This window comes from Pseudomonas sp. NPDC098747, assembly GCF_044760045.1.
GTDB lineage: Bacteria > Pseudomonadota > Gammaproteobacteria > Pseudomonadales > Pseudomonadaceae > Aquipseudomonas.
Genome location: NZ_JBIWAL010000006.1, coordinates 9,257 through 65,903 on the forward strand (window position 1 = coordinate 9,257; position 56,647 = coordinate 65,903).

The 56,647-nt window shown below is 59.2% G+C and carries 51 protein-coding genes and 1 pseudogene (1 of these 52 only partly in view); 25 read left to right on the forward strand and 27 right to left on the reverse strand.

The features are described from left to right. The first annotated feature begins 331 nt into the window (after window positions 1–331). The 4 genes from ACIQVE_RS05305 (at window position 332) to ACIQVE_RS05320 (ending at window position 4,098) form a co-directional block, all read left to right on the forward strand. Window positions 332–820 carry a DUF3015 domain-containing protein gene (locus tag ACIQVE_RS05305; RefSeq protein ID WP_402805247.1) on the forward strand — a complete coding sequence of 163 codons (489 nt, stop codon included), beginning with the start codon at window positions 332–334 and terminating at the stop codon, window positions 818–820. Window positions 821–1,107: 287 nt separating this feature from the next. Continuing rightward, window positions 1,108–2,961 (forward strand): DUF4105 domain-containing protein, encoded by a 1,854-nt coding sequence (locus tag ACIQVE_RS05310; RefSeq protein ID WP_402805249.1) that lies wholly within the window; start codon window positions 1,108–1,110, stop codon window positions 2,959–2,961. A gap of 215 nt (window positions 2,962–3,176) precedes the next feature. Beyond that, window positions 3,177–3,533, forward strand: a complete 357-nt coding sequence (locus tag ACIQVE_RS05315) for a hypothetical protein (protein ID WP_402805252.1) — start codon at window positions 3,177–3,179, stop codon at window positions 3,531–3,533. Between the two features lie 70 nt (window positions 3,534–3,603). Beyond that, window positions 3,604–4,098, forward strand: a complete 495-nt coding sequence (locus ACIQVE_RS05320; protein WP_402805254.1) for a GreA/GreB family elongation factor — start codon at window positions 3,604–3,606, stop codon at window positions 4,096–4,098. On the opposite strand, the gene gdhA is transcribed toward ACIQVE_RS05320, so the two are convergent. Beyond that, a complete protein-coding gene (gene gdhA / locus ACIQVE_RS05325; RefSeq protein ID WP_402805256.1) occupies window positions 4,095–5,432 on the reverse strand; it encodes an NADP-specific glutamate dehydrogenase in 1,338 nt (445 codons plus the stop codon). The genes ACIQVE_RS05320 and gdhA overlap by 4 nt on opposite strands. 445 nt (window positions 5,433–5,877) lie before the next feature. Further along, the gene (ettA, locus tag ACIQVE_RS05330; RefSeq protein WP_187679258.1) at window positions 5,878–7,542 is read right to left on the reverse strand and encodes an energy-dependent translational throttle protein EttA; all 1,665 of its coding nucleotides are present in this window, start codon (window positions 7,540–7,542) and stop codon (window positions 5,878–5,880) included. A gap of 294 nt (window positions 7,543–7,836) precedes the next feature. Here ettA and morA point away from each other — a divergent pair, with 294 nt between their 5' ends. The 5 genes from morA (at window position 7,837) to ACIQVE_RS05355 (ending at window position 16,293) form a co-directional block, all read left to right on the forward strand. Further along, window positions 7,837–11,685 (forward strand): cyclic di-GMP receptor MorA, encoded by a 3,849-nt coding sequence (gene morA / locus ACIQVE_RS05335; RefSeq protein WP_402805259.1) that lies wholly within the window; start codon window positions 7,837–7,839, stop codon window positions 11,683–11,685. Between the two features lie 239 nt (window positions 11,686–11,924). After that, window positions 11,925–13,178, forward strand: a complete 1,254-nt coding sequence (gene glyA, locus ACIQVE_RS05340) for a serine hydroxymethyltransferase (protein ID WP_402805261.1) — start codon at window positions 11,925–11,927, stop codon at window positions 13,176–13,178. Window positions 13,179–13,456: 278 nt separating this feature from the next. Then, window positions 13,457–14,770: a C4-dicarboxylate transporter DctA gene (locus ACIQVE_RS05345; RefSeq protein WP_402805263.1), complete on the forward strand. Its 1,314-nt coding sequence runs from the start codon at window positions 13,457–13,459 to the stop codon at window positions 14,768–14,770. Window positions 14,771–14,853: 83 nt separating this feature from the next. Next, window positions 14,854–15,558, forward strand: a complete 705-nt coding sequence (locus tag ACIQVE_RS05350; protein WP_402805266.1) for a FadR/GntR family transcriptional regulator — start codon at window positions 14,854–14,856, stop codon at window positions 15,556–15,558. Between the two features lie 24 nt (window positions 15,559–15,582). Then, the gene (locus tag ACIQVE_RS05355) at window positions 15,583–16,293 is read left to right on the forward strand and encodes a GntR family transcriptional regulator (RefSeq protein WP_402805269.1); all 711 of its coding nucleotides are present in this window, start codon (window positions 15,583–15,585) and stop codon (window positions 16,291–16,293) included. A gap of 104 nt (window positions 16,294–16,397) precedes the next feature. Here the strand turns inward: ACIQVE_RS05355 and yjiA are convergent, their stop codons facing one another. From yjiA to ACIQVE_RS05370, 3 genes are all read right to left on the reverse strand, one after another. Beyond that, a complete protein-coding gene (gene yjiA / locus ACIQVE_RS05360) occupies window positions 16,398–17,375 on the reverse strand; it encodes a GTPase (protein ID WP_402805271.1) in 978 nt (325 codons plus the stop codon). Between the two features lie 163 nt (window positions 17,376–17,538). Further along, window positions 17,539–17,736: a YbdD/YjiX family protein gene (locus ACIQVE_RS05365; RefSeq protein WP_042561171.1), complete on the reverse strand. Its 198-nt coding sequence runs from the start codon at window positions 17,734–17,736 to the stop codon at window positions 17,539–17,541. Window positions 17,737–17,751: 15 nt separating this feature from the next. Next, entirely contained in the window at window positions 17,752–19,818 is a 2,067-nt protein-coding gene (locus tag ACIQVE_RS05370; RefSeq protein WP_150617350.1) for a carbon starvation CstA family protein, read from the reverse strand. A gap of 159 nt (window positions 19,819–19,977) precedes the next feature. On the opposite strand from ACIQVE_RS05370, the gene ACIQVE_RS05375 reads away from it, so the two are divergent. Next, window positions 19,978–20,346, forward strand: a complete 369-nt coding sequence (locus tag ACIQVE_RS05375; RefSeq protein WP_402805276.1) for a PilZ domain-containing protein — start codon at window positions 19,978–19,980, stop codon at window positions 20,344–20,346. Between the two features lie 153 nt (window positions 20,347–20,499). Here ACIQVE_RS05375 and radA read toward each other — a convergent pair whose 3' ends face one another. From radA to ACIQVE_RS05390, 3 genes are read right to left on the reverse strand one after another with little or no spacing between them, the layout of a single operon-like run. Then, window positions 20,500–21,867: a DNA repair protein RadA gene (gene radA, locus ACIQVE_RS05380; protein ID WP_008084632.1), complete on the reverse strand. Its 1,368-nt coding sequence runs from the start codon at window positions 21,865–21,867 to the stop codon at window positions 20,500–20,502. A gap of 45 nt (window positions 21,868–21,912) precedes the next feature. Further along, window positions 21,913–22,458: an ankyrin repeat domain-containing protein gene (locus ACIQVE_RS05385; RefSeq protein ID WP_402805279.1), complete on the reverse strand. Its 546-nt coding sequence runs from the start codon at window positions 22,456–22,458 to the stop codon at window positions 21,913–21,915. A gap of 59 nt (window positions 22,459–22,517) precedes the next feature. Then, window positions 22,518–24,059, reverse strand: coding sequence for a catalase (locus ACIQVE_RS05390; RefSeq protein ID WP_402805282.1), 1,542 nt, complete (start codon window positions 24,057–24,059; stop codon window positions 22,518–22,520). A gap of 286 nt (window positions 24,060–24,345) precedes the next feature. Here ACIQVE_RS05390 and mscL point away from each other — a divergent pair, with 286 nt between their 5' ends. Continuing rightward, on the forward strand, window positions 24,346–24,759 hold the full coding sequence (gene mscL, locus ACIQVE_RS05395; RefSeq protein WP_402805283.1) for a large-conductance mechanosensitive channel protein MscL: 414 nt from the start codon (window positions 24,346–24,348) through the stop codon (window positions 24,757–24,759). A 44-nt stretch (window positions 24,760–24,803) separates the two neighbouring features. Here the strand turns inward: mscL and ACIQVE_RS05400 are convergent, their stop codons facing one another. After that, the gene (locus ACIQVE_RS05400) at window positions 24,804–25,580 is read right to left on the reverse strand and encodes a ferredoxin--NADP reductase (protein WP_402805286.1); all 777 of its coding nucleotides are present in this window, start codon (window positions 25,578–25,580) and stop codon (window positions 24,804–24,806) included. Window positions 25,581–25,900: 320 nt separating this feature from the next. Between ACIQVE_RS05400 and ACIQVE_RS05405 the strand changes: the two genes are divergently transcribed. Then, window positions 25,901–26,614 (forward strand): autoinducer binding domain-containing protein, encoded by a 714-nt coding sequence (locus ACIQVE_RS05405; RefSeq protein ID WP_402805288.1) that lies wholly within the window; start codon window positions 25,901–25,903, stop codon window positions 26,612–26,614. 173 nt (window positions 26,615–26,787) lie between these two features. Beyond that, on the forward strand, window positions 26,788–27,912 hold the full coding sequence (locus ACIQVE_RS05410; RefSeq protein ID WP_402805291.1) for a methyltransferase: 1,125 nt from the start codon (window positions 26,788–26,790) through the stop codon (window positions 27,910–27,912). 68 nt (window positions 27,913–27,980) lie between these two features. Here ACIQVE_RS05410 and ACIQVE_RS05415 read toward each other — a convergent pair whose 3' ends face one another. From ACIQVE_RS05415 to ACIQVE_RS05425, 3 genes are all read right to left on the reverse strand, one after another. Next, window positions 27,981–28,148, reverse strand: a complete 168-nt coding sequence (locus ACIQVE_RS05415; protein ID WP_402805294.1) for a DUF2474 domain-containing protein — start codon at window positions 28,146–28,148, stop codon at window positions 27,981–27,983. A gap of 70 nt (window positions 28,149–28,218) precedes the next feature. Then, window positions 28,219–29,226: a cytochrome d ubiquinol oxidase subunit II gene (cydB, locus tag ACIQVE_RS05420; RefSeq protein WP_402805297.1), complete on the reverse strand. Its 1,008-nt coding sequence runs from the start codon at window positions 29,224–29,226 to the stop codon at window positions 28,219–28,221. 3 nt (window positions 29,227–29,229) lie between these two features. Further along, window positions 29,230–30,675 (reverse strand): cytochrome ubiquinol oxidase subunit I, encoded by a 1,446-nt coding sequence (locus ACIQVE_RS05425; RefSeq protein WP_402805299.1) that lies wholly within the window; start codon window positions 30,673–30,675, stop codon window positions 29,230–29,232. Window positions 30,676–31,237: 562 nt separating this feature from the next. On the opposite strand from ACIQVE_RS05425, the gene ACIQVE_RS05430 reads away from it, so the two are divergent. Next, complete coding sequence (locus ACIQVE_RS05430; RefSeq protein ID WP_402805302.1) at window positions 31,238–32,476, forward strand: MFS transporter; 1,239 nt, start codon at window positions 31,238–31,240, stop codon at window positions 32,474–32,476. A 6-nt stretch (window positions 32,477–32,482) separates the two neighbouring features. Here ACIQVE_RS05430 and ACIQVE_RS05435 read toward each other — a convergent pair whose 3' ends face one another. Next, a complete protein-coding gene (locus tag ACIQVE_RS05435) occupies window positions 32,483–33,034 on the reverse strand; it encodes a DJ-1 family glyoxalase III (protein ID WP_402805305.1) in 552 nt (183 codons plus the stop codon). A 66-nt stretch (window positions 33,035–33,100) separates the two neighbouring features. Next, window positions 33,101–33,550, reverse strand: a complete 450-nt coding sequence (locus tag ACIQVE_RS05440) for a DUF4879 domain-containing protein (RefSeq protein WP_402805624.1) — start codon at window positions 33,548–33,550, stop codon at window positions 33,101–33,103. A 222-nt stretch (window positions 33,551–33,772) separates the two neighbouring features. Between ACIQVE_RS05440 and ACIQVE_RS05445 the strand changes: the two genes are divergently transcribed. Together ACIQVE_RS05445 and trmA are read left to right on the forward strand one after the other, a co-directional pair. Beyond that, entirely contained in the window at window positions 33,773–35,068 is a 1,296-nt protein-coding gene (locus tag ACIQVE_RS05445; protein ID WP_402805308.1) for an NCS2 family permease, read from the forward strand. Further along, window positions 35,065–36,144: a tRNA (uridine(54)-C5)-methyltransferase TrmA gene (gene trmA / locus ACIQVE_RS05450; RefSeq protein ID WP_402805311.1), complete on the forward strand. Its 1,080-nt coding sequence runs from the start codon at window positions 35,065–35,067 to the stop codon at window positions 36,142–36,144. Before ACIQVE_RS05445 ends, trmA begins: the two co-directional genes overlap by 4 nt. 54 nt (window positions 36,145–36,198) lie before the next feature. On the opposite strand, the gene ACIQVE_RS05455 is transcribed toward trmA, so the two are convergent. Both ACIQVE_RS05455 and ACIQVE_RS05460 read right to left on the reverse strand, forming a co-directional pair. Beyond that, window positions 36,199–36,645 (reverse strand): DUF2442 domain-containing protein, encoded by a 447-nt coding sequence (locus ACIQVE_RS05455; RefSeq protein WP_402805314.1) that lies wholly within the window; start codon window positions 36,643–36,645, stop codon window positions 36,199–36,201. After that, window positions 36,642–37,070: a DUF4160 domain-containing protein gene (locus ACIQVE_RS05460; protein ID WP_402805316.1), complete on the reverse strand. Its 429-nt coding sequence runs from the start codon at window positions 37,068–37,070 to the stop codon at window positions 36,642–36,644. Before ACIQVE_RS05460 ends, ACIQVE_RS05455 begins: the two co-directional genes overlap by 4 nt. Window positions 37,071–37,397: 327 nt before the next feature. Here ACIQVE_RS05460 and aroQ point away from each other — a divergent pair, with 327 nt between their 5' ends. Together aroQ and ACIQVE_RS05470 are read left to right on the forward strand one after the other, a co-directional pair. Continuing rightward, window positions 37,398–37,847 (forward strand): type II 3-dehydroquinate dehydratase, encoded by a 450-nt coding sequence (gene aroQ / locus ACIQVE_RS05465; protein WP_402805319.1) that lies wholly within the window; start codon window positions 37,398–37,400, stop codon window positions 37,845–37,847. Further along, a complete protein-coding gene (locus tag ACIQVE_RS05470) occupies window positions 37,844–38,698 on the forward strand; it encodes a shikimate dehydrogenase (protein ID WP_402805322.1) in 855 nt (284 codons plus the stop codon). Before aroQ ends, ACIQVE_RS05470 begins: the two co-directional genes overlap by 4 nt. A gap of 117 nt (window positions 38,699–38,815) precedes the next feature. Here the strand turns inward: ACIQVE_RS05470 and ACIQVE_RS05475 are convergent, their stop codons facing one another. Together ACIQVE_RS05475 and quiC are read right to left on the reverse strand one after the other, a co-directional pair. Further along, the gene (locus ACIQVE_RS05475; protein ID WP_402805324.1) at window positions 38,816–39,493 is read right to left on the reverse strand and encodes a TetR/AcrR family transcriptional regulator; all 678 of its coding nucleotides are present in this window, start codon (window positions 39,491–39,493) and stop codon (window positions 38,816–38,818) included. 102 nt (window positions 39,494–39,595) lie between these two features. Beyond that, complete coding sequence (quiC, locus tag ACIQVE_RS05480; RefSeq protein ID WP_402805326.1) at window positions 39,596–41,497, reverse strand: 3-dehydroshikimate dehydratase QuiC; 1,902 nt, start codon at window positions 41,495–41,497, stop codon at window positions 39,596–39,598. Window positions 41,498–41,765: 268 nt separating this feature from the next. On the opposite strand from quiC, the gene ACIQVE_RS05485 reads away from it, so the two are divergent. After that, complete coding sequence (locus tag ACIQVE_RS05485; RefSeq protein WP_402805329.1) at window positions 41,766–43,103, forward strand: MFS transporter; 1,338 nt, start codon at window positions 41,766–41,768, stop codon at window positions 43,101–43,103. A gap of 30 nt (window positions 43,104–43,133) precedes the next feature. Here the strand turns inward: ACIQVE_RS05485 and ACIQVE_RS05490 are convergent, their stop codons facing one another. After that, complete coding sequence (locus ACIQVE_RS05490) at window positions 43,134–44,024, reverse strand: DMT family transporter (protein WP_402805332.1); 891 nt, start codon at window positions 44,022–44,024, stop codon at window positions 43,134–43,136. Window positions 44,025–44,333: 309 nt separating this feature from the next. On the opposite strand from ACIQVE_RS05490, the gene ACIQVE_RS05495 reads away from it, so the two are divergent. Together ACIQVE_RS05495 and ACIQVE_RS05500 are read left to right on the forward strand one after the other, a co-directional pair. Next, window positions 44,334–45,221, forward strand: coding sequence for a neutral zinc metallopeptidase (locus ACIQVE_RS05495; RefSeq protein WP_402805335.1), 888 nt, complete (start codon window positions 44,334–44,336; stop codon window positions 45,219–45,221). Beyond that, window positions 45,222–46,175, forward strand: a complete 954-nt coding sequence (locus ACIQVE_RS05500) for an alpha/beta hydrolase (RefSeq protein ID WP_402805338.1) — start codon at window positions 45,222–45,224, stop codon at window positions 46,173–46,175. Window positions 46,176–46,318: 143 nt separating this feature from the next. Here the strand turns inward: ACIQVE_RS05500 and ACIQVE_RS05505 are convergent, their stop codons facing one another. The 3 genes from ACIQVE_RS05505 to ACIQVE_RS05515 all read right to left on the reverse strand — a co-directional run bounded on the left by ACIQVE_RS05505 (window position 46,319) and on the right by ACIQVE_RS05515 (window position 48,457). Next, window positions 46,319–46,912, reverse strand: coding sequence for an HAD family hydrolase (locus ACIQVE_RS05505; RefSeq protein WP_402805341.1), 594 nt, complete (start codon window positions 46,910–46,912; stop codon window positions 46,319–46,321). Beyond that, window positions 46,909–47,778 (reverse strand): acyl-CoA thioesterase II, encoded by an 870-nt coding sequence (gene tesB / locus ACIQVE_RS05510; RefSeq protein ID WP_150617332.1) that lies wholly within the window; start codon window positions 47,776–47,778, stop codon window positions 46,909–46,911. The genes ACIQVE_RS05505 and tesB overlap by 4 nt, the downstream gene beginning before the upstream one ends. 109 nt (window positions 47,779–47,887) lie before the next feature. Then, the gene (locus ACIQVE_RS05515) at window positions 47,888–48,457 is read right to left on the reverse strand and encodes a GNAT family N-acetyltransferase (protein ID WP_402805346.1); all 570 of its coding nucleotides are present in this window, start codon (window positions 48,455–48,457) and stop codon (window positions 47,888–47,890) included. 83 nt (window positions 48,458–48,540) lie between these two features. On the opposite strand from ACIQVE_RS05515, the gene ACIQVE_RS05520 reads away from it, so the two are divergent. Continuing rightward, window positions 48,541–49,461 (forward strand): histone deacetylase, encoded by a 921-nt coding sequence (locus ACIQVE_RS05520; RefSeq protein WP_402805347.1) that lies wholly within the window; start codon window positions 48,541–48,543, stop codon window positions 49,459–49,461. A 284-nt stretch (window positions 49,462–49,745) separates the two neighbouring features. Further along, window positions 49,746–50,987: a TIGR03862 family flavoprotein gene (locus ACIQVE_RS05525; RefSeq protein WP_402805349.1), complete on the forward strand. Its 1,242-nt coding sequence runs from the start codon at window positions 49,746–49,748 to the stop codon at window positions 50,985–50,987. A gap of 89 nt (window positions 50,988–51,076) precedes the next feature. On the opposite strand, the gene ACIQVE_RS05530 is transcribed toward ACIQVE_RS05525, so the two are convergent. Together ACIQVE_RS05530 and yedA are read right to left on the reverse strand one after the other, a co-directional pair. Then, window positions 51,077–52,414, reverse strand: coding sequence for a DEAD/DEAH box helicase (locus tag ACIQVE_RS05530; RefSeq protein ID WP_402805352.1), 1,338 nt, complete (start codon window positions 52,412–52,414; stop codon window positions 51,077–51,079). A gap of 65 nt (window positions 52,415–52,479) precedes the next feature. Next, window positions 52,480–53,418, reverse strand: a complete 939-nt coding sequence (yedA, locus tag ACIQVE_RS05535; protein WP_402805355.1) for a drug/metabolite exporter YedA — start codon at window positions 53,416–53,418, stop codon at window positions 52,480–52,482. 120 nt (window positions 53,419–53,538) lie between these two features. Between yedA and ACIQVE_RS05540 the strand changes: the two are divergent. Next, window positions 53,539–53,646 (forward strand): annotated as a pseudogene (locus ACIQVE_RS05540) (Lrp/AsnC family transcriptional regulator); the annotation flags it as partial. A 135-nt stretch (window positions 53,647–53,781) separates the two neighbouring features. Here ACIQVE_RS05540 and ACIQVE_RS05545 read toward each other — a convergent pair. The 3 genes from ACIQVE_RS05545 to ACIQVE_RS05555 form a co-directional block, all read right to left on the reverse strand. Then, window positions 53,782–54,387, reverse strand: coding sequence for a PolC-type DNA polymerase III (locus ACIQVE_RS05545; protein ID WP_402805358.1), 606 nt, complete (start codon window positions 54,385–54,387; stop codon window positions 53,782–53,784). A gap of 41 nt (window positions 54,388–54,428) precedes the next feature. Then, entirely contained in the window at window positions 54,429–54,908 is a 480-nt protein-coding gene (locus tag ACIQVE_RS05550; RefSeq protein WP_007949802.1) for an NYN domain-containing protein, read from the reverse strand. A 262-nt stretch (window positions 54,909–55,170) separates the two neighbouring features. After that, window positions 55,171–55,914, reverse strand: a complete 744-nt coding sequence (locus tag ACIQVE_RS05555) for a DUF2076 domain-containing protein (RefSeq protein ID WP_402805627.1) — start codon at window positions 55,912–55,914, stop codon at window positions 55,171–55,173. 178 nt (window positions 55,915–56,092) lie between these two features. Here ACIQVE_RS05555 and ACIQVE_RS05560 point away from each other — a divergent pair, with 178 nt between their 5' ends. Then, a protein-coding gene (locus ACIQVE_RS05560) for a YciC family protein (RefSeq protein WP_402805361.1) crosses the window boundary here: on the forward strand, window positions 56,093–56,647 show its 5' portion. Its footprint extends 120 nt past the window's final position; the window shows 555 of its 675 coding nt (coding positions 1–555); the start codon lies at window positions 56,093–56,095; its stop codon lies beyond the right edge, outside the window.

The following is a 56,647-nucleotide window of genomic DNA, read 5'->3' on the forward strand; positions in this document are numbered from 1 at the left end:
ACGGGTCAGCGCTTCGGGCGCTAGACGCAAGCTGGCAGCAACAGGATCAGGCATCGGGCTTCCTTAACAATCAGGCGGGGCAGATAGCGGCATTCTGGCGCTGCCCGTACCCCACTGGCAAGGCGCGCCATGTGACAAAGCATAGACAAACGCCCGTCCCGTGACCCGCCCCCTTGAAACCGGGGTTTATTCCAAATATTTTGGAAAATCTCACGGAACCCCAGGAACGTGCCTAAACTCCAAACTGCGCGGCTGGAACTAATACCGGCCCACTGGCACCGTTAGGAGCCAGAACCCTGTCCATTGGTATGCACATAAAGAGATAAAAGCTATGAAACGGATTCTTCTCGGTACTCTCTTCACCGCTGTATCCATCAACGCAATGGCGCAAGCTCCAGGCGGCCCGGATTGCGGTTGGGGCAACATGCTGTTCGAAGGTCAGCGTGGCACCCCGGCTCACTTCCTGGCATCCACCACCAACGGCACTTCCGGTAACGCCACGTTTGGTATGACCTCCGGCACCAACGGTTGCTCGACTAACGCGTCGCTGACCTATGGCGGCAAATCCTGGATTGCCATGAATGGCATGATGAACGAGCTGTCTGAAGACATGGCCAAGGGCAACGGCGAAGCGCTGACGACCTATGCCGTGGTACTGGGCGTGGCGCCGGAAGACCGTGCGCACTTCGCTGCTGTGACTCACGAGCACTTCCAGCAGATCTTCAGCAAGGCTGACGTGACCGCTGAAGACGTGCATACCAACACCCTGTCCGTGCTGAAATCAGACGCCCGTCTGGCCAAGTACGCAACGCAGGCTTAAGCTCGACCCCGCCCGCTTCCTTCGGGGAGCGGGTTTTATTTTGAGTGCAATGAGTCAATTGTGACGCTGAACCTGTGGCGAGGGGATTTATCCCCGATCGGCTGCGTAGCAGTCGTGAAACCATCCAATGCGGTGTATCTGATACTCCGCGGTTTGCAGGTTTGGGGGCCGCTTCGCAGCCCATCGGGGATAAATCCCCTCGCCACAGGGAATCGGTTGCCATCTGTTCCCTTTTGACTAAAGCCTCCACTTGGGCCTTTATTTTCTTTCGACTTAAGTTGCCGACTATGCTCAAACGCCTTGCCTGGCTGGCGCTCTGTGTCTGCGCCCCGCTGTCCGCCGCGCCAAACATCGATCCTCAACGTTTGCAGCAACTGGCCAACGACCGCTTCTGGATTTCCCTCGGTCATTACGAAACCGCCAAGCTCGGCGGCTGGCGCAGCTATGTCAGCGACAAGAAGTTCTTTCTCGCGCCCGATGGCAATGAACACCCCGAGCATGAACTGGCCGCCACCGTGCAGGCGTTGTACGCCCCGGCCAGTCTCGGTGAGCAACACGCGCAATGCGTTTATCCCGCCCGCACCCGCTGGTTGAAAGCGCAGCTCAACCTGACCGATCTGCCGGCGCCGGCGTGCGCCGAGTACAAAAAGTGGTTCAAGGACGTCTCGCCACACAGCGCGGTGATGATTTTCCCGGCGGCTTATCTCAACAGCCCGTCGTCGATGTTCGGCCACACGCTGCTGCGCATCGATCAGGCTGACGTACAAAGCGACAAGACTTCGCTGCTCAGTTACGCGATCAACTTCGGCGCCTATATCGAAGGTTCGGACAACAGCATTCTCTACGCCTGGAAAGGCTTGATGGGCGGCTATCCGGGTCTGTTTGCGCTGGTGCCGTATCAGGAAAAACTCTCCGAATACCGCAGCCTGGAAAACCGCGATCTGTGGGAGTACCGGCTCAACCTGACGCAGGAAGAAACCGCGCGCATGGTCGAGCATGTGTGGGAGTTGAAGCAGATCCAGTTCGACTATTTTTTCTTCGACGAAAACTGCTCCTATCGCCTGCTCGAACTGCTGCAAGTGGCCCGGCCGAGTCTTCGCCTGACCGAACAATTCCCGCTGACGGCGATCCCCACCGACACGGTCAAAGCCGTAAAAGAAGCGGGGCTGGTGGAAAGCATCGAATACCGCCCGTCCCGTGAGCGTGAACTGCTCAGCCGCGCCGAGCCTTTGACTGGCGAGGAACAGGACTGGGTGCTGAAAGTCAGCGCTGATCAGCAGCAATTGCAAACCCCAACGTTCCAGGCCCTGCCCCGCGACCGGCAAGCGCTGATCATCGATGCGGCGTATCGGCTGGAGCGCTATCGCGCCAACGGTCAGGAACGTGATCCGCAACGGGCACAGCGCAGCTTTGAACTGCTGCGGGCCATCAACAAAAACCCGCCGCCGGAACTGGAAATCCCTCGTCCCGGCCTGCCGGAGGATGGCCACGAGTCACGCACCTGGCAGGCCGGGCTCGGTACTCGCGGCGACCGTGCGTTCGCTGAGTACGGCTTGCGCATGGCGTATCACGACCTCAACGACAACGCCGAAAGTTTCCCGCTCGGTGCACAGATCGAAATCCTGCAGATGAAGTTGCGCCAGTACGAAGGCAATCACTGGCAGTTCCAGCAACTGGATCTGGCGACCATCCGCTCGCTGACGCCGCGTAATGAATTGCTGCAGCCACTGTCGTGGCAAGTGACTGGCGGGCTTGAGCGCGTGCCGGGCAAGCATGATGACGAAACCCTGGTCAGCCACGTCAATGGCGGTGGTGGCGGTACGTGGCAATTGGGTGAAGACGTGCTCGGTTTTGCCCTCGGCACGGTGCGCGTCGAACACAACAATGACTTCGCCGAGTTCGTTTCCCCGGCTGCCGGTTTCAATACCGGCGTGCTGTGGAAGAATCCGCTGGGCAACCTGAGCCTCGAGGCCAAAGGTGACTACTTCATCAATGGCGAAGTGCGCCGCAGCCTGAGCCTGAATCAGCAGTGGGAGTTGTCGCGCAATCTGGGTTTACGCTTGAGTGCGCAGCGTGAGTTCAGTCATGTGGCGACGCCGGAGACTGAAGTGATGCTTGAGGTGAAGTGGTATCACTATTGACCTCTGACGCACATCACCCCTGTGGGAGCGAGCTTGCTCGCGAAAGCGGTGGATCAGTCGATACTTGGATTGCCTGACAGGACGCCTTCGCGAGCAAGCTCGCTCCCACATTGGTTCTGTGGCGTTAATGGATTTTTCACAGGCCTTCGACAACCGCCTCATGAATCCCCTTCTAGACTTTCCTTATCAGCCGAGAACCGGCTCGGGAGAGTGCGATGTGGCGGTGTGCGGTTTCGCTGGGTATTTTGCTGTCGCTGGGCGGTTGCCAGACCACTCACGAAGATTTGATCGCCAAGGGTTATCCACCGGCCTTCGCCGACGGTTTCGATGATGGTTGTGTCAGCGGCCGGCAAGCCGCCGGATCAATCAGCGGCGAGTTTCGCAAGAATGTGCCGCGCTATCTCAAGGACAAGCAATACGCCGAAGGCTGGACCGACGGCTTTCGCCAGTGTCAGGCAATGCTGGAAAACAAGGATCGCGACGACTATCGCAATGCACACTGGGACGATCGCGAGCGCGCCTGGCAGCAGCAGAAAGACCAGGGCGCCGCGCGGGCCTATCGCTCGCAATAGGTCGTTTGCAGACATCCGATGAAACCAAATCCCTGCGAGCATGGCCAAACCCATTAACGGGGAGGACACCATGAGCCGTGCTTTCGTCAACGAAGACAACGCCGCCGCGCAAGCCGATCAGCCAGTTGAACGGCAGGTCAGCGCGCAGCCCAATTACGTCACACAGCTGGGTCTGGAACAGTTGCAGGCGAAAGTCGCCGAGCTGCAAGCGCTGCACGCTGAACAATCGGCCAAGGGTGAGCAGGCCGACAAGCAACGGCTGGCTGATCTCGAACGGGATCTGCGTTATTTCAACCAACGCCTGGGCAGCGCGCAGGTTGCCGTCGCTGCGACGTCCACCAGCACAGTGCAGATCGGCAGTTGGGTCACCTACGCCGACGAACACAACACTGAACATCGGGTGCAACTGGTCGGCGAAGATCAAGCCGATGCGAACAAAGGCCTGATCAATTGGGGCTCACCCTTGGGCCGGGCGCTGCTTGGCGCCCAGCTCAACGATGAAGTGCTGTGGCAGCGCCCCGCCGGCGATCAGGTGATTGAAGTGATTCGAATCGATCCTGCTTAAACCACGCCCTGAGCCAGCATCGCATCGGCGACTTTGACGAAGCCGGCGATATTCGCACCTTTGACGTAGTTGATCAGCCCGTTCTCTTCGCCGTAATGCACGCAGGCGTGGTGGATCGACTGCATGATCGCGTGCAACTTGCTGTCCACCTCGCCCGCCGTCCACAGCAAGCGCATGGCGTTCTGCGACATCTCCAGACCGCTCACGGCCACGCCGCCAGCATTTGAGGCCTTGCCCGGTGCGAACAGAACCCCTGCTTCAATGAAGATATCCACAGCCTCCAGAGTGGTCGGCATGTTTGCGCCTTCGGCCACACATACGCAGCCGTTGCGCAGCAGTACGCGGGCAGACTCGGCGCCGAGTTCATTTTGCGTGGCGCACGGCAGCGCGATATCGCAGGGCAGCGACCAAGGGAGCTGATTGGCGCGGAACTCCAGACCGAAGGCGGCCGCCAATTCGCTGATGCGCCCGCGTTTGACGTTTTTCAGTTCCAGCAGCGCCAGCCACTGTTCTTCGCTCAACCCGGCTTCGCAATACAACGTGCCTTCGGAGTCGGACAGGGAAATCACCTTGCCGCCCAGATCCATGACTTTGCGCGCCGCGTACTGGGCAACGTTGCCGGAGCCGGAGATCGCCACGCGCTTGCCTTCAACGGTCTGCTCGCGGCGCTTGAGCATCTCTTCAGCAAAATACACGCAGCCAAAACCGGTGGCTTCCGGGCGAATCAGGCTGCCGCCGTAGGTCATGCCTTTGCCGGTCAGCACGCTGGTGAACTGGTTGCTCAGGCGCTTGTACTGGCCGAACAGGAAACCGATTTCCCGCGCGCCAACACCGATATCACCGGCAGGCACGTCAACGTCTGCGCCAATATGGCGATACAGCTCGCTCATGAACGCCTGGCAGAAACGCATGACTTCGGCGTCACTCTTGCCCTTCGGATCGAAGTCCGAACCGCCCTTGCCGCCGCCCATGGGCAACGAGGTCAGCGAGTTCTTGAAGGTCTGCTCGAAGGCGAGGAATTTCAACACGCCCATGTTCACCGATGGGTGGAAACGCAAGCCGCCCTTGTAGGGACCGATGGCGCTGTTCATCTGGATACGGAAACCGCGGTTGACCTGAACCTTGCCCTGATCGTCGACCCACGACACCCGAAACACCACCGCCCGCTCCGGCTCACAGATGCGCTCCAGAATCCCCGAGGTCAGGTAATGCGGATTGGCCTCAAGAAAAGGCCACAGACTGCGCAGGACTTCTTCGACGGCCTGGTGGAATTCGGGTTGATCCGGGTCGCGTTGTTTCAGGCGTGCGAGGAAGGATTCGACGGATTCAATCATGGGAAAAGTCTCGGCAAATTTATTGTCGTTGGAAGAGATTGAGCCGGACTGTAGCAAAGGAATTGCATACAGGAATAGATTGAAATGTCGCTATTATGAAATTAAATGGTGCACAGGATATAAATCAGGCGGATTTCTGGATCGGCTTTGCATCTGAATGGGGTGATCAAATTCTCGTTATGCACCACCCGTAATACCGCTATCGCTGGCAAGCCAGCCCCACAGTGAACAGCGGTGAAACAAGGACCCCGGCCTCCACACAAAACCCTGAGGGACTTGGCTATCCAGTTCCCACAGTGGACTGAGGTGGAGCAAAGACCCCCGCTTCCACACAAAACCCTGTGGGAGCTGGCTTGCCAGCGATGAATCCACCTCGGTATCCCTGAAAAACCCAGGCAAAAAAAACGGAGCCCGAAGGCTCCGCTTTTCATGCAACCAACCCTAATCAGGCCAGTTTCTTGTGGCGTACCCGGTGTGGCTGGGCAGCCGCTTCGCCGAGACGCTTTTTGCGGTCGGCTTCGTACTCGGTGTAGTTACCTTCGAAGAAGATCGCTTGCGAGTCGTCTTCGTACGCCAGGATGTGGGTCGCGACGCGGTCAAGGAACCACCGATCGTGAGAGATCACAATGGCGGCGCCCGGGAAGTCCAGCAGGGCTTCTTCCAGCGAACGCAGGGTTTCAACGTCGAGGTCGTTGGACGGTTCGTCGAGCAGCAGGACGTTGCCGCCCTCTTTCAGGGTCAGCGCCAGGTGCAAGCGACCACGCTCACCACCGGACAGGTCCTTGACGAACTTCTGCTGATCGCCGCCCTTGAAGTTGAAGCGACCGACGTAGGTACGCGACGGGATCTCGTAGTTGCCGATGCGGATCTGGTCGGAACCGTCGGAGATCTGCTGGAACACAGTCTTGCTGCCGTCGAGGTCTTCGCGGCTCTGATCGACGCACGCCAGTTGCACGGTTTCGCCGACTTCGATGCTGCCCGAATCCGGTGTTTCCTTGCCCATCAACATGCGGAACAGGGTCGACTTACCGGCACCGTTACCGCCGATCACGCCGACGATGGCGCCCTTCGGCATCGAGAACGACAAGTTGTCGATCAACACGCGATCGCCGTAGCCCTTGGTGACGTTCTTGAATTCGATGACCTTGTCGCCCAGACGCGGACCGGCCGGGATGTAGATTTCGTTGGTTTCCGAACGCTTCTGGAATTCCTGCGATTGCATTTCTTCGAAGCGTTGCAGACGAGCCTTGGATTTCGACTGGCGGGCCTTGGCGCCTTTGCGCACCCACTCCAATTCTTCTTTCATGGCTTTTTCGTGAGCCGACTGCTGCTTGGATTCGGCAGCCAGACGATCGGACTTGGCTTCAAGCCAACCCGAATAGTTGCCTTCGTAAGGAATGCCCGCGCCGCGGTCGAGCTCCAGAATCCAGCCAGCAACGTTATCCAGGAAGTAACGGTCGTGCGTAATCGCGACCACGGTGCCCGGGAAGTCGTGCAGGAAGTGCTCCAGCCACGCCACGGAGTCAGCGTCCAAGTGGTTGGTTGGTTCGTCGAGCAGCAGCATGTCCGGAGCGGACAGCAGCAGACGGCACAGGGCCACACGACGCTTTTCACCACCGGAGAGGAATTCGACCTTGGCATCCCAGGCAGGCAGACGCAGCGCGTCGGCGGCGACTTCCAGTTGACGGTCCAGGTTGTGGCCGTCGCTGGCTTGCAGGATCGCTTCGAGCTTGGCCTGTTCAGCCGCCAGTTTGTCGAAGTCGGCGTCTTCTTCAGCGTAAGCCGCGTAGACTTCGTCCAGGCGCGCCTGGGCGTTCTTGATCACACTGACCGCTTCCTCGACCACTTCACGCACGGTCTTGGTCGGATCAAGCTGTGGCTCTTGCGGCAGATAACCGATGTTCAGGTCCGGCATCGGACGGGCTTCGCCCTCGAACTCGGTGTCGACGCCGGCCATGATTTTCAGCAGCGTGGATTTACCCGAACCATTAAGGCCGAGCACGCCGATCTTGGCGCCGGGGAAGAAGGACAGCGAAATGTTTTTGAGAATTTCCCGCTTCGGCGGAACAACTTTGCCCAGCCGATGCATGGTGAATACGTATTGAGCCATGGAGAACCTTGGGTCAGTGACAGATGAATGATTGGAGCGCAGGCGATGCCCGGCCAGGCCGATGCGCGTCGTTCACTTGATCACTTGATGGCCATCAAGGCGTGCGCGCTAAAAAAACCTGAGTCTAGGAGCTGGAACGCTCCCGCGTAACCGGCAAAGCTACCTTAATGACCGGTGGCAGTCCAGCCGCGCAGGGCTGGCACTTCGCCACAACTCAAGGCATGCTAGCCGCCCTTCGGGCGTCCGGCTTATAGTGCATGTCGCGCCAGTCCAGCCAGACCGCAGGATTCCAGCTTGTCCAAAGTCACTCCGCCAGCCTCTGTGAGCAGCACCCAACCGGCGCCCGGCTCGCCCCTGCGCGGAACATTAAAGGGTGCGCTGGCGACACTCGTGCTTTTGCTGCTGGCGTTGCTGTTCTGGCAATTGCTCGACCAATTGCGCGAAACCCAGAAAAACCAGCGCCAGTACACCATCGATTACACCGCCGACCTCGCTTCGCAGGTCAGCCTGAACATGGCGTTGAACGCGCAAATCGCGCTCAATCTTCTACCGATCGTCGAACAGCCGCAGTCAGCCGACGAACAGCAGGCGTTGCTGCGCAAGCTCCAGCAATCGTTGCCCGATCTGCGCAGCATGGCGCTGCTCAGCCCTTCCGGCAGAATTATCAGTGACAGCGCAGCGGACAGTTCCGACGCCGACTACCTGACTGAACTGGTGCGCCGAAGCCGCTCCCAGGCGCACTACTTCAGCAACGCCGACGACGGCTCTCTCGTGCACCTGCTGCTGCATCAGGCCAGCGGCAACACGCGCGGCTACTGGGTCTTGCGCCTGACGCCGACCTTCTTCGACTCGCTGACCAAACAAAGTGAAACCGGCCTGCGTCCACTGTGGCTGGTGGAAAACCGCCTCAACCATCAGATCATCAGCCGCGACGAGGCACTGTCGTCGGCCAAGCCCGGCGTGCTGAGCCCGGATGATCTGGCCAACACCGTGCTCACGGTGCCGCTGAGCAGCAGCGACTGGCAATTGCGCGGCCTGTTCGACCGTCAACGGGTGCTGGAAGAGTTGCTGCCGGCGTTCATCGGCAAATGCCTGCTGGGCCTGGCCTTCTCGATGCTACCGGTGATCGCCCTGCTGAACATGCGCCGCCGTCAGCGCCAACTGCATGAAGGTCGTCGACGCTATCAGGATATTTTCGAAGGCACCGGCGTGGCCCTCTGCGTGCTCGACCTGTCCGGTCTCAAGCAATTTTTCGACAAGTTCCAGATCCAGACCAGCGATCAACTCAAGGCCTGGCTCGATCAGCCGCAACAGCGCCAGCAATTGCTCCAGGAACTGCGCGTCACCGAGGTCAATCAGGTGGCCCTGCAACTGCTCAATGTCAATTCCTGTGACGACGCCTGGCAACTGTTGATCGACGGCCACCCGCACCGTCACTGTGCGATCGGCAATCAGATTCTGGATGCCGTGCTGCAACAGCAAAAGCAGCTGGAACTGGAAATCAAACTGCCGGACATCAACGGCCGCGATCAACACCTGTGGATGGTGCTGCGCCTGCCGACCGAACAGCATGACTACAAAGCGGTGATCCTCAGCATCAACGACATCACCAGCCGCAAACTGATTGAGCTGTCACTGCTGGAGCGTGAAGGTTTCTGGTCGGACGTGGTGCGTACCGTGCCGGATCATCTGTACGTGCAGGACGTGATCAGCCAGCGGATGATTTTCAGCAACCACCACCTCGGCCAGACGCTCGGTTACAACCGCAGCGAACTGCATCAGATGGGCGAGTATTTCTGGGAAATCCTGCTGCACCCGGAAGATGCCGACTACTACCATCGCTCGCGGCAGATGCAACGCCACGCCGGTTACAGCCAGTTGCTGCAATGTCAGTTGCGCTTCCGCCATCGAGATGGCGAGTGGCGGCGCTTCGATATCCGTGAACAGGCACTGGCCCGCGACAAACACGATCAGGTCACGCGGATCATCGGCGTGGCCAAGGACATAACCGAGCAGATCGAGGCCAGCGAATCCCTGCGCAACAGCGAGCAGCGCTACCGCATGCTCGCCGAGAGCATCAGCGACGTGATCTTCTCCACCGACAGCAAGCTGTCGCTGAACTATGTCAGCCCCTCGGTACAAGCGGTGCTGGGCTACGACGCCGAGTGGATTTTCCAGAACGGCTGGCAATCGACCATCGCCAACCCGCAGCAACTGAGCGGGGTCTACGGTTTGATGGATCGGGTCAGCAAGGCCCTCGACAACCCCGAACAACTGACGCAGTTGCGCAACCAGGTGCAGACGCAACTGTTCCTGTTCGACTGCCTGCGCGCCGACGGCCGCAAGATCCCGATCGAGTTGCGTCTGGTACTGGTGTGGGACGAACACGGTGCGTTCGAAGGCGTGCTGGGCGTCGGCCGCGACATCAGCCAGCAGCGCCGCGCCGAAAAAGACCTGCGCATGGCCGCCACGGTTTTCGAACATTCGACTTCGGCGATCCTGATCACCGACCCGGCCGGCTATATCGTCCAGGCCAACGAAGCCTTCAGCCGGGTCAGCGGTTACGCGGTGGCCGAAGTCCTCGACCAGTTACCGAACATGCTCACCGTCGACGAACAACAGGACGCGCACCTGCGTTACGTGCTCAAGCAGTTGCATCAGCACAGCACCTGGGAGGGAGAAGTCTGGCTCAAACGCCGTAACGGCGAGCATTACCCGGCGTGGGTCGGCATCACCGCGGTGCTCGACGACGAGGGCGATCTGGCCAGTTACGTGTGTTTCTTCAGTGACATTAGCGAGCGCAAGGCAAGCGAGCAGCGGATTCACCGCCTCGCCTACTACGACGCCCTGACCCATCTGCCGAACCGCACGTTGTTCCAGGATCGTCTGCACACCGCACTGCAATCGGCTGAGCGGCAGAAGTCGTGGGTGGTGTTGATGTTCCTCGACCTCGACCGTTTCAAACCGATCAACGACTCCCTCGGCCACGCCGCCGGCGACCGCATGTTGAAAGACATGGCCACGCGCCTGCTGGCCTGCGTCGACGATGACGACACCGTGGCGCGCATGGGCGGCGATGAATTCACCCTGCTGCTGCAACATCGCTCCAGCCGCGAACTGGCGCTGAACCGGGCGATTCATGTGGCCGAGCAGATTCTCGCCAGTCTGGTGCGACCGTTCGTGCTTGAAGGTCGTGAGTTCTTTGTCACCGCGAGTATCGGCATCGCCCTGAGCCCGCAGGACGGCAACGAACTGAGCCAGTTGATGAAGAACGCCGACACCGCGATGTACCACGCCAAAGAGCGCGGCAAGAACAACTTCCAGTTCTATCAGGCCGACATGAACGCCAGTGCACTGGAGCGTCTGGAGCTGGAAAGCGACCTGCGCCATGCCTTGGAACAAGACGAATTCGTCCTGTATTACCAACCGCAATTCAGCGGCGACGGCAAACGCCTCACCGGCGCCGAAGCCCTGCTGCGCTGGCGCCATCCGCGTCGCGGGCTGGTGCCGCCGGGTGATTTTATTCCGGTACTGGAAGAACTCGGGCTGGTGGTGGACGTCGGCGACTGGGTGATCAGCGAGGCGTGCCGTCAGCTCAAGACCTGGCACCAGAACCGTGTGCGCGTGCCGAAGGTCTCGGTGAACATCTCGGCGCGGCAGTTCTCCGACGGCCAGCTCGGCACGCGGATCGCCACGATCCTGCGCGAAACCGGCCTGCCACCGGCATGTCTGGAGCTGGAGCTGACCGAAAGTATCCTGATGCGTGAAGTCAGCGAGGCGATGCAGATTCTCGCGGGACTGAAAAACCTCGGTCTGAGCATCGCGGTTGATGACTTCGGCACTGGTTATTCATCGCTGAACTACCTCAAGCAGTTCCCGATCGACGTGCTGAAAATCGACCGAACGTTCGTCGATGGCCTGCCTTCCGGCGAGCAGGACGCGCAGATCGCCCGCGCCATCATCGCCATGGCTCACAGCCTGAATCTGGCGGTGATCGCCGAGGGCGTGGAAACCCATGAACAACTGGACTTCCTGCGTGAGCATGGCTGCGATGAAGTGCAGGGTTATCTGTTCGGGCGACCGATGCCGGCGGGGCGGTTTGAGGCGCAGTTCAGCAATGATGCGCTGTTCATGTTTGACTGAAGTTTTGTGGTGTTGTCTTCGCGAGCAAGCTCGCTCCCACAGGAATTGATGTCGATCACAAAATCGAAGATTTGCCTCGGTTAATGTGGGAGCGAGCTTGCTCGCGAAGGGGCCGGCCAAAGCACCACACATCGGTCATGAAAGCCACTTGTCTGCGACATGATGTCGTTTCATATGCCATCCAAAACCCATTGGGTTAGAATGCCCCCCTTTTCTGCCCCCGATCCTTGAGGACCGCCATGTTCAGCCGTGATTTGACTATTGCCAAGTACGACGCCGATCTCTTTGCCGCCATGGAGCAAGAAGCCGTGCGCCAGGAAGAGCACATTGAGCTGATCGCTTCGGAAAACTACACCAGCCCAGCGGTGATGGAAGCTCAAGGCTCGGTATTGACCAACAAATACGCCGAAGGTTATCCGGGCAAGCGCTACTACGGTGGTTGCGAGTACGTCGATATCGTTGAGCAGCTTGCAATTGATCGTGCCAAAGAACTGTTCGGCGCCGATTACGCCAACGTTCAGCCGCACGCGGGTTCGCAAGCCAACGCTGCTGTTTACCTGGCTCTGCTGCAGGGTGGCGACACCATTCTGGGCATGAGCCTGGCCCACGGTGGTCACCTGACCCACGGCGCCAGCGTTTCCTCCTCCGGCAAGCTGTACAACGCTATCCAGTACGGCATCGACGCCAACGGCCTGATCGACTACGACGAAGTCGAGCGTCTGGCAGTTGAGCACAAGCCGAAAATGATCGTGGCCGGTTTCTCTGCCTACTCGCAGATTCTGGACTTCCCGCGTTTCCGCGAAATCGCTGACAAGGTTGGCGCTTACCTGTTCGTCGACATGGCTCACGTGGCCGGTCTGGTTGCCGCTGGCGTTTACCCGAACCCGGTACCTTTCGCTGACGTCGTGACCACCACCACACACAAGACCCTGCGCGGTCCACGTGGCGGTCTGATCCTGGCTCGCGCCAACGCCGACATCGAGAAGAAGCTCAACTCCGCCGTATTCCCGGGCGCCCAGGGTGGCCCGCTGGAGCACGTGATCGCCGCCAAAGCGATCTGCTTCAAGGAAGCGCTGCAGCCTGAGTTCAAGACTTACCAGCAACAAGTGGTGAAAAACGCCCAGGCCATGGCCGAAGTGTTCATCGAGCGCGGTTTCGACGTAGTGTCCGGTGGTACCAAGAACCACCTGTTCCTGCTGTCGCTGATCAAGCAAGACATCTCCGGTAAAGACGCCGACGCCGCTCTGGGCAAAGCGTTCATCACCGTGAACAAGAACTCCGTGCCTAACGATCCACGCTCGCCATTCGTCACCTCCGGCCTGCGCTTCGGTACTCCGGCTGTGACCACTCGTGGCTTCAAGGAAGCAGAGTGCAAAGAGCTGGCCGGCTGGATCTGCGACATCCTGGCTGACCTGAACAATGAAGCGGTGATCGACGCCGTTCGTGAGAAAGTCAAAGCCATCTGCAAAAAACTGCCGGTGTACGGCGCTTAATTGCGACGTTAAAACCGCAGCATGAAAAACCGGCCAAGTGATTGGCCGGTTTTTTTTCGCATGGAAAAAAGTCTCGCGCCACCAATGGCTCAAGGTCGGGGCATTGCGCCCAACTGGTCAGACCGGTCATGCCAACTTGTCGATTTTCACTTGTCATTCCGAAAAACCCGAGCGTAGACTGCGCCTGCACTGGACATACCGGTAAGACCACAATAATTAAGTCCTGAATCTGATACGCCCCGCGTACGGCAGCCAGGACACCGACCAGGATTCCTCCCATGCTCAGATGGTGCTCGCGTTCAATCTTCCTTCAAGTGGTTCTCGGACTGGTGCTCGGCATCGTCTGTGGGCTGACCCTTCCGGAATACTCGGCCCAGCTCAAACCGCTCGGCGACGGCTTTATCAAACTGATCAAGATGCTCATCGGCCTGATCGTGTTCTGCGTGGTGGTCAGCGGCATCAGTGGCGCGGGCGACCTGAAGAAGGTCGGTCGCATCGGCCTCAAATCGGTTATCTACTTTGAAGTGCTGACCACCCTCGCGTTGGTGATCGGCCTGGTGTTCGCCTTCAGCACCGGCATTGGCAGCGGCGCGAATATCCATCTGGAGCAACTGTCCACAGCCGACATGGGCGACCTCGCCGAACGCGGCCAGCACATGCACAGCACCACGCAGTTCCTCATGGACCTGATCCCGACGTCGGTGATCGGCGCCTTTGCCGAGAACAACATTCTGCAAGTGCTGCTGTTCTCGGTACTGTTCGGCAGCGCGTTGAATCTGGTCGGTGAAGCGGCTTCCGGGATCTCGCGGCTGATCAACGAACTGAGCCATGTGATCTTCCGGATCATGGGCATGATCGTGCGTCTGGCGCCGATTGGCGTGTTCGGCGCCATCGCCTTCACCACCAGCAAATATGGCATCGATTCGCTGCAACATCTGGGCAGTCTGGTCGGCTTGTTCTACCTGACCTGCATCGCGTTCGTCAGCGTGATTCTGGGCCTGGTGATGCGTGCGTCCGGCCTGCGCATGTGGCCGCTGCTCAAGTACCTGCGCGAAGAGTTGCTGATCGTCATGGGCACGGCATCGTCCGACGCGGTGCTGCCACAGATCATGCGCAAACTGGAACACCTCGGCATCGGCAGCTCGACGGTCGGGCTGGTGATTCCCACCGGATATTCGTTCAACCTCGACGGTTTTTCGATCTACCTGACCCTGGCCATTGTCTTCATCGCCAACGCCACCGGCACACCGCTGGCCATGTCTGATTTGCTGACGATTCTGCTGGTGTCGCTGATCACCTCAAAAGGCGCTCACGGCATTCCCGGATCGGCATTGGTGATTCTGGCGGCGACGTTGACGGCGATCCCGGCAATTCCGGTGGTCGGTCTGGTGTTGGTGCTGGCGGTGGACTGGTTCATGGGCATCGGCCGGGCGCTGACCAACCTGATCGGCAACTGCGTCGCCACCGTGGCCATTGCCCGCTGGGAAAAAGACATCGACGTACAACGAGCAAACAAAGTACTTAGCGGCCAGCAGGGCTACACCTTTCAACCGCGTAAAACAGCAACTCCGGCGCACCAACAGGAGTTCTGATTTCAATCCTGCCCGGCTTGTCGCTGGCTTCGATCGTTTGATCTGGCCGGCGGCAACTCAGGCAGGCACATGGAGCAAGACAAGTGATTACCACATCCACCGTCGTCAACTCAGTCGTAGAAAAACTCCGCGCCGCACTGGCCCGGGGTCAGTGGCGCTCCGGCGACATGTTGCCGGGCCAGCGCGAACTGGCCGAACAACTGGGCATCAGCCGCCCGAGCCTGCGCGAAGCGGTGATCGTCCTCGAAACACTCGGCCTCGTGCGCTCGATGCCGGGCAAAGGCGTGGTGGTGCTCGACGCGCAATTGAGCGACAGCCAGAGCCACGACAGCGCGGTGGCCGGTGCCAGTCTCGAAGACGTGCTGCAACTGCGCTACACCCTTGAGCCGTTCATCGTCGGCCTGGTCGCGCAGTCGATCAGCAGCAAGGAAGTCGGCCAGTTGCGCCTGACTCTGATGGACATGCGCGAAGCCCTTGAGGCCAGCGACAGTGAAGCTGGGGTCAGCGCGTACATCGCTTTCCACGAAGAGCTGTTCAACCTGACCTCCAACCCGATCTTTCAGAGCGTGGTGCAACAGACCAGCAACGCCCTCAAGCAAAGCGCCGAAGTGCTGCGCAATTCCCCGGAGCATCTGGCCGAACGGCTGGAAGAAAACGAAGCCGTGGTCCGAGCGATTCGTAGCAAAAACAGCGCGCAGGCCAGTGCCGAAATGCGCCGCCACATTTTGCGTGAGGCGCAGCGGATGGGCATCGAGATGAACATTCCGGACGATCACTTGAGCAACTGAATTTCTTCACACTGGAGACCGGCCATGAACAGCCTTGCCACGCCGTCGCACCCTCGCCAGATGTCAGCCGCCCAGCCCTTCTCCCACCTGCGCGCGCCGGTAAATGATCTGTATCCGCGCCTGTTCGACGCGATTCTGGAGCAGCGCATCGACCCGACCAGCCGCTTCAACGAAGACAGCCTCAAGCAAATGTTCGGCGCCAGCCGCGCAGATGTTCGCCGGGTACTGACGCAGCTTTGTAACGAGCAAGTCATTGTGTTGCGTGCCAATCATCGGCCGCGAGTGGCAGCGCCGGATGCGGAGCAGACGCGGCAGACTTTGCATGCACGACGGCTGACGGAAAGCACGCTGGTGCGCCTGGCTTGCCAGCGCCCACAGGCTGAAGGCTTGAAACGTCTGCGAGCCTTGATCGAGCGCGAGCGTCAGGCCGTGGAGCAGGATCGACGAGGCACAGCGATTCGCTTGTCCGGGGAGTTTCATCTGCAGTTGGCGCGGATGGCGGGGAATGCACCGTTGACGCATTTTCTTGGCAGCCTGGTGCCGCTGACGTCACTGGCAATTGCGCGGTGTGCTGGATCGACCCGCAGTTGTTGTGCATGGCGGGAGCATTTGGCGATTGTTGAGGCGGTGGAGTGTGGGGATGCCACGAAAGCGGTGATGCTGATGAATCACCATCTAGATAAGTTGGAGCAGGCTTTGCTGAGTTCAACCCTTGGGCATTGTGTTGTCGGCTAAATCGCCTTCGCGAGCAAGCTCGCTCCCACAGTGGATCTGCATCAACTCGATCAAATGTGGGAGCGAGCTTGCTCGCGAAGAGGCCTTTCCATCCACCGAAAAATTCAGCTCTGCTGCGCAGCCACTCGCGCAAACCCTGCCCGAATCTTCTCTTCCGGCAAATCATCGGCAATAAACACAATCACACTGTCGCGCTTTTCGCCCTCGGCCCATTCGGTGTCCCAGTCGAAGCCGTAGAGTTTCAGTACGCCTTGGAATACCAACCGCCGATCTTCGCCGACAATGCTCAGCACGCCTTTGTAACGCAGCAATTGCTTGCCATGTTCTTCCAGCAATTCATTCATGAACTCGCTGAGCTGATCGATATCCAGCGGCTGATCGGTACGCAGGACCAGGCTGGAGATGCGATCGATCGAGGGCGCTTTGCTCACCGGACGCAGACTCAGCCCCCCGCCGAGATCGGCATTGAGATTGAAGCCACGCACATCAAGCAATTCGGCCAGATCGATGTTGCCATGCTCGACCACGCGGATCGGCGCACGGCGGTTGATTCGGGTCAGACGCTCGCTCAGCGCGTTGAACGTGGCTTCGTCCACCAGATCGGTTTTGCTCACCAGCAAGCGGTCGGCAAAACCGATCTGCGCCTGAGCGATGGTCTGGGTCAGGTGCACGTCGGCATGGGCGGCATCGACCAAGGTGATGATGCCGTCGAGCAGGTAACGCTCGCGCAGTTCTTCGTCGATGAAAAAAGTCTGCGCCACTGGCGCAGGATCCGCCAGACCGGTGCATTCGATCACCAAGCGGTCGAAGGCGATCTCGCCACTGTCCAGTCGCTCGAGCAGCAGGTACAAGGCTTTGGTCAGATCGGTGTGGATGGTGCAGCAGACGCAGCCGTTGGCCAGGGTCATGACTTGCACAGGTTCGTCACCCAGCAACTGGGTGTCGATACCGGCATCGCTGAATTCGTTTTCGATCACGGCGATTTTCAGGCCGTGCTCGGCTTTCAATATATGACGCAACAACGTGGTCTTGCCGGCACCGAGGAAACCGCTGAGCACCGTGACCGGGATGGGAGAGGACAAAACACTTTCTCCTTCACAAAATGAATGAACAACACAAAACAAATGTGGGAGCCAGCCTGCTGGCGATGAGGGTGTGTCAGCCAACATTTCTGTCAATGACACTCCGCTATCGCCAGCAGGCTAGCTCCCACAGGGGAGATTACCTCAACCTCAGGCTGTCAGATCAACAGCACTTCGGCCCACCCTTGCCACCGTAACGGGCTTCCTGACGTTCACGAAAGAACATCTCGTAGCTCATCACCGGTTTGTCCGGGTGTTTGTTTTGCATATGCTCGACGTAGGTGTCGTAGTCGGGCATGCCGACCATCAGGCGCGCGGCCTGACCGAGGTATTTACCGAGGCGACTCAGGTCATTGAACATGCTGCAATCCTCTGGTTACGCATCCGGCAGAGCCTGGAATGGCGACTCTTTATCCGTACGCTCTTTTTTGCCCCAGGCAGCGATGCCGACCTTGAGCGCATAGAACAGGATGCTGAATACCACGAACAGGAACAGCGCGGTCAGCGTGGCGTTGGTGTAAGCGTTGAAGATCACGTGCTGCATCTGCTCGACGCTTTTCGCTGGAGCAAGCACCTGACCATTGGCCAGCGCATCGCTGTACTTCTTCGCCAACGACAGGAAGCCGATCGCCGGGTTGGCGTCGAACAGCTTGATGAAGCCTGCGGTCGTGGTGCAGATCAACAGCCAGGTTGCCGGCAGCAGCGTGACCCAGATGTAGCGCTGGCGCTTCATCTTGATCAGCACCACGGTGCCGAGCATCAGCGCGATACCGGCCAGCATCTGGTTGGAGATACCGAATAGCGGCCACAAGGTGTTGATGCCGCCCAGCGGATCGATAACGCCTTGGTACAGCAACCAGCCCCACATCGCCACACAACCGGCGGTGGCGATCAGGTTGGCGGTCCACGATTCGGTACGTTTGAGCGCCGGAACGAAGGAGCCGAGCAGATCCTGCAGCATGAAACGTCCGGCACGAGTACCGGCGTCGACTGCGGTCAGGATGAACAACGCTTCGAACAGGATCGCGAAGTGGTACCAGAAAGCCATGGTGTTTTCACCCGGCAGGACACTGTGCAGGATCTGCGCAATACCGACCGCCAGGGTTGGCGCGCCGCCGGCACGGGCGAGGATGGTGGTCTCGCCAATGTCATTCGCCACGGCTTGCAGCGCCTCAGGCGTGATCGCAAAACCCCAACTGGTGACCACTTGCGCAACCGACACCACGTCACTGCCGACGACGGCCGCCGGGCTGTTCATGGCGAAGTACACGCCAGGCTCGATCACCGATGCAGCGACCATGGCCATGATCGCCACGAACGACTCCATCAGCATGCCGCCGTAACCGATGTAACGGGCGTTGGTTTCGTTATCCAGCAGTTTGGGCGTGGTACCCGAAGAAATCAGCGCGTGGAAACCGGAGACCGCACCGCAAGCGATGGTGATAAACAGGAACGGGAACAGACCGCCCTTCCACACCGGGCCGGTGCCGTCGACGAACTGAGTCAGTGCCGGCATTTTCAGCTCGGGCATGGTGACCAGGATGCCGATCGCCAGCGCGACGATGGTACCGATTTTGAGGAACGTGGAGAGGTAGTCACGCGGCGCCAGAATCAGCCAGACCGGTAGCGAGGCAGCGACAAAACCGTAGCCGACCAGCATCCAGGTAATCTGCACACCGGTGAAGGTGAACGCCTTGGCCCACACCGGATCGGCGGCAATCTGCCCACCGAGCCAGATCGAACCGAGCAGCAGCAAAACACCGACCACGGAGATTTCACCGATGCGGCCCGGGCGGATGTAGCGCATGTAAATGCCCATGAACATCGCAATCGGGATAGTCGCCATCACCGTGAAAATGCCCCACGGGCTTTCGGCCAGAGCTTTCACGACGATCAGCGCCAGCACCGCGAGGATGATGATCATGATCAGGAAGCAGCCGAACAGTGCGATGGTGCCAGGCACACGGCCCATTTCTTCACGCACCATGTCGCCCAGGGAACGGCCGTTGCGTCGGGTCGACATGAACAGAACCATGAAGTCCTGCACCGCGCCCGCCAGCACCACACCGGCAATCAGCCAGAGCGTGCCGGGCAGATACCCCATCTGCGCCGCCAACACCGGACCGACCAGCGGACCTGCGCCAGCAATCGCCGCGAAGTGGTGACCGAAAAGAATGTGTTTATTGGTTGGAACGTAATCCAGACCGTCGTTGTTGAGCACGGCGGGGGTGGCCCGACGCGGATCGAGTTGCATCACATGGGTTGCGATGAACAGGCTGTAGTAACGGTACGCAACCAGATAAATGGCCACGGCAGCGACCACAATCCACAAGGCGTTAATCGCCTCGCCTCGGCGCAATGCCACTACGCCCAGGGCGCACGCTCCTACGATTGCCAGCACTAGCCAGGGTAAGTGGCGTAGCAGGCTATTATTGTTTTTCATTTTATTATTCCAGCCAGGGTGGACAAGAAAGACAGCCACCCCGAGTTTAGCGCTTACGGCGACAAAGGCCATACCCCGACATTGGTCTAGACGCCCTAATCGTTGGCTGTCACCGGCTGGTCGGGTCTATAGTCAGCAAACCTTCGTGAGGATTGCGCCATGAGCGAGCACCCAGCAGAGCGTCGCCGATTCAAACGCATCGCGTTCGATGCCAGGACTGAATTGAGTCAGGGCGAGTACATCTGGCCGGTAAAATTGATCGATCTGTCGCTCAAGGGGCTGTTGATCGAAAAACCCGAACCGTGGCTGGGTGATCGGGAGCGGCACTTCCTCGTCGAGATTCATCTCAACGAGGAGGTCGGTATCAAGATGGATGTGCAACTGACCCACGATGATCACGGCCAGTTGGGCTTCGTCTGCAAGCACATCAGCCTGGAGTCCATCGAACGCCTGCGGCGCTTGATTGAGTTCAATCTGGGCGACCCGCAGGAGCTGGAGCGCGAGCTGGGGCAGTTGATCGAAATCTAGAATCCACCACACATCAACCCCTGTGGCGAGGGGATTCATCCCCGTTGGGTTGCGAAGCGACCCCAAAAAGCGGGGGCTGCTACGCAACCCAACGGGGCGGTGCGACGTTTCGCTAAATCCCCTCACCACAGGGGGCAAGCTTGGGGATAGTGGTTACTCGAAGAGCGCATCGAGGGCCTGTTCGAGTCGGGTCACGGCAATGATCTGCAACCCCGGCGGTGATTCCTTCGGCGCATTGCCCTTGGGCACAATGGCGCGTTTGAAGCCGTGCTTGGCTGCTTCCTTCAAGCGCTCCTGACCGCTTGGCACCGGGCGCACTTCGCCGGACAGGCCGACTTCGCCAAACACCAGCAAGTCGTGTGGCAACGGCCGATTGCGCAGGCTCGACATCACTGCCGCCATCAGTGCCAGGTCAGATGCGGTTTCCAGCACCTTCACCCCACCGACTACGTTGAGGAACACGTCCTGATCGTGAGTCGGAATGCCGCCATGGCGATGCAAAACCGCCAGGAGCATCGCCAATCGGTTCTGATCAAGGCCCAACGTCACGCGGCGCGGGTTGGCCAGATGACTATCATCGACCAGCGCCTGCACTTCCACCAGCATTGGCCTGGTGCCTTCCCACGTTGCCATCACTACGCTGCCCGGCACTTCTTCCTGCGCACGGGTGAGAAAAATCGCCGAAGGGTTGGAGACTTCTTTCAAACCCTTGTCGGTCATGCCGAACACACCCAACTCGTTGACGGCACCGAAGCGGTTTTTCACCGCCCGCAGCAAACGCAAGCGACCATCGGATTCGCCTTCGAAATAGAGCACGGTGTCGACCATGTGCTCAAGCACGCGCGGGCCGGCCAGTGCGCCTTCCTTGGTCACGTGGCCGACGAGGAAGATCGCCGTGCCGCTCTGCTTCGCATAGCGCACCAGCAACGCCGCACTCTCACGTACCTGAGACACGCCGCCGGGAGCCGATTGCAGTTGTTCGGTGAAGATCGTCTGGATCGAGTCGATCACCATCACCTTGGGTTTTTCCTGACGAGCAGTGGCGATGATGGTTTCGATGCAGGTTTCGGTCATCACCCGCAGTTGGTCCTGAGGCAAACCGAGACGGCGGGCGCGCATGGCCACTTGCTGTTGGGATTCCTCGCCGGTGACGTACAGCGCCGGCATGCTCTTGGCGAGGTTGCACAGGGTCTGCAACAGAATCGTCGATTTACCGATGCCGGGATCGCCGCCGATCAGCACGACAGAGCCATCGACCAGACCGCCGCCCAGCACGCGATCCAGCTCACTGGATGCGGTGGAAAAGCGTGGAATCTCTTCGACACTGACCTCGGCCAGGGTTTTGATCTGCGCCTGTTGCCCGGTCCAACCGGTGCGTCCGGAGGGCGCTGTCGCGCCGCCGCTCTCGATCATGGTTTCGGTCAGCGTGTTCCAGGCACCGCACTCGCCACACTGGCCGGCCCACTTGGGAAAGGTTGCGCCGCACTCGGTGCAGCCGTACATGCGCTTGGCCTTGGCCATCAGAACCCCCGACAAAAACCGCGATGATAACGCACGCGCCGCCGATCAGCGCGGCGCAGCGGTACGGATCTCCCCGCTGGCCAGACGTGCGGCGCTGTTACCCAACGGATCTTCGGCATTAAGGTCGGCGCCTTTGGCTTTCAACGCGTCGAGCAATTCAAGGCGTTTGAACAAGCCCGCGTACATCGCCGCCGTCTGACCGGCACCGTTACGCTGGTCGGGGCTGCAATCGGTGGCCATCAGCCGTCGGGCAATCTGTAACTCACCCTTGAAAATCGCGCCCATCAGCGCCGTATTGCCGCGTTGATCCTGGGCACAGGCATCCGCCCCGGCGGCGAGCAAGCGATCCACCGCGGGCGCCTGTCCGTGATACGCCGCTAGAATCAGCGCGGTGTAACCCTTGTCGTCGCGGGTGTCGAGTGAATAACCGGATTCGATAAAGGTCTCGAGCATCGGCACATCACCGCGTCGGGCGGCGTCAAAATAGTAATCCTGTAGCTGTGCCTTGATCGCGTCAGGGCTTTGTCCGGCCGGTGCTGCCAGCGCACCACAGGACATAAACCCGAACAACAACAAAATATAAACACGCATCAGCAATCTTCCTCAGCGAAACGGGGCCTGACTCAGGCCCCGCGTTACGTTGCGTGGAATCAGTCGACCAGTTTCGCCGCCAGTGCCTGGACGCGGCTCAAGTCACCCTTGGCCACCTCGGTCACACCGGTGCCGTACTCGGGATCGGCCTTATAAAGGAAGGACAGGATGATGTGCTTGCTCTCGTCATCGGTGGTGGCCAGCGAGCCGCCGAAGCTGTCGATCAGATCGCGGCGCTCTTTCTTGCTGAACGAGCGGTACAGATCGCCTGCCTGCTTGAAGTTCTGCTCACGCTGGATCTTCGCCTGCTGCGTGCTGCCCGATAGCGCCATCTGGCTGTAACGTGCGGTTTGCGTTTCTTCACGCGGTTGCAGACGGCTCGGTTGGTAGTTCACGCCCGAATCGCTGGCACCGACGTTCATCGCACCGTCCTGATTGCCATTGTTCACCGCAACTTTCGGCGCGTTGATTGGCAATTGCAGGGCATTTGCACCCAAGCGATACATTTGGGTATCGGCATAAGAGAACACTCGACCTTGCAACAAACGGTCTTCCGAAGGCTCAATACCAGGCACTACGTTAGCCGGCGCCATGGCAACCTGTTCGGTTTCCTGGAACACGTTTGCCGGATTACGGTTGAGGACCATTTGTCCAACTTTTCGCTCTGGAATACCTGGCCAGATCTTTGTTGCATCCAACGGATCGAAATCAAACTTGGACAAGTCTTGTGGTTTTAGCACTTGAATGTACAAGTCCCATTTCGGGAAGTTGCCTTTATTTATATTAGTAACCAAATCGTTAGTCATGTGACTGTAGTCTTGACCCTGGACTTTGCCGACTTGCTTGGGCGTCAGATTATTGATGCCCTGCAAACTCTTCCAGTGAAATTTGACGTAGTGCACTTCGCCTTTGGCATTGACCAACTTATAGGCATGCACACCATTGCCATCCATCTCTCGATAACTGGCCGGCGTACCTGAGTTGGAATACAACTCGGTCAGCGTGCGTGTTGCCTCCGGCACGTGAGAGAAGAAATCGAACCGACGCGAATCGTCATCAAGGTTGGTGCGTGGGTCAGGCTTGAACGCGTGCACCATGTCCGGGAACTTGATTGCATCGCGAATGAAAAAGGTCGGGAAGTTGTTGCCGACCAGGTCCCAGTTGCCATCGGCGGTGTAGAACTTGGTGGCGAAACCGCGCGGGTCACGCAGGGTTTCCGGGGAGTGGTTACCGTGAACCACCGCGGAGAAACGCACGAATACCGGGGTGCTCTGGCCGGCGGCGAACACCTTGGCCTTGCTCAAGTCGCTGAGATCGTTAGTCACTGTAAAGTTGCCGTGGGCACCGGTGCCGCGTGCATGTACCACGCGTTCAGGGATGCGCTCGCGGTCAAAACGCTGCAGTTTCTGGATCAGTTGCACGTCCTGCAACAGCACCGGGCCGTTAGCCCCTGCGGTCTGCGAGTTCTGGTTGTCACCCACCGCGGCCCCATTGTCACGGGTCAACGGAGCGGCGTGCACGGAAAAGGTCAACAGGCTGGCGGTGATGACCCCAAGCGTGCGGCGATGGGGAAAAGCCCCCAGTCCAAGAGTGGAATTCATATCAGGATCCTCTGGTTTTATTGGGCGCATCCAGGTGCGCCAACCCAAGGCTAGAGGCCCGCAGCGTCGAACATAAATAGAAAGAACGTAACGCAATGATTGAAAAAAATACCTTTTCACTCATGAGGTTACGGCGTATTTCGCGCGCGAATGGTGGCACTTTGCAAACTAATCGTCGATTAATGTGTCGATAAAAACGTGCACTGTAAGAAGGTGTTTCGCGCAGGACGCGTTTTGCTGATTTACACTGCGCACACCAAACTCATCTGTAACAAGGAAATAACCTATGGGCGTGCTCAACGAGTTCAAGGCCTTCGCGGTCAAAGGCAATGTGGTCGACATGGCCGTCGGTATCATCATCGGTGCAGCCTTCGGCAAAATCGTTTCATCCTTTGTCGGTGACGTGATCATGCCGCCAATCGGCCTGTTGATCGGTGGGGTGGACTTCAGTGATCTGGCCATTACGCTGAAAGCCGCTCAGGGCGATGCGCCTGCGGTGATGCTGGCGTACGGCAAGTTCATCCAGTCCATGCTGGATTTCGTGATCGTCGCTTTCGCGATTTTCATGGGTGTCAAAGCCATCAACCGCCTGAAGCGCGAAGAAGCCGTGGCGCCTACGCTCCCACCGGTTCCGACCAAAGAAGAGGAATTGCTGGGTGAGATTCGCGATTTGCTCAAGGCTCAGAACAATCAGCCCTGAATCAGTTGCACCATAAATAACGGCGCCTGCGAGGCGCCGTTTGTTTACCAGTAGTTTTCCACCGCCACCTGACCAGGGCGCCGAGCAAGGCTCAGGTTCATGTGCCGCTGTTTGAGCAAGGCGCGGGTGTCGTCGATCATCTGCGGATTGCCACACAGCATGACCCGCGAGTGTTCGGCAGACAGTTCCACACCGGCGGCTCGCTCCAGTTCACCGTTCTCGATCAGTGTCGTAATCCGACCGTTCAGTGCACCGGGGTGTGTCTGGCGAGTCACAGTGGGAATGTACTGCAGCTTGTGGATGTGCTCCGCCAGATAATCACGCTGTGCCAGTTCAGCGATCAATTGCTGGTAAGCCAGCTCACGCGCTTCTCTGACGCTGTACACAAGGATTATCCTGTCGAATTTTTCCCAGACTTCGAAATCCTGCAGGATCGACAGGAAAGGCGCCACCCCCGTACCTGTCGACAACAGCCACAAATCGCGCCCGTCGACGAAACGATCAAGGGTCAGATAGCCATAGGCCTGACGTTCAACCATCAAGGTATCGCCGACCTCCAGTCGACTCAGTTCACTGGTGAACTCGCCTCCGGGTACTACGATAGAAAAGAACTCAAGAAACTCGTCGAACGGTGAAGACACCATGGAGTAGGCGCGCCACACCGTGCAGCCATCAGCCTTGATCACACCGAGTCGGGCGAACTGACCGGCACGAAAGCGAAAACCCGCATCACGGGTGGTACGCAAGGTGAACAGGTTGGGCGTCAACGGCTGCACGTCCAGCAAGGTCTGATGGGTGAATTTTTCTGCACTGGTGGTCATTGGGCACTCCATTCAACGGTGCCCAACAGTCTCGCGCAAAGTCGCCCGCTTAAACACCACTGATTTGTAGTGACATTCAGGATGTCTACATAGCGGACAAGTACGTACAGTTTTTTAATTCATCTCTGAAAAGTAATAATTTGTAACGATGATAAGCCACATATAAAACACTCTGTACTTAATAACCAGTCATCCAAATAATCACTCCTTGCAAGAGCAAAATAATCAGAACGCTAAGTGGGAAACGTCCTACACTCGCTTTCGTGCGGATCAAATTGGATCCAACCAGCACCCCAAGAAATTGCACGGAGCATTTTTTAATGGAAACGTGGAAGGAGTCGCAGTTGAAGCAACTGACTTTCGCCAAGGGCATCGATACTGCGTATCCGATATTGCTCAGATTTGCCGAAAATCTAGGTTTCAACTTTTGCGCAGTAACTGTTACATCGCCGCAACAAGTCACGTCACTAAACACGTTGCAATTCAATAACTACCCTGAAGAATGGAACACACAATATGAACAAAGAAAATTCAGTTCAATTGATCCGGTAGTAGCACATTGCAATCATTCTATGATGCCGATTGTCTGGAGTGAAACGCTGTATGCGAAGACTCCGCAGGTATGGCAAGCCTTACAGCAACAAGGCCTGCAACATGGCTGGTCGCAATCTTTCCATCATGAGGAAAGCGGCTTGTGCAGCATCCTCAGCCTGGCGCGCAAACATTGCCCGATCAGTCCACTCGAACTGTATGAACATTTTGGCTATATCTTTTATGCGGCCAGTCATTTAAGCGAATTGTTCGCCCGCACGATGCCCAAGCCACCCGCCAAGCCTGACCAGCCGCATCTTTCGCCGCGAGAACTGGAGGTTCTGCAATTGTCCGCTGGCGGCAAGACAGCCTATGAGATTTCCAAGATCCTCAGCCTGAGCGAGCGCACCGTTAACTATCACGTGCAAAACGTGATCGAGAAGCTCAACGTCTGCAACAAGATATCGGCGGTCATCGCCGCTGCCAGAGCCGGCATTATCTGAACCTGCTGCCTTGCCCCCAGTAAAACTTACGGGTATTCGCGCAGAAAAAAACGTACCATTTGTGGCCTTTCCGAGTGATGACGCTATCTGCCAGCGTCGTATTCCACTTGGTGGGTTCAACCGCGAGACTTCCGGCCGCGGGTCACACCATGATTACCCTGAGTCCCCGCCCCATGCCCTTGCTTGACACGCCCTTCGCCCAACTCGACCTGATCCGCCAGCCCGAACAGCAAAACGAACCGCTGCAAGCTTTCGACGCCGCCGATGAATATCTGCTCAATCATCTGGCTGCGCAGCAACCGGCGTCCGGCACTCGGGTATTGGTGCTCAACGATAGCTTCGGCGCGTTGGCCGCCAGTTTGCTGGGCAAGGTTGAAGTCAGCAGCAGCGGCGATTCGTTTCTGGGTTTTCAGGGACTGGAAAAGAATCTGCTGCGCAACGGGCAGGCCTTCGATGCGATCCAGGGGATCCCGGCAAGCGAGCCTTTCACCGGGCCGTTCGACCGAGTATTGATCCGCGTACCGAAAACCCTGGCCTTGCTGGAAGAACAACTGATTCGCCTGCAAGGGCAACTGGCGCCCGGCGCTGAAGTGATCGCCGCCGCCATGGTTAAACACCTGCCGCGCGCCGCAGGCGATTTGCTGGAACGCTACATCGGCCCGGTGCGGGCTTCACTGGCGGTGAAAAAAGCACGACTGTTGATTGCCACCCCTGAAGCGAAAGAGCCGGCGGTGTCGCCCTACCCGTCCCGTTATCGTCTCGACACTCCGGCCATCGAACTGCTCAACCATGCCAACGTGTTCTGCCGAGAAGGCCTGGACATCGGCACCCGTGCATTTCTCCCGCATCTGCCGAAGAACCTCGGCACTGCACGAGTCGCCGACCTTGGCTGCGGCAACGGTGTACTGGCCATTGCCAGCGCCCTGCAAAACCCCGACGCGCACTACACGCTGGTCGACGAATCTTTCATGGCGGTGCAGTCGGCTGCCGAGAACTGGCGCGCAGCGCTCGGTGATCGCGACGTGATCGTGCGTGCCGGCGATGGTCTGGCCGGTCAGGAAGCACAATCGCTGGACGTGGTGCTGTGCAATCCGCCGTTCCATCAGCAGCAAGTGGTCGGTGATTTCCTTGCCTGGCGCATGTTCCAACAAGCGCGCGAAGCGTTGGTCGTGGGCGGTGCGTTGTACATCGTCGGCAACCGTCACCTGGGCTATCACAGCAAACTGGCGCGGCTGTTCCGCGGCGTCGAGCAAGTGGCGAACACACCGAAATTCGTGATTCTCAAAGCCCGCAAGTAAAATGGCAGGCAAAAAAAACCCTCCGTTCGGAGGGTTCCAAAGCCGTGCCTTGAAGGCGACGGGACGTTTCAGTGAGTGCTCAGACCTGCGGCGTTCATGAACATGCGCATCAGGCTCGCGACGATAAACAGCGCGCCGACGCTACCGACCCAGATCATGGCCAACCAGCCAAGCCGCTGCCACAGCGGCTTTTTTTCGGCTTCTTCAATGTCGTGCAGGGAATGTTTGCCAGTCATTGCATCAATCCTCAGTTAGCTCAATGGCGCCGCAACCGACGCCATCGCGGACAAGCCCGCTGCCACAGCTCTAGTGATAACCGTCTTCATGGGTGACCTTGCCGCGGAACACGTAGTAACTCCAGAAGGTGTAACCCAGGATGAACGGGATGATGAACAGTGTGCCGACCAGCATGAAGCCCTGACTTTGCGGCGGTGCGGCGGCGTCCCAGATCGAGATCGACGGCGGCACGATGTTCGGCCACAGGCTGATACCCAGACCGCTGTAGCCGAGGAAGATCAGCACCAGCGTCAGCAGGAACGGCATGTAGTTGGCGTTACGCGCCACGGCGCGGATCAAGCCATACATCGTTACCAGCACCAGAATCGGCACCGGCATGAACCAGAAGACGTTCGGCATGCTGAACCAGCGCGTCGCGATGTCCGGGTGGGCCAGCGGCGTCCACAGACTGACAATACCGATCACCGCCAGCAGCACAAAGGCCAGCGGCCGCGCCAGATTGTGCATCTGCTCTTGCAGCTTGCCTTCGGTCTTCATGATCAGCCAGGTGCAGCCGAGCAAGGCGTAGGCCACCACCAGCGCAGCGCCGCAGAACATCGTGAAAGGCGTCAGCCAATCGAGTGAACCACCGGCAAATTGCCGATTGACCACCGCAAATCCATCAATGAATGCACCGAGCGCCACGCCCTGGAAGAACGTCGCCACCACCGAACCACCGATGAATGCCTTGTCCCACAGGTGGCGCTTGTCGTCCTTGGCCTTGAAGCGAAACTCGAACGCCACGCCGCGGAAAATCAGCCCGATCAGCATGAAGATCAGCGGCAGGTACAACGCCGACAGCACCACCGAATAGGCCAACGGGAACGCGCCAAACAGCGCTGCGCCGCCCAGCACCAGCCAGGTTTCGTTGCCGTCCCAGACTGGGGCGACGGTGTTCATCATTACGTCACGGTCGACTTTGCCCGGGATGAACGGGAAGAGAATCCCGATGCCCAGATCGAAGCCGTCCATGACCACGTACATCATGATGCCGAAGATGATGATCACGGCCCAGATCAGCGGAAGATCAATACCCATGAGTCAAATCTCCTTGGTCAGACGGGTGTCGTCGCCGTGGTCGGCATCGCCCGAATCGTCGGCTGCGGACAACGGGCGGGCCGGTGTGCGTTTCTTGCCAGGGCCACCTTCGGGCGCATCTTCGCCCTCGCTGATCTTCGGCCCCTTGCGCACCAGGCGCATCATGTAACCGAGACCGGCACCGAACAGCGCGAAATACACCACCACAAACATGATCAGCGTGATGCTCATCTGCACGAAGCTGTGATTGGAAGACGCATCCGCCGTGCGCATCAGCCCGTAAACCACCCACGGCTGGCGGCCGATTTCAGTGGTAAACCAGCCAGCGAGGATCGCGATCAGACCGGACGGCCCCATCCACAACGCCAGGTACAGGAACGGACGCGAGGTGTAGAGCGTGTCGCGTTTACGCAGCCACAGACTCCACAGACCGGTGAAGATCATCAGGAAACCGAGGCCGACCATGATCCGGAACGACCAGAACACGATGGTCGAATTCGGCCGGTCTTCCGGCGGGAAGTCCTTGAGCGCCGGCACCTGTTTGTCCAGCGAGTGGGTCAGGATCAGGCTGCCGAGGTACGGGATCTCCACGGCGAATTTGGTTCTTTCTTCTTTCATGTCCGGCCAGCCGAACAGGATCAGCGGCGTCGGCTCGTCACCCTTGTTTTCCCAGTGACCTTCGATCGCGGCAATTTTTGCCGGCTGATGCTTGAGGGTATTGAGACCGTGGAAGTCGCCAATGACTGCCTGGATCGGCGCGACGATCAGTGCCATCCACATGGCCATCGACAGCATGGTGCGGATCGCCGGGTTGTCCTTGCCGCGCAGCAAGTGCCAGGCCGCTGACGAGCCGACGAAAAATGCCGTCGCAACAAACGCCGCAGTCGCCATGTGCATCAGACGGTAAGGAAATGACGGGTTGAAGATGATTGCAAACCAGTCGGTTGGAATCACCTGACCGTTGACGATTTCGAAGCCTTGCGGGGTCTGCATCCAGCTATTGGAAGCAAGAATCCAGAACGTCGAAATCAATGTGCCGACAGCGACCATGACCGTGGCGAAGAAGTGCAGCTTGCGCCCGACCTTGTTCCAGCCAAACAGCATCACGCCAAGGAAACCGGCTTCAAGAAAGAATGCCGTGAGCACCTCATAGGTCAATAGCGGCCCCGTTACGGAACCGGCGAAGTCCGAGAAGCGGCTCCAGTTGGTGCCGAACTGATAGGCCATGACCAGCCCCGAGACCACGCCCATACCGAAGTTGACGGCAAAGATCTTCGACCAGAAATGGTAGAGGTCACGGTAAGTGTCGTTGTGGGTTTTCAGCCACAGGCCTTCGAGTACCGCAAGGTAACTCGCCAGACCGATGGTGATGGCCGGGAACAGGATGTGGAACGAGATGGTGAACGCGAACTGAATTCGGGCGAGATCGAGTGCCTCTAAACCGAACATATGGCTTCCTCTGTCAGGTAATACCGGCTGCGGACCCGGAGGCCTGCACCCACTGCCCCCACGGATATGGAGTGCGGCGAATTCGGATTCGTTCTTTTTAAACAACCATCGCAACGCAGGGAGTCTGGCCAATTGGCCACCGGATCAATTCCGTCTGAGGTCTTGATCTGGATCAAGCAACGTAGAAAGAGTAGTCCCATTTGCGACGAAGAACCGCGTGGTCGTTTGCCGCGTGACAAGTTGCCTCATCGCCTCGGCAAAGCCCTGAACCGTTTTTTTTGATGAATGCAGTTCCTGTGGCGAGGGGATTTATCCCCGTTGGGCTGCGAAGCGGCCCCGAATCCATTCAACGCGTCTCTTCAATTGAATCGCGTCGCCGCATTTGCGACTGCTGCGCAGCCGAACGGGGCGGTGCGACGTTTCGCTAAATCCCCTCGCCACAGGGTTGATTCGTGCTCATAGGAAAATCGATGTTTGCCTAACTAAATTTTTCGTCATGGCAACTTCCTGTTACAGACTGGTGATAATCTCGCGATTCCTCTCGAGCCAGACCTGCCTTCAGATGCCCAGCCAAGAGCCCCTGCTGTTACGTCACCATCGTCCTTTTCTTGCGTTCTGGCTGGCACGGGTTTTCACGGCCAGCGGCTTTCAGATGCTCACCGTGGCCATCGGTTGGAACCTCTACCAACTGACCGGCAACGTCCTCGACCTTGGGCTGGTCGGTCTGGTCGAGTTCGCCCCGCGCGTGTTGTTCATGCTGCACACCGGACACGTCGCCGACCGCTATGACCGGCGCAAGGTCGCGGCCCTCTGCCAGTCGTTGCAGGCGTTGATCGCCCTGGCGCTGGCGATTGGCAGCGCTACCGATCACGTCACCCGGGAGATGATTTTCATCCTCGCCTTCCTGCTCGGCGCAGCGCGTTCGTTCGAGATGCCGACCACTCAGGCGCTGCTGCCAAGCATTGTTCCCAGCGCACTGTTCCCGCGGGCCGTCGCCGCGGCGCAGTCGGCGCAACAATCAGCAACCATCGTTGCTCCAGCGCTTGGCGGTCTGCTCTATGCGTTCGGCAGTGTCTGGGTCTATGGCCCGACCGTGCTTCTGTATGTGATTGCCTGCACGTTAATGCTCAACTTGCCGGCCCGTCAGACACCGTTGAACAAAGGCAAAGCCACGCTGGATTCACTGCTGGCGGGGATTCGTTTCATTCGCAGTCGCCCGGACATTCTCGGTGCGATTTCGCTGGATCTGTTCGCGGTGCTGCTCGGTGGCGCCACCGCACTGCTGCCGGTGTTCGCCAAGGATATTTTGCTGACCGGCCCGTGGGGCCTGGGCCTGCTGCGTTCGGCGCCAGCAGTCGGCGCGCTGGGGATGTCGCTGTTCCTCGCGCGATTTGCTGTGGAACGCAATGTCGGCCGGATAATGTTTACCGCTGTCGGCATCTTCGGCGTCGCGACCATCGCCTTCGGCCTGTCGACCTCGCTCTGGTTCTCGCTGGCGGTGCTGGTAGTGCTCGGCGCGGCAGACATGATCAGCATGGTGATCCGCGCCTCCTTCGTGCAACTGGAAACCCCGGACGAAATGCGCGGCCGGGTCAGCGCGGTCAACGGCCTGTTCATCGGCGCCTCGAACCAGTTGGGCGAATTCGAATCCGGCGTCACCGCCCACTGGTTCGGCACCGTGCCGGCGGTGGTCATGGGTGGGATCGGCACGCTGGTGGTGACCGGGACATGGATCAAACTGTTCCCGACGCTGGCTAACCGCGACCGGATGCATGTGCCGGTGGAAGAAGTGAAGGTTTGAAGCTATTCAAACCACCAACTCCCCCGCCACTTTCGCCCGTAACGCCTTGCCGCCCATCTGCTCGACCAGCGTCAACGCAAACTCCAGCGCGGCGCCGGAGCTTTGGGCGGTGATGCAGTTGCCGTCGACGACCACGGGTTGATCAACAAACGTACAGCCCGACAATTGATGGCTGGCACTCGGCAGGCAGGTCATGCGCCGCTGGCGCAAAACGCCAAAGGCTTGCAGGGCGATGGCCGGGGCTTCGCCGATGGCGGCGAAGAGGCGTCCGGCGCTGGCCTGATCCTTGAGCAGTTGTTGCAGCGGTTGATGCGCCGCCAAATGTTGTGAACCGACGGCACCGCCGGGCAGGACGATCAGGTCGAACGTCTGCGCCAGCACATCAACCAACATGCCGTCAGCGGTCAGGCGCGTGCCGCGGGCGCAGGTCAACATGCGGCGGCCTTCGATGCTGGCCGCCATCACTTCGATGCCGGCGCGGCGCAACACATCGATCAGGGTCACGCTGTGCAGATCATCGATGCCCTCGGCGAGGGTAATCAGGGCTCTAAAAGTCATGGGCGCTTTCCGCTGGGTGATCTTCAAAGCGTAGTCAGCTTCGCCCGGATCGCGCAGCAACAGCCGTTACTTGATGTAAAGCTGCGTCGACATTGTGTTGCGCGGAGCGTTGATCGAGGTGTTGCTGAAGGAGAAGGTGCCTTCCTGCTTGCCCGCCAGATCGAAGGTATAAAGAGAGCCGACGGTTTTGCTGCCGGGCGTGCACTCGGTCAGATTGCCGGTCTCGAAGGCACAGACCGGGGACCGGGTGCCATTGACCTCGAAACCGTCCAGCGTGGCCTGCGGCTGGTTCTGGCCATAACCGACTTCCAGCACGTAGACCTTGATGCTCGCGCCGTTGTGATTGCACTGGGTTTGCGCCTGACCATCGGCAATGTCTTCAAGGCCGCAGGCCGACGATTGCACCTTGATGACTTTGACTTGTGACAAGGGCGGCGCCGAGGCCGCCCACACAGCCGACGTCCCGGCCATCAGGCCTGCGATCAATCCAAAAGCTTTTATCCAGCGCTTGCTCATGCGTTGCTCATCCCCCAAAAAACTGCGCGCAGTATGGCGCAGTTGATCCCGGCGCAAAACTTCGCCGACGATCGACACCAACATCCGCCAAATTCCTCACGCGGCTGGTATGATGCGCGGCTTTTTCCGGCCCACCACAATTTTCCAGGCGCTTGCGACGGTCTGTGCTTTGCTGTTGAGGTCGATACATTCACGGCGCCACGCGCGCCACGGGGAGCGGACATGCTGGAAAGGCTGTTTCAACTCAAGGCACACAACACCAACGTGCGGACCGAGATTCTGGCGGGCATCACGACTTTCCTGGCCATGGCCTACATTCTGTTCGTCAACCCGAGCATTCTCGGCGAGACCGGCATGGACAAGGGCGCGGTGTTCGTCGCCACCTGTCTGGCCGCAGCCATTGGCTCGACGGTCATGGGTCTGATCGCCAACTACCCGATCGCCCTTGCACCGGGCATGGGGCTGAACGCTTTCTTCACCTATACCGTCGTCCTGCACATGGGCCATACGTGGCAAGTGGCGCTGGGTGCGGTGTTCATTTCCGCGGTGCTGTTCTTCCTGTTGTCGATCTTCCGTATCCGTGAATGGATCATCAACAGCATCCCGCTGCCGCTGCGTTCGGCGATTGCCGCCGGTATCGGTCTGTTCCTGGCGCTGATCGCCCTGCACAACGCCGGCATCGTGGTCAGCAACCCGGCGACCATGGTCGGCCTCGGTGACCTGAAACAACCTGCGCCAATCCTCGCCACCCTCGGTTTCGCCCTGATCGTCGCCCTCGAAGCACTGAAAGTGCGCGGCGCGGTGCTGATCGGCATCCTGGCGGTGACCATCACCTCGATCGCCATGGGCTTCACCCCGTTCGGCGGCGTGACCTCGTTGCCACCTTCGCTGGCACCGACCTTCCTGCAACTGGACATCATGGGCGCACTGGACATCGGTCTGGTCAGCGTGATCTTCGCTTTCCTGTTCGTCGATCTGTTCGACAACTCCGGCACCCTGATCGGTGTTGCCAAGCGCGCCGGCCTGATGGGCAAGGACGGCCACATGCCGAAAATGGGGCGCGCACTGATCGCTGACAGCACCGCGGCCATGGCCGGTTCGCTGCTGGGCACCTCGACCACCACCAGCTACATCGAATCCGCTGCTGGCGTGAGTGCCGGTGGCCGTACCGGTCTGACGGCCATCGTCGTGGCGATTCTGTTCCTGCTGGCGTTGTTCTTCTCGCCACTGGCGGCCAGCGTTCCGGCTTTCGCCACTGCACCGGCGCTGCTGTTCGTCGCCGTGTTGATGACTTCCGGCCTGGCGGAAATAGACTGGGATGACATCACCGTCGCCGCGCCGGTCGTCGTGACTGCGCTGGCCATGCCGTTCACTTACTCGATCGCCAACGGCATCGCGTTTGGCTTCATCGCCTGGACCGCGATCAAGTTGCTGTCGGGCCGCGCTCGTGAGCTGAACCCGGCGCTGGTGATTCTGTCGATTCTGTTCGTGATCAAGTTGGGTTGGTTCAACGCATGACTTTCGATTCCAAGGCTTACGCCGAACAACTTGAAGCCAAGGTCACGCGTCTGCGTGATCTGCTGGCGCCGTTCGATGCACCCGAGCCGACAGTGTTCGACTCGCCGTTGCAGAACTTCCGCCTGCGTGCTGAATTTCGCCTGTGGCGCGAGGCCGGTGAGCGGCATTACGCGATGTTCTCCCAGGACGACAAGCGCACGCCGATCCTCATCGAAGAGTTCCCGATTGCCAGCCTGCGCATCAACCAGTTGATGCCGCAGCTCAAGGCAGCGTGGCAAGCCAGTTCGGCGTTGAGTCACAAGCTGTTTCAGGTGGAGTTTCTGACCACGCTGGCCGGCGACGCAATGATCACCCTGTGCTACCACCGTCCGCTGGACGAGCACTGGCACGCGGCGGCCACCAAGTTGTCGGCAGATCTTGGCGTTAGCATCATCGGTCGTTCGAAGGGCAAACGCGAAGTCATCGGCCAGGATTATGTGGTCGAGAAACTTGAAGTCGGCGGCCGCACCTTCAGCTACCGCCAGCCGGAAGGCGCGTTCACCCAGCCTAACGGCACGGTGAACCAGAAGATGTTGAACTGGGCTTACGAAGCGCTGGGCGATCGCACCGACGATCTGCTGGAGCTGTATTGCGGCAACGGCAACTTCACCCTGCCGCTGGCGACCCGCGTGCGTAAAGTACTGGCCACCGAAATCAGCAAGACGTCGGTCAACGCCGCGTTGAGCAACCTCAGCGAAAACGCTGTGGATAACGTCACGCTGGTGCGCTTGTCCGCCGAAGAGCTGACCGAAGCGCTCAACGAAGTCCGTCCGTTCCGTCGCCTGCACGGCATCGATCTGAAAAGCTACGAGTTCGGTAGCGTATTCGTCGATCCACCGCGCGCCGGCATGGACCCGGACACCTGCGAGCTGACCCGGCGTTTCGACAACATCCTGTACATCTCCTGCAACCCGGAAACCCTGGCGGCCAACATCGCCCAATTGCACGACACGCACCGCATTACTCAGTGCGCGTTGTTCGACCAGTTCCCGTGGACGCATCACATGGAATCGGGTGTGCTGCTGACCCGGCGCTGATTGCAGATGCTGGATGCGAGAAAGCCGTCGTGATGACGGCTTTTTTGTGGGCGATTACACAGCAGGGTCGGCTTTGCGTGGACGGCCGCCCTTTTTGCCGTTTGCCCGCGCGGCTTCAGATTTTGCAGCACTGCTCTGACGACCGTTGCGCGAAGCAACCACCGAGGCCGCCATCACCATCAATGAAGGGCTCGCCGAAATCATCCCGGCGATGGAAACATCGAGGTCTTTGCCTTCGTGGCAAAGCGCAGTGCCGCCAAAACCGATGTTCAGGTTCGCATAATCATCCGCATCGAATCCGTCAAACTCCGGATACCGATCCACCGGGAGCAACACACCGCTACCGTCTTCAAAGCGAATGACCAAGGATGTTTTTTCAAAGGTCACCGATACAGCCTGCAAGCTGCTTGCACGGCGTGCTTCTCCGCGCTTGATGGCTGCTTCGACCATTTCTTCCGTCAGCGGGCTACGTGCGGACGGCTTTGCCTTGATGACTTTCATAACTCGATTTCAACTCCTTCCAATGCGCCTCTCAATGTCAGAAGGGTCTTGTACTCTCCTGGCTCATAACGCGCCGAACCTATTCTGTAAGTGGTGTCGCTGACCGATTTCATCACTGGCACTTCGTTTGATTCGCAATCCCATACCTGATTGTCGAGGCAAACGGTTTGCAAGCCTGACCACCAGATTCCTCGAGCTCGACGCAAGTGAGCAGGCTGTTCAAGTGATCGACACAAGCCTTCGAGCAAGGCCGGTGGCGGTCGACGAGAAAGCGGAACGACATCCCACAGGTCAACGTCGTTGTGCCAGAAGCTGAACAGAAATCGGGCGGCCCAGTTATCTGTACTTACATGAACGTGGGGCGGGCAATGCTCATCTCGCAGCATGATGACTATCGATAATCCTTTGTAGCTGCATACCTTCATGCTAACCCATCTGTTAGGTTAATAAGTTTCACGATTCGATATCCCTTTCAAATCCGACGATCGGTGATGAGTCGCACGATGCTTTTGATCTTTTGAGGCTAGCGCTGATACATCAGGTAGGGCCGTGAATCTTTGAGAAAAAACGTAAGCAAAGCTGTCGTTACATCCCGATCAATATGCGACGCCCAATTAGCTTTTGTGCGATCACCGAACAAAAAACCCCAAGCACCCAACCGTTCAATTGACCCGTGTAACCATCTAGTACATTTTATCTCCACAGGCTGAAACCCTCGGCCAAAGCCAAAAACAATAAGTGGAGTTACCCGCATGCCCCCTATCGTTCTGGTGCTCAACGGCCCGAACCTGAACCTGCTCGGCACCCGTGAGCCCGCAACGTACGGCCACGAAACCCTCGCTGACATCTCCGCGCTGTGCGGTCGTGCCGGTGAAGAGCTCGGCCTGACCGTGGAGTTTCGCCAGACCAATCACGAAGGCGAACTGCTCGACTGGATTCACGCCGCCCGTGGCCGTTGCGCCGGGATCGTGATCAATCCGGCAGCGTGGACGCACACCTCGGTGGCGATACGTGATGCATTGGTCGCCAGCGAACTGCCGGTGATCGAAGTGCACCTGTCCAATGTCCACGCCCGCGAGGCGTTCCGTCACCACTCGTTCGTTTCAGCCATCGCCACGGCAGTGATGTGCGGGTTTGGCAGCCATGGCTATCGTCTGGCCCTGGAACATTTCAGCCAGCGGCTGAAGGGATGCGCGGCATGATTCGCAAAGACGTAATACTGGCCGGTCTGATCGGCGCCGGCATTCAAGCCTCGCGTACACCTGCGCTGCATGAACACGAAGGCGACGCGCAAGGCCTGCGTTATCTGTATCGCTTGATCGACCTCGATCAACTGCACATGGACAGCAGCGCCCTACCCGACTTGTTACTGGCAGCCGAGCGGATGAACTATACGGGGCTGAACATTACCTTCCCGTGCAAGCAAGCGATCATCCCGCTGCTCGACGAACTGTCTCCCGAAGCGCACGGTATCGGTGCGGTGAATACCGTGGTGCTCAAGGACGGCAAACGTGTCGGCCACAACACCGATTGCCTTGGGTTCGCCGAGGGTTTTCGCCGTGGCTTGAAGGACGCTGCCCGTGAGCGCGTGGTCCAGATGGGCGCCGGTGGCGCTGGCGCGGCAGTGGCCCACGCGCTGCTCAGCGAAGGCGTACAGCAACTGAGTATTTTCGACGTAGACAGTGAACGCGCCGAGCATCTGGCGAATAACCTCAATCAGCATTTGGGTTCGGGTCGCGCGGTAGCCGGTCACGACTTGCCAAGCACACTGAATCAGGCTGACGGCCTGGTGAATACCACGCCAATGGGCATGGCCAAACTGCCGGGGATGCCGGTGCCTGTCGAACTGTTACGCAAGGAATTGTGGGTGGCGGAAATCGTCTATTTCCCGCTGGAAACCGAATTGTTGCGTCACGCCCGCGCACTGGGTTGCCGGACATTGGATGGCGGCAACATGGCGGTGTTTCAGGCGGTGAAGGCGTTTGAGTTGTTCAGCGGCGTGGTGCCGGATGCGCAGCGGATGTTGGCGCACTTTCAAAGCATGAATAGCTGAGGGTCAACCCGTTTCCCTGTCGGAGCGAGCTTGCTCGCGAAGGCGTACCGTCAGCCAATGCATCTGCTGCCTGACACACCGCTTTCGCGAGCAAGCTCGCTCCCACGGGGGATTGCGTCAGGCCTGCAAGTACCGCAATACCGAGTCACAGATCATCTCGCGATGACGCTGCTTGATGCTTTCGTCCGGCAGATCGATCTGAAAAATCTCACCGAACGTGTGGCGGTTCGACACGCGATAAAAGCAGAACGAGCTGATCAACAAATGCACGTCCAGCGCATCGAGCCCGCTGCGGAACACACCCTCGTTGGCGCCCCGGCGCAGGATCTCGCCGAGGGAATCGAGGATGGTGTTGTTCATCGCCTTGATCGCATCGGATCGCTTCACGAACTCGGCGTTGTGGATGTTTTCAATGCAGACGATGCGCACGAAGTCGACGTTGCGGTCGTGATGGTCGAAGGTGAATTCCACCAACCGCCGAATCGCCACCACTGGCGATAATTCGACCAGGTGCAGACGGCTTTCCGTGTTGCGGATATCGCCGTAGAGCTTCTCCAGCACCTCTAAGTACAACTGCTCCTTACTGCCGAAGTAGTAATAGATCATTCGTTTGGAGGTGTGGATGCGCTCGGCAATCGCGTCGACGCGTGCACCGGACAATCCCTGCTGGACGAACTCGACGATCGCCTCCTGCAAGATATTCTCACGGGTCTTTTCCGGGTTGTTCTTGCGACTCTTGCGCGGCTCAACGGCGGGTTCGACGGGGGCTGCGGGGAGTTCTGAGGTCATTGTCATTGCGGGCTCACGGCCATCACTGCACAGGCTGGCGATTATGGGCCGAGCCGCACAGTGAAGGAAGCCGCGCGGCCCGTGTTTAATCCCGCGTTTACGAATTACCTACAACTTCGCCTGGCGCACCGCGCCACTGCGCGATTTGGCCATCGCGGCCAAACGCACCGCAACGTTCGCCGCGCCATACCCGGCATAGCCGTTTTTACGCTGGATGATCTCGAAGAAGAAGCGCCCCTCAAACGGCTCGGTGTAGACGTGAAACAGCTCGCCACCCTGCGCGTCGCGGTCATACAGCACGTTGTAATACGCCAGCTCACTGAGAAATTCGTCGTCGAAATCAAAACGTGCAGCGAGATCGTCGTAGTAGTTCAGCGGGATATCCAGCAACGGCACACCCGCCTCTTTGGCACGACTGACTTCGGCGAAAATGTCATCACAATCGAAGGCGATGTGATGCACACCGGAGCCTCGATAGCTCGACAGCGCATGGGAGATCGCCGTGTTGCGGTTCTCGGAAATGTTCAACGGCAAACGGATCGAGCTGTCGCGACTGCGCAGCGCACGGCTTTTCACCAGACCGTACGGGTCGGGCAGCACCACTTCGTCGTCGGCCTCGAAATCCAGCAGGCTCTTATAGAACAGCACCCAACTGTCGAGGCTGTCCGCCGGCAGCGCCATGGCCATGTGATCGATGCGCTTGAGACCGCCACGGGCCGGTGCGTCAGGCAGCAGATTGAAGTCGGTGCCGTAGACATCCGCCTGTTCATCCACCAGATAAATCAGGCTACCGTCGGGCGCGCGTACCGCCGCCAACTCAAGCTCGTTCGGCCCGACCAACCCGCGATAGGGCTGACCTTTAAAAGCCACGGCACGGGCCAAGGCACTGGCACTGTCCTTGACCCGCACCGCGGTGGCGCACAGCGATGGGCCGTGGGCCTCGAAGAAACTGTGCGCAAACGAGTACGGTTCAGAGTTGAGGATCAGGTTGATATCGCCCTGGCGCAGCAGGCTCACACTCTTGGATCGATGCTGCCCGGCCTTGACGAAACCCAAGCGCTCCAGCCAGTGCGAAAGCTTGGCACCGAGGCTTTCATCGACGGCGAACTCAAGAAACTCGATACCGTTGTACTCGCTGGCCTTCGGCGTCTCGAAGAGGATTTCGCGGTTGGCTACAGGCGTCGAAGCCTGCTCCAGCCGTTGACGGGTCTTCTCCTCCAGATACAGCAACGAACGCAAACCGTCGGCCGCGTTGGCCCGAGGCGGCGCAGCGCGGAAGCCATCGTTGAAAATTTCCAGTGACAGCGGCCCTGTGTAGCCACTCTGAATGATCGGTGCGAGAAAGCCCGGCAGATCGAATTCGCCCTGCCCCGGAAAGCAGCGGAAATGCCGGCTCCACTCCAGCACATCCATCGCCAGAATCGGCGCATCGGCCATCTGCACGAAGAAAATCTTCTCGCCGGGAATGTCGGCGATGGCAGACGGATCGCCCTTCAGCGACAACGTGTGAAAGCTGTCGAGCAGCACACCGAGGCTTGGGTGATCGGCCTGACGCACGATGTCCCAGACCTGTTGATAAGTGTTTACGTGTCGGCCCCACGCCAGCGCTTCGTAGCCGATGCGCAAACCACGGGCGCCAGCGCGCTCGGCCAGCAGTCGCAAGTCATCGATGAGAATTTGCTGATCGCCGACGCTGTCGACTGAAGCGTTACTGCACACCAGCACCAAATCGGTACCCAGCTCCTGCATCAGATCGAACTTGCGTTCCGCGCGCTCCAGATTGCGCGCCAGCCGATCGCGGCGGCAGCCTTCAAAATCACGGAACGGCTGAAACAGGGTGATGGCGATCCCGAGATCGACGCACATCTGTTTAATTTCACGGGGGCTGCCGTCGTAGTACAGGAGGTCGTTTTCGAAGATCTCCACTCCGTCGAACCCGGCGGCGGCAATGGCTTCGAGTTTTTCCGGCAGGGTGCCGCTCAAGGAAACGGTGGCAATGGAACGCTGCATGCTTCAACTCCCGGACTGCGCCGTTTGTGGCGGGGATCATTTTTATCGTGGGGAAATTATTGGCTGCATCACCTCGCGCAGCAATTTAAAGTGTACTAGCCGGTTAGTTTTGCGTGCGATTATCGAACACAATGGCGGTTTGACGAATTGACGATTTTTAGTCCACTGCCCACCATCGACTGCACATTGAGTCCGGACCTGAACCATCGGTCGCAGTGTTCGACAACCAAAGAACACCAAATAAAAAATCCAAAAACGGGTGGAACACATGATTCCTTCACAGACTTCCCGCATGGCCCCGGCCATGAACTCTGCCACGGGTGGCATCGGCGACAAGATCCGCGGCGCAATGGCGGTCGGCAAAACCCGCTGGGGTATGCTGGCACTGGTGTTTTTCGCCACCACCCTGAACTACATCGACCGCGCTGCCCTGGGCGTCATGCAGCCGATCCTCGCCAAGGAAATGAGCTGGACGGCGATGGATTACGCCAACATCAACTTCTGGTTTCAGGTCGGCTACGCCATCGGTTTCGTCCTGCAAGGACGGCTGATCGACCGGGTCGGCGTCAAGCGCGTGTTCTTCTGCGCCGTGCTGCTCTGGAGCCTGGCCACAGGCGCACACGGTCTGGCCACTTCGGCGGTCGGCTTCATGGTCTGCCGGTTTATTCTCGGTCTGACCGAGGCGGCGAATTACCCGGCCTGCGTGAAAACCACGCGCCTGTGGTTCCCTGCCGGTGAACGCGCCGTCGCCACCGGCATCTTCAACGCCGGGACCAACGTCGGCGCCATGTTCACGCCGATGCTGTTGCCGCTGGTTCTTCACGTATGGGGCTGGCAGGCGGCGTTCCTGTGCATGGCGGCACTGGGCGGGATCTGGTTGTTGTTCTGGGGTTTGAAGTACTTCAACCCGGAGGATCATCCGAGCGTTAAACAATCCGAGTTGGATTACATCCAGCAGGAAGTCGAACCGGAACAGGCTCGCGTACCGTTCTCGAAAATCCTGCGCATGCGCGGCACCTGGGCCTTCGCCATTGCCTACTCGTTGACCGCGCCGGTGTTCTGGTTCTACCTGTACTGGCTGCCGCCGTTTCTCAATCAGCAATACAACCTGGGCATCAACGTGACCCAGATGGGTATCCCGCTGATCATCATCTACCTCACCGCCGACTTCGGCAGTGTCGGTGGCGGCATCCTGTCTTCGTTCCTGATCGGTCGCGGCATGAACGCGATCAAGGCGCGGCTGCTGTCGATGTTGCTGTTCGCCTGCTGCATCATCGGCGTGGTCATGGCCGCCGGTTCCGCCAACCTGTGGGTCGCGGTGGCGGCGATCTCGCTGGCCATCGGTGCGCATCAGGCCTGGACCGCGAACATCTGGAGCCTGGTGATGGATTACACACCGAAGCACATGATGAGTACGGTGTTTGGTTTCGGCGGCATGTGCGCGGCGATCGGCGGGATGTTCATGACCCAGATCGTCGGCCATATCCTCACCGTCACCAACAACAACTACACCGTGCTGTTTACGCTGATCCCGGCGATGTACTTCCTCGCGCTGACGTGGATGTACTTCATGGCGCCGCGCAAGATTCCAACCATCGCCGAGTAACTCAATCCCTGTAGCTGCGGCACGCTGCTCCTACAGGGTTTTGTGTTTTCTGCTCTGCTGCCACGCCGCCGCCAACCCACTGCAACAGATCACCGCAATGCCGATCACCGTCAACCCACTCGGCGTGTGATTGAACAGCAGCCAGCCCAGCAACCCGGCAAACACAATCTGGCAATAACCGAACGGCGCCAGCAACGCCGGTGCGGCATGGCGAAACGCCTGGGTCAGGAACAGGTGAGCGGTCATCCCACAACTGCCCAGCGCCAGCATCAGCGCGGCGTGGGTCAATGTCGGCACCTGCCAGAAGAACGGCACCAACGCGCTCATCACCAACGTGTTGCATAACCCGGCAAAGAAGTTGCTGGTGGTCGGGCTGTCGATTTCGGCGAGCTTGCGAGTAAGCAACTGGTAGAAGCAGAAAAACAGCGCCGAGCACAGCGGCAGCAAAACGGCCGGCGTGAACAGTTCGCCACCCGGATGGACGATGATCAGCACGCCGATAAAGCCGCAAATCACCGCGACCCATTGGCCACGGGTCACCCGCTCCTTAAGCAGTGGCACCGACAACGCCGTCACCAGCACCGGCGCCAGGAAGTTCACCGCCGTGGCCTCCGCCAGCGGGATGTACATCAGCGCCGTGGTAAAAAACAGACTGGTGCCGAGCAGGCAAAGTGCGCGGATCAGCTGCCACAAAGGCTTCTTGGTGCGCAGGACGCGCAACCCGGATCGCGGTAGAAAAATCCCCGCCATCAGTAAGGTGTGCACCACGTAGCGGGCCCACACCACCATTACGATCGGATAGAACCCCGAGAGATACTTCGACAGCGCGTCATGACTGGAGAACAGGAACGTCGCCACGACAATCAGCATGATCCCTTTGAAGGGTTGGTTGACGCCGGATAACGGTGTACTGACGGTCATGAGCACTCCTTGTAAACACTGCCAGACAATCTAGAGCCAGGCGCCAGACTCTCACAGAGAATATTCATAATAGTGGGCGAACAACGCACCAAATGGTTCAACACCGGCTTCAATGATAACGAGCAAGGCTGCAGAACTTTTGATGGCGCGAAGTTATAGTCCTTTATCCTGCACATGAACCCGGATTTACGTGCCGATAGAACTGCCGGGCCAACCCAAGTGTCTGACGACCGGACTGGCGCCATACTCACGCACCAGCAACACTCATCACCACGAAACGTTTCATCCTGACAGATAGAGGATTCCCACATGCTATGGAAAAAAGGCCGACGCAGTGACAACGTCGTCGATGCCCGTGGTGATGATGCCGGCGGTGGCGGCGGCATGCGTTTTGGCGGCGGCAAGGGCCTGAGCATCGGGGCGATTCTGTTGATCGTCGGTATCGGCTGGATCACCGGGCAAGACCCGATGCAGATCCTCGGCCAGCTCACCGGGCAAATGTCCGAGCAACCGGCAGCCACTTCGCAGACCCGTCAGGCACCACCGGCCAACGATGAACAGGCGGAATTCGTCCGCTCGATCCTCGGCGATACCGAAGACACCTGGGGTCCGATTTTTCAGCAGGCCGGCCGGCAATATAAGGATCCGACCCTGGTGCTGTTCAGCAATCGGGTCAACTCCGCGTGTGGCATGGCCACCTCGGCCACCGGTCCGTTCTACTGCCCGGCAGACCAGAAGGTTTATCTGGACATGGCGTTCTTTCAGGAAATGTCGCAACGCTTCAAGGCCGCCGGCGACTTCGCCCAGGCCTACGTGATCGCTCACGAAGTCGGACACCATGTGCAGACACTTCTCGGCGTCTCGGCGAAAATTCAGACAGCCCGTCAGCAAGGTCGGCAGATGGAAGGTGACGGTGGTTTGCTGGTGCGCCAGGAACTGCAGGCCGATTGTCTGGCCGGCGTCTGGGCCTACAGCGCGCAAAAGCGCCTGAACTGGCTGGAACCGGGCGACATTGAAGAAGCCATGAACGCCGCCAACGCCATCGGCGATGATCGCTTGCAACAACAGGGTCAGGGCCGCGTGGTGCCGGACTCGTTCACCCACGGTACGTCAGCGCAAAGGGTGCGCTGGTTCAAAACCGGATTCGCGCAAGGCCAGGTCAGCCAGTGCGACACCTTCGCGGCGAAAAACCTGTAAATGCGTAAATGGCTTTTGGCTTTACTGATCATTGGCAGCACCGCGCAAGCGGCTGGCGTCGATGCAATCAGCTCTGGGCGCTTGCAACTCAAGGCTGGGGAAATGGCGGTGGGCATTGGCCCGGCGCCAGAGAAAATCGAGCGCGTGCTGATCGTCATTCATGGTCGATTGCGCAACGCCGAAACCTATCGCAAGAGCGCCGAAAGCGCGGCGGAACTGGCGGGCCAAACCAGCCACACGCTGGTGATCGCCCCGCAGTTTCTCAATGAAAGTGACGTGCCCTTGTACTCATTGCCCGCGACGGTGTTGCGCTGGAAAGGTAACGAGTGGATGGGCGGCGGTTTATCCACAGGTCCAAACCCGTTGAGTTCCTACGCAGCGCTGGACGAAATCGTCGCCCGCGTCACCGATCGAAAGCAGTTTCCCGACGTGAAGCAGATCGTGATTTTCGGTCACTCCGGTGGTGGCCAGGTGGTGCAGCGTTATGCCTTGCTCGCCAAGGATCAACCGGCGCTGAAGACCAACGGTATCCGTCTGCGTTATGTGGTGGCCAATCCGTCTTCATACGCCTATTTCAACGAGCAGCGACCGGTGGCGTTCGATCACGCCAAATGCCCGGGCTTCAATCGCTGGAAGTACGGTCTGTCAGACACACCGGTGTATGCCGGTGGGCAAACGCCGTTGCAGCTTGAAAGCAGTTACATCAAACGCGAGGTGATTTATCTGCTCGGGCAGCAGGACATCGACCCGCAGCACCCGGCGCTGGACAAGAGTTGTTCGGCAAAAACGCAGGGGGCTTATCGCCTGGAGCGGGGCAAGCTGTTTTTCGGTTACTTGCTGCGCCGCCATCCGGAAGGGGTGAATCAGCGGCTGGTTGAAGTGCCTGGGGTTGGGCATGACGGCGATGGGATGCTGACGTCGCCGGAGGGGCAGAAAGCGTTGTTCGATCAGTAAGTATTGTGCTGAATATTCCGGCCTCTTCGCGAGCAAGCTCGCTCCCACAGAGGATCTTCAGTGGATTCAAAATATGAGTCTGAAGAAAATCTACTGTGGGAGCGAGCTTGCTCGCGAAGAGGCCAGACCAAACAACCGGGATGTCAGGCGAGCAACATCCGCCGCAACTCGACACAATCCTGCGCATGCCAATCCGTCAGTTCCGGCCACGGGTTATCCGGCAGATTCACCAACACCGTACGCGCCCCCGCTGCCCTCCCGCAGTCCAGATCAAAGCGGTAATCGCCGACCATCACCATGTCACTGGCCGGCACATTCCACGCCTCTGCCAGTTTCAGCAAACCACCCGGATGCGGCTTTGGTGGCGCTTCATCGCGCCCAAGCACATCGTCGACGGCAAAGCAGTCAGCTAGGCCGATGGCCTCCAGCGTCACATGCGCCAGTTCGCGCGCATTGCGGGTCAGAATGCCGAGGCGATAACCGCGCGAGTGCAGATCGCGCACCAGTTCCACTGCGCCCGTCGCCGGGGTCGAACCCAATGCCAGATCACGCTCGTGTTCGAGCAGCCATGCATGCTTGGCCGCTGCTTCGTCTGCCGGCAAGGCGGCGAGATGGGTGAGGATGTCGTCTTCCGGTGGAATCTCCAGTGCCACGCGAATCGCCGCGAAGTCATGCACCGCGACGGTCAGGGTGCCGTCCATGTCGAACACCCAATGGCGGACTTCGGCCAGGCTCATGCCCAGTCCTTGCGATGCCGAATCAGGCCTTCCTGCGTGACCGAAGCGACCAGTTGCCCGGCACGGTTGAACACGCTGCCGCGAGAGAAACCGCGAGAATTGCCGGCCCACGGACTGTCCATCGCATAGAGCAGCCAGTCATCGGCGCGCAGATCGTTGTGGAACCACAGCGCGTGATCGAGGCTGGCGACCTGCATGTCTTTCTGCCAGACCGATTTGCCGTGGGGCAGCATCGAGGTGGTCAGCAGACCGAAATCAGAGGCATAGGCCAGCAGATATTTGTGCAGCGCCGGAATGTCGGCCAACGCACCGTCGGCGCGAAACCACACGTATTTCACCGGGTCCGCTGGCTGCGGGTTGTACGGGTCTTTTTCGGTGACTGGGCGTACTTCGATCGGTTTCGGGCACAGCAGTTTTTCGCGCATGTGCTCGGGGATCAGGTGCGCGCGCTGCTGAATCAGTTCCAGCTCCGACGGCAGGTTTTCCGGTCCAACCACAACCGGCATCTGAGTCTGGTGCTCGAAGCCTTCTTCGTCGTACTGAAACGAAGCGCTGCAGGTGAAAATCGGATGGCCCTTCTGGATTGCCGTCACACGACGAGTGCTGAAACTGCCGCCATCGCGCACGCGATCAACCGAATAGACGACCGGCAACTTGGCATCGCCCGGGCGCAGAAAATAGCCGTGCATCGAATGCACGTGGCGGGTTTCTTCAACGGTCTGACTGGCCGCCGACAGCGACTGGCCGAGCACCTGACCACCGAACAACTGACGGAAACCCAAGTCCTGGCTGCGGCCACGGAAGAGGTTCTCTTCAATCGGTTCCAGGGTCAGCAAATCGACCAGATCTTCCAACACTTGGCTCATTCAGGCTCTCCTCACACAAAGCTATACCGCGCAGTCTTGGCTACGGCGGTCGTTTCAGATTCTGGCGCAGGCCAATTATTTGGCGGCCATTGTAAACGTCCGTGTCGGCTTATCCATGCAAGGTTTGCAGCCATTGTTCCCGGGTGATGCGATACAGCACATGCCTTCTTAACGGGTGATCGGCAGCGAGTTTGGGATGATCGAAATCATCTTCCGGGGCGTGATGCATGCCAATCGCCTGCATGACTTTCTCCGAGGGCAGATTGGATTGCGCAGTGAAGGAGACGATTTCCTTCAAGGCCAATCGATCAAAGCCGCAGCACAGAGCGGTCCACGCCGCTTCACTGGCGTAACCCAGGCCCCAATGTTCCTTGGCCAGACGCCAGCCGATTTCCACTGCCGGCGTGAATGGCGCGTCGAAACCGACCACACCCAGCCCGGTGAAACCGATGAACTCGCCGCTGTCCTTGCGCTCCAGCGCCCACAAACCGTAACCGTGCTCGGCAAAATGTCCACGTACCCGGCCGATCAGCGCGGCACTTTCGAGCCGGCTCAGCGATACCGGAAAATAGCGCATGACCTGAGGATCGGCACACATCGCCGCAAATGCCGGCAAATCCTCGTCCTGCCACTGACGCATCAGCAGGCGTGCGCTTTCCAGTTGCAGTATCGGCTCCATCGTGCCCCTCCGTTTCCATGCCGCAAGTCTACATCGCTGGTAGGATCCTTCACTCTTTCCTACGTTTGCCACATGAAATCGCCATGCCATTGCCGCTGATCTACCACGAAGACTACAGCCCTGAGTTCCCGGCGGATCACCGCTTCCCCATGGACAAGTTTCGTCTGTTGCGCGATCACCTGGTCGACAGCGGTCTGACCCGTGACGCCGACCTGCTGCGTCCGCAGATCTGTCCCAACGACATCCTCGCGCTGGCGCATGACCGTAGCTATATCGAACGCTACATGAGCGGCGAGTTGTCCCGCGAGGACCAGCGGCGTCTCGGCCTGCCGTGGAACGAAGCACTGGCGCAGCGCACGGTGCGGGCGGTAGGTGGTTCAATCCTCGCTGCGGAAAAAGCCCTCGAGCATGGTTTGGCCTGTCATCTGGCCGGCGGCACCCATCACGCGCATTACGACTACCCGGCGGGCTTCTGCATCTTCAATGACTTGGCGATCATCAGCCAATACCTGCTGCAAAGCGGCCGGGTCAATCGCGTGCTGATCTTCGATTGCGATGTGCATCAGGGCGACGGCACCGCGCGAATCCTGCAGGACACGCCGGAGGCGATTACCGTTTCCCTGCACTGCGAGAAGAATTTTCCTGCACGTAAAGCCGAAAGTGACTGGGACATTCCGCTGCCCAAAGGAATGGGCGATGCCGATTATTTGAAAGTCGTCGACGACACGCTCAACTATCTGCTGGCGCTGTATCAGCCGGATCTGGTGCTGTATGACGCCGGCGTCGACGTGCACAAGGACGACGCCCTCGGTTATCTGCAACTGACCGACGAAGGCGTCGCCGCCCGCGATGAAAGCGTGATGCGCCATTGCCTGGGCCGCGACATCCCGGTGGTCGGGGTCATCGGCGGCGGCTACAGCAAGGATCGCCACGCCCTCGCCCGTCGCCACGGCATCCTTCATCACAGCGCGCAGCGAGTCTGGACGTCACATGGTTGTCATTGAGCTGTGCTGCGTTACCCACAATCGCTGTGGAACGGCCTGTGGATAACCTGAGTGAAAGGGACTACAGGCCACGGTAACCGTGGCGCACAGCCGAGTGGTTGTTTTTTAACCAGCTACCACAATCCCTGTGGGAGCGAGCTTGCTCGCGAAGGCATCGGCACATTCAAAAGAGATGCTGACTGAAATACCGCTTTCGCGAGCAAGCTCGCTCCCACAGGGGATCTCCGACATTGATCTGCGCTGTTAGAATACGCGCCTTATCCCGCCATACCGCAGCGCACGCCATGACTCAGAACACCGCCTCCTCCCCCGCTCACGTCGCCATCATCGGGGGTGGCCCTGCCGGCCTGATGGCCGCCGAAGTGCTGAGCCAGGCCGGAGTGCGCGTCGATCTGTACGACGGCATGCCCTCGGTAGGCCGCAAGTTTCTGCTGGCCGGCGTCGGCGGCATGAACATCACCCATTCCGAAGCCTACCCGGCGTTCCTTTCGCGCTACGCCGAACGCGCGCCGCAAATCGCCCCGTTGCTTCGCAGCTTCGATGCCGACGCGCTGTGCAGATGGATTCACGACCTGGGCATTGAAACGTTCATCGGCAGCTCTGGCCGCGTGTTCCCCACCGACATGAAAGCCGCCCCATTGCTACGCGTCTGGCTCAAGCGTCTGCGCGACAGCGGCGTAGTTATCCACACCCGCCATCGCTGGCTCGGTTGGGATGAACACGGCGCGCTGCGCATCGACAGCCCCGAAGGCGAAAAAACCTTCAAGCCCGACGCCACCCTGCTCGCCCTCGGCGGCGGCAGTTGGTCGCGCCTCGGCTCGGACGGTGCATGGATGCTGCCGCTGGAGCAGCGCGGTGTAGGACTGGTGCCATTGCAGCCGAGTAATTGTGGTTTCGAGGTGCAGGCCTGGAGCGAATTGTTAGTCAGCAAATTCGCCGGCGCGCCGCTGAAAAATATCGCCATCGGTTTGAACGACGATATTCCGCGCTTGGGCGAATGCGTGATCACCGCGACCGGTATTGAAGGGAGTTTGATCTACGCGCTCTCGGCGCCGATGCGCGAGGCGATCAACGCGCACGGCTCAGCGACCATTCACATTGACCTGCTTCCCGGCCGGCCTGTGGATAAAATCCAGGCTGCGTTGAGCAAACCGCGTGGCTCGCGATCGATGTCCAAGCATTTGCACAGTCAGGTCGGGATTGACGGGGTGAAAGCGGCGTTGTTGCGTGAGTTGACCGACGCTGCGACCTTTGCTGACCCGGCATTGTTGGCCCGGTCGATCAAGGCATTGCCACTGGCCTTGGTGAAAACCCGTCCTTTGGATGAGGCGATCAGCAGCGCGGGTGGCGTGACGTTCGAGGCGATGGATGAGCGATTGATGCTCAAGGCATTGCCGGGGGTTTTCTGCGCGGGGGAGATGCTGGATTGGGAAGCGCCGACGGGCGGGTATTTGCTGACGGGGTGTTTTGCCAGCGGTAGGGCGGCGGGGTTGGGGATGGTGCAGTGGTTACAGCGTCAGGACTGAAGACCGAGTTGCGCCCTTCGCGAGCAAGCTCGCTCCCACAAGGACGGTGATCATCCCGGTGGGAGCGAGCTTACAGACGCCTGCTCAAATCAAGGCTTACGCTTACGCGGCCCGGTATTGAACACCGGCACCTTGCGCACAGGCTTGACCGAAGGCTCCGGCGCCTGCGTCTCGCCGGTGTCGACCCACTTGCCCAGATTGCGCTTGCCGCCACCGCCGGAAGTTTTCGGCTTTTTCGGTTTCTTCGGCTTCTTGATCACCTGACCGCTGGCATCGGTATCCGGCACGCGGTGCTCAGGTTCGAAGTCCGGCTCGTTCTGCCGCGTCAAAGTCTGACGCGTGAGCATTTCAATCGCCGACAACATGTTCACTTCGTCCGCGCACACCAGCGAGATCGCCTCGCCCGTCGCACCGGCACGACCGGTGCGGCCAATACGGTGAATGTAATCCTCAGCCACGATCGGCAAGTCAAAGTTGACCACCAGTGGCAGGTCTTCGATGTCCAGACCACGGGCCGCGACATCGGTGGCCACCAGAATCTGTACTTCGCTGAGTTTGAAACGGTCCAGCGCACGCTGACGGGTCGCCTGCGGTTTATCACCGTGGATGCCGTCAGCATTGACGCCCAGCCCCTGGAGTTTTTCCACCAGCGCGTCCACGCCGTTGCGGGTCTTGGCGAACACCAGCACCTGCTTCCACTTGCCCTTGCGCATCAAGTGCACGAACAGTTCTGCCTTACGCTTCTTGTCTACCGTCACCACCCATTGTTTGACGGTGTTGGCAGCGACGTTGCGCGGGCTGACTTCGATGGTCAGCGGATCGTCGAGCATTTGCCCGGCCAGCAGGCGGATGTCGTCGGAGAACGTCGCGGAGAACAGCAACGTCTGACGCTTCTTCGGTAGCGCACGGTAAATATTCGCCAGCTCTTCGGAGAAACCCAGGTCGAGCATGCGATCAGCTTCGTCCAGCACCAGCGTTTGCAGCTGATTGAATTTCAGCGCCTTCTGACGGAACAGATCAAGCAGACGGCCCGGCGTCGCCACCAGCACATCAACGCCGCCGCGCAGCTTCATCATTTGCGGGTTGATACTGACACCGCCGTACACCGCGTACGTGCGCAACGGTAGATTTTCGGCGTACTCACGCACGGCTTCGTGAACCTGTTCCGCCAACTCGCGAGTCGGCACCAGAATCAGTGCGCGCACCGAATTGGCAGCGACTTTCGGCCCTTCCATGCTCAGCAACTGCAACAGCGGCAAGGCGAAACCGGCGGTCTTGCCAGTGCCGGTCTGGGCCGCTGCCATCAGGTCGCGACCGGCCAGAACGGCCGGGATGGCTTGCGCCTGCACCGGCGTCGGGGTCTGGTAGCCGAGCGTCTCGAGGGAGCGCAGCAAGGGTTCGATCAGGCCAAGAGAGGCGAAAGTCATGGAAGTACCGTAGGAAAATTCAGCGCGATTGTGCAAAACGAATGTGCAATGCCGCGCAGTTTACCCTAATTCGCACGCTGTTCCGTTGCAATGGCTGTCGGCTCAGTCTCCACAGGCTTGGGCGGCGCCCGGCGCCATTGCGGCAAGCTGATCAGCACCACCGCGCTGATGATCACCAGCATCGCCAGCGCCTCTTCGATACCAATAGTCTCGCCAACAAACACGATCCCCAGCAACACCGCCACCGCCGGGTTGACGTAGGCATAACTGGTAGCCGCTGCTGGCCGGACGTTTTTCAACAGATACATATAAGCGTTGAACGCGATGATCGAGCCGAAGAAGATCAGATACGCCAGCGCCAGCCAGCCTTCCAGCGGCGGCATGGCTTGCAGGTGTTCGCCGCTCAGCGTGCTGCCAATCAACAGCACAACGCCGCCGACGAGCATTTCCGCCGCGCTGGCCATCGCGCCCTGAGGCAACGGCAGGTGTCTGCTCCACACCGAACCGAAAGCCCAGGCTGCCGCAGCAAAAATCAGCAACGCCGCACCCAGCGGACTCGATTGCAGATTCGACCCCATGTTAAGCATCGCGATGCCGATAATCCCCAGAACCACGCCGGCCCATTCGAGGCGAGTATTGCGCGCGCCCCAGAAGTAGCCGCAGAGCAAGGTAAACAGCGGCACCGTCGCCACCGCCAGCGCCGCGACACCCGAAGCCACCCCGCTGTGCTCGGCCAACGTCACCGCGCCGTTGCCGCAACTCAGCAACAAAATCCCGATCATCCCCGCCGCTTTCCACTGCGCCCACGTCGGCGCAGGGGCCCCGCGCCAGCGCAGGAACGCATACATCAGGCTGCCGGCAATCACGAAGCGTACGCCGGCGAGCATCAGCGGCGGCCAGTATTCGACGCCAATACGGATCACCAGATAGGTCGACCCCCAAATCACATACAACGCAAAAAACGCCGCGATCAGCGGCAAGGAAAAACGGCGCAGGGCAGACATGGGCAGCTCGAAAGTCAGCGTCAGGGGATGGATTATTCTAAGAAGGCTTGCGGGCAAAAATAAGTTACAAAACCTGTTTATGACGCCGGTACACTTTTGATAGCACGGGGATCGACCACGATATCGACAGTGGCGAAGTTCGGGGTCAGCAAGACGTCGATTGTGTTGTCGAGTGCCATCGAGAAGCGCGTGCCGTTGGGTTACATCGAAAGTAATGGCAAATCCTGACGACTATGAAAGTCCCTGTGGGAGCGAGCTTGCTCGCGAAAGCGGTGGATCAGTCACATTGAAGTTGAATGACACACCGCATTCGCGAGCAAGCTCGCTCCCACAGGGGTTCTGTGCTGGATTGGGGATTGGGGATCAGCGATAGCGTTGCAAATGCTCGCCAACCTTCGCGGCGGGGACTTTCTGCAGTTTGCACAGCAAGTCGTGGGACAACTCGCGTACGCCATGCTTGCCGCGCAACTCATCCGCCAGATGCGCCATCAAGTTAGCCGCCATCTCCGCATCCGCCATCGCCCGGTGAGCCTGACCGGTGTGCGGCAGGCGCGCGAACGAGGTCAGGGTGCCAAGCTTGTGGTTCGGCGCCGCCGGCATCAAGCGGCGAGCCAACAGTAGCGAACAGGCAAAATTCTGCAAGCGAGTGCGCTTGATCCGCCCCAACTCAAAGTCCCAGAACTTCTGGTCGAACGATGCGTTGTGTGCGACCAGCGGCGTGCAGCCGACAAACTCGTTGACCTCGTTCATCACCTGCTCGGCCGGCGGCGCGGTGCGCAGCATGGCGTTGCTGATGCCGGTCAGTTGTTCGATGAAGGCCGGGACGCGTACACCTGCGTTCATCAGGCTCTGGTAACGCTCGACGATGCGGCCGTTTTCCAGCATGACCACGGCGATTTCCGTGGCGCGGCAGCTGCTGTTTGGCGAGAGGCCAGTGGTTTCAAAGTCGATGACTGCAATGCGTTCCAAACCTTGTTGTACTCCGTCCAAATCAATTCTTCAGTAGCCGCTCAATTCTTCAGCAGCAGTGCGCCTTCGATCGGCACGTAACGGCTGGCGGCGCGGATCAGCGAGTTGGCGGTCAAGCCAGGCACGCCATAGGCGACCGCTTGCACCCCGTGCTTGCTGATGATGCGTTCCAGCAGCATGTCGAAATCGCCGTCACCGGACGCCAGGACAATTTCGTCGACGTGGTCGGCGGCGTCCATGATGTCGAGGGTGATGCCCACGTCCCAGTCGCCCTTGGCCGAGCCGTCGCTGCGCTGGATGTACGGCTTGAGCTTCACGGTGAAGCCGAGGTTGCGCAGGATCTGCTGAAACTGCTGTTGCTTGCTGTCGCCACGGTCGATCGCGTAGGCGTAGGCCTCGACGATCTGCCCGTCCTTGCTGATGTCTGCCCACAGCGCCGCGTAGTTGAAGTGGCAACCATAGGCCTGACGCACGGTGTAGTAGAGGTTCTGCACGTCGGCGAACACTGCGATTTTTTTCACCGGAGTTCCTGTGAGCGCACAAGCGCACGAAGCGGGATCGGGCGCCAGGCCCGAAAATGGCGCTCAGTATGCCAGCCAAGAGGAAGGTGACGCGAATAATCACCGGCAAGCGCCAAGGTAGCACTGACGAGTGGTGACCTGTGGCGAGGGGATTTATCCCCGTTGGGGCGCGCAGCGCCCCCCTAAAAAACGGGGTTGCTTCGCAGCCCAACGGGGATAAATCCCCTCGCCACAGAGTTAGCGCAAATTTCAGACTTGTAGTTTAGACAAAGGAATCGTCGTCATCGAAGAACGATGAGTTGTCATCGCTGTAGCCGGCATCGGTAACGCCACCCTGGTCGTTACCGGCCATGGGCTGATCATCGCTCCAACCGTTGCTGCTCTGGTCGGCAACCTGCGCAGGCTCTTCCTTGATCACCTCGACTATTTCTTCCGGCTGCTGATTGTGATGGAACAGACTGCTGATGCCTTGCGCCAGCATCACGCCACCGGCCACGCCGGCCGCGGTTTTCAGGGCACCACCGAGGAAGCTGTTGCCAGCCGCCGGAGCCGCTTGTTGTGCGTAGTTTGGCGGCTGTGCACCGAAGCTCTGTTGCGGTGCGGGCGCATTGAAGTTCTGCTGCGATGCCGGTTCACGCCAGCCGCCAGTGGATGTCGGGGCGCTTGGGGTCGATGCGGGGCGCGAACTGCCGCCGCCAAAGATGCTCGACAGAAAACCACCGCCAGCGCTCGGGGCGGGCGCAGTACTCTGGGCTTTGGTCGATTGCAGTTCGGCCTGCAACTGCTCGACTTGCCGGGTCAGTAGCTTGTTCTGTTCGTCAAGGCTCTTGAGCGCAGCCTCTTGCACCAGAATCGCCTGGGTCATGAAATAACCTGCCGCCGGTTGGCGTGTCAGGTGTTCCTTGATCCGCGTCTCGGCCTGGGCGTCGCGCGGGGCTGCCTCCGTTTCGGCCTGTTGCAGCCGGGAAAACAGTCCATCGATCAGGGTTTGCTCTTCGCTGTTCATGGCGACCTCGTAGATTGCCGGGGATAACATTGCCCTCGCCCACACTGGACGGGGTGCTCACCTGTAATGGCGACGGTGACAAGATGTTTCAACGACCTTTACCGAATGTTTACGTTTGTGCCGCGCCGCACATCATCGGTTAAAGTGAGCCACTGTTTTCGACCTGCGATACCGACTGATGAATGCCTTCGAAGTGCTGCGCGACTCTCTGTTTTTTTTCAAACGCCATTTGGTCAGCATCGTGCAGCTGTGCCTGCCGCTGGTGATCGTCGAAGCCTTTTTGCAACAGGTGGTCGATCGCGCCACCGGGCCGGAAAGCTTTGCGGCGAGCAGCATCATCGTCGGCCTGGTGATTTATCCGTTGTATACCGCCGCACTGATTCTGTTTCTCGATGCCCGCAGCCGTGGCGAGTCGCCGCGCAACCGCGACCTGCTGGCGATGGCTGCCACCCTGTGGCCGCGCTTCGCCTTGCTGACGGCGCTGAATACCTTGCTGATCCTGCTGGGCATTTCGCTGTATTTTCTGCCGGGCCTGATCCTCATGGTAATGCTGGCGTTCGGCGAATACCTGCTGGTGCTGCGTGGCCTCAATCCATTGCACGCCATGAAAGAAAGCCTGCGCCTGACCCGTGGGCATTTCTGGCGAATCCTGCTGTGCATTCTCTGCGTGATGACACCGCTGTGGTTGCTCAAAGGGGCGACCCTGGCGATTTATCCCGAGCCGCAAAACCCG

Excerpts from the sequence above, each read along its gene's own strand:
- ACIQVE_RS05440 (WP_402805624.1), bottom strand. The coding sequence starts at position 33,550 with ATGAGCAAGCGCTGGATAAAAGCTTTTGGATTGATCGCAGGCCTGATG.
- ACIQVE_RS05415 (WP_402805294.1), bottom strand. The coding sequence starts at position 28,148 with ATGACTGGCAAACATTCCCTGCACGACATTGAAGAAGCCGAAAAAAAG.
- ACIQVE_RS05495 (WP_402805335.1), top strand. The coding sequence starts at position 44,334 with ATGCTATGGAAAAAAGGCCGACGCAGTGACAACGTCGTCGATGCCCGT.
- ACIQVE_RS05460 (WP_402805316.1), bottom strand. The coding sequence starts at position 37,070 with ATGAAGGTATGCAGCTACAAAGGATTATCGATAGTCATCATGCTGCGA.
- ACIQVE_RS05520 (WP_402805347.1), top strand. The coding sequence starts at position 48,541 with ATGCCATTGCCGCTGATCTACCACGAAGACTACAGCCCTGAGTTCCCG.
- ACIQVE_RS05410 (WP_402805291.1), top strand. The coding sequence starts at position 26,788 with ATGCCCTTGCTTGACACGCCCTTCGCCCAACTCGACCTGATCCGCCAG.
- ACIQVE_RS05310 (WP_402805249.1), top strand. The coding sequence starts at position 1,108 with ATGCTCAAACGCCTTGCCTGGCTGGCGCTCTGTGTCTGCGCCCCGCTG.
- cydB (WP_402805297.1), bottom strand. The coding sequence starts at position 29,226 with ATGGGTATTGATCTTCCGCTGATCTGGGCCGTGATCATCATCTTCGGC.
- mscL (WP_402805283.1), top strand. The coding sequence starts at position 24,346 with ATGGGCGTGCTCAACGAGTTCAAGGCCTTCGCGGTCAAAGGCAATGTG.
- ACIQVE_RS05355 (WP_402805269.1), top strand. The coding sequence starts at position 15,583 with ATGAACAGCCTTGCCACGCCGTCGCACCCTCGCCAGATGTCAGCCGCC.
- ACIQVE_RS05555 (WP_402805627.1), bottom strand. The coding sequence starts at position 55,914 with ATGAACAGCGAAGAGCAAACCCTGATCGATGGACTGTTTTCCCGGCTG.
- tesB (WP_150617332.1), bottom strand. The coding sequence starts at position 47,778 with ATGAGCCAAGTGTTGGAAGATCTGGTCGATTTGCTGACCCTGGAACCG.
- ACIQVE_RS05455 (WP_402805314.1), bottom strand. The coding sequence starts at position 36,645 with ATGAAAGTCATCAAGGCAAAGCCGTCCGCACGTAGCCCGCTGACGGAA.
- ACIQVE_RS05320 (WP_402805254.1), top strand. The coding sequence starts at position 3,604 with ATGAGCCGTGCTTTCGTCAACGAAGACAACGCCGCCGCGCAAGCCGAT.
- ACIQVE_RS05490 (WP_402805332.1), bottom strand. The coding sequence starts at position 44,024 with ATGACCGTCAGTACACCGTTATCCGGCGTCAACCAACCCTTCAAAGGG.
- ACIQVE_RS05390 (WP_402805282.1), bottom strand. The coding sequence starts at position 24,059 with ATGAATTCCACTCTTGGACTGGGGGCTTTTCCCCATCGCCGCACGCTT.
- ACIQVE_RS05515 (WP_402805346.1), bottom strand. The coding sequence starts at position 48,457 with ATGGAGCCGATACTGCAACTGGAAAGCGCACGCCTGCTGATGCGTCAG.
- ACIQVE_RS05475 (WP_402805324.1), bottom strand. The coding sequence starts at position 39,493 with ATGACAATGACCTCAGAACTCCCCGCAGCCCCCGTCGAACCCGCCGTT.
- ACIQVE_RS05385 (WP_402805279.1), bottom strand. The coding sequence starts at position 22,458 with ATGCGTGTTTATATTTTGTTGTTGTTCGGGTTTATGTCCTGTGGTGCG.
- ACIQVE_RS05425 (WP_402805299.1), bottom strand. The coding sequence starts at position 30,675 with ATGTTCGGTTTAGAGGCACTCGATCTCGCCCGAATTCAGTTCGCGTTC.
- ACIQVE_RS05370 (WP_150617350.1), bottom strand. The coding sequence starts at position 19,818 with ATGAAAAACAATAATAGCCTGCTACGCCACTTACCCTGGCTAGTGCTG.
- ACIQVE_RS05305 (WP_402805247.1), top strand. The coding sequence starts at position 332 with ATGAAACGGATTCTTCTCGGTACTCTCTTCACCGCTGTATCCATCAAC.
- ACIQVE_RS05525 (WP_402805349.1), top strand. The coding sequence starts at position 49,746 with ATGACTCAGAACACCGCCTCCTCCCCCGCTCACGTCGCCATCATCGGG.
- ACIQVE_RS05505 (WP_402805341.1), bottom strand. The coding sequence starts at position 46,912 with ATGAGCCTGGCCGAAGTCCGCCATTGGGTGTTCGACATGGACGGCACC.
- ACIQVE_RS05400 (WP_402805286.1), bottom strand. The coding sequence starts at position 25,580 with ATGACCACCAGTGCAGAAAAATTCACCCATCAGACCTTGCTGGACGTG.
- ettA (WP_187679258.1), bottom strand. The coding sequence starts at position 7,542 with ATGGCTCAATACGTATTCACCATGCATCGGCTGGGCAAAGTTGTTCCG.
- ACIQVE_RS05365 (WP_042561171.1), bottom strand. The coding sequence starts at position 17,736 with ATGTTCAATGACCTGAGTCGCCTCGGTAAATACCTCGGTCAGGCCGCG.
- ACIQVE_RS05485 (WP_402805329.1), top strand. The coding sequence starts at position 41,766 with ATGATTCCTTCACAGACTTCCCGCATGGCCCCGGCCATGAACTCTGCC.
- ACIQVE_RS05375 (WP_402805276.1), top strand. The coding sequence starts at position 19,978 with ATGAGCGAGCACCCAGCAGAGCGTCGCCGATTCAAACGCATCGCGTTC.
- ACIQVE_RS05530 (WP_402805352.1), bottom strand. The coding sequence starts at position 52,414 with ATGACTTTCGCCTCTCTTGGCCTGATCGAACCCTTGCTGCGCTCCCTC.
- ACIQVE_RS05405 (WP_402805288.1), top strand. The coding sequence starts at position 25,901 with ATGGAAACGTGGAAGGAGTCGCAGTTGAAGCAACTGACTTTCGCCAAG.
- ACIQVE_RS05500 (WP_402805338.1), top strand. The coding sequence starts at position 45,222 with ATGCGTAAATGGCTTTTGGCTTTACTGATCATTGGCAGCACCGCGCAA.
- radA (WP_008084632.1), bottom strand. The coding sequence starts at position 21,867 with ATGGCCAAGGCCAAGCGCATGTACGGCTGCACCGAGTGCGGCGCAACC.
- glyA (WP_402805261.1), top strand. The coding sequence starts at position 11,925 with ATGTTCAGCCGTGATTTGACTATTGCCAAGTACGACGCCGATCTCTTT.
- ACIQVE_RS05470 (WP_402805322.1), top strand. The coding sequence starts at position 37,844 with ATGATTCGCAAAGACGTAATACTGGCCGGTCTGATCGGCGCCGGCATT.
- quiC (WP_402805326.1), bottom strand. The coding sequence starts at position 41,497 with ATGCAGCGTTCCATTGCCACCGTTTCCTTGAGCGGCACCCTGCCGGAA.
- trmA (WP_402805311.1), top strand. The coding sequence starts at position 35,065 with ATGACTTTCGATTCCAAGGCTTACGCCGAACAACTTGAAGCCAAGGTC.
- gdhA (WP_402805256.1), bottom strand. The coding sequence starts at position 5,432 with ATGATTGAATCCGTCGAATCCTTCCTCGCACGCCTGAAACAACGCGAC.
- ACIQVE_RS05345 (WP_402805263.1), top strand. The coding sequence starts at position 13,457 with ATGCTCAGATGGTGCTCGCGTTCAATCTTCCTTCAAGTGGTTCTCGGA.
- ACIQVE_RS05445 (WP_402805308.1), top strand. The coding sequence starts at position 33,773 with ATGCTGGAAAGGCTGTTTCAACTCAAGGCACACAACACCAACGTGCGG.
- ACIQVE_RS05430 (WP_402805302.1), top strand. The coding sequence starts at position 31,238 with ATGCCCAGCCAAGAGCCCCTGCTGTTACGTCACCATCGTCCTTTTCTT.
- ACIQVE_RS05435 (WP_402805305.1), bottom strand. The coding sequence starts at position 33,034 with ATGACTTTTAGAGCCCTGATTACCCTCGCCGAGGGCATCGATGATCTG.
- yedA (WP_402805355.1), bottom strand. The coding sequence starts at position 53,418 with ATGTCTGCCCTGCGCCGTTTTTCCTTGCCGCTGATCGCGGCGTTTTTT.
- ACIQVE_RS05315 (WP_402805252.1), top strand. The coding sequence starts at position 3,177 with ATGTGGCGGTGTGCGGTTTCGCTGGGTATTTTGCTGTCGCTGGGCGGT.
- aroQ (WP_402805319.1), top strand. The coding sequence starts at position 37,398 with ATGCCCCCTATCGTTCTGGTGCTCAACGGCCCGAACCTGAACCTGCTC.